This is a genomic window from Kitasatospora sp. NPDC057738, assembly GCF_042798815.1.
Classification (GTDB): domain Bacteria; phylum Actinomycetota; class Actinomycetes; order Streptomycetales; family Streptomycetaceae; genus Kitasatospora; species Kitasatospora lactacystinica.
Map to the genome: position 1 here is coordinate 104185 of NZ_JBHVJT010000004.1, position 42408 is coordinate 146592.

The window sequence follows — 42408 nt, forward strand, 5'->3', positions numbered from 1 at the left end:
GCTCCACCCCCCTTGTCGCCCCCGCCGCTGCCTCCCCCCCCCCCCACCCCCACCCCACCACACTAGGGTCGACGCCCCCCCCCCCCCGGGCCGTTCAATCCGGCCAGCGTCGGCCTCCAAGCGCTGACCGACGACGAGAGACCGACCGCCCCCGCCGGGCGCCCGGTTCGAGTCCGGCGCCACGGTGGTGCGCCGCGACATCGACCTCGGGCAGGTGCGAACGGCCCAGCCGTGCCGGGCGCCGGCCGACACGGGCACGGTGCCGGAGCCAGTTGGCCTGCGGAACCCGCTCCCTCGCACCGGCCAGCCAGGGCGAGCGCGCAATTCGCAGCAGCCGCGACGCCAGGCCCGGGGTCGACCTGAACGCCTGGCCGGGCAGGGTCGCGAGTGCGTTCCGGCAGGAGTCACCTCTGCCCGTGGTCGCCGGATGGGCGGGTGGTGTCGAGGGCGTCGCGCAGGGCGTACAGGTCGGCGATGGTGGCCTGTTCGGCGAAGCGGGCCAGCAGCCGGCGGACGGGGCGGTCGTCACCGTTGCGCACGGCCTCGGTGATCGCTTCGATCAGGGCCGCCTGTCCGTTCCGGGCCGTCTCTGGTGCTGTGGGCACCAGCTCTTCCACTGCCGCCTCCATGCGGTGTGTCGCTCGTTTCTTCGGGCGCACGGCGGCGGCTCGGGGGGTTGCCGCCGCCGCGCAGCGGAAGACTACCTCACACACGGGTGCCGCAAAATCTATGCGCGCCGGAGTAGACATTGCTCGTGGGTGGGTCTAACGTTTCTCTCGTAGACAGCAGTCGGCGATACCGGCCAGACACGAACTGGCCTGGGTTGTTGGACCGAAGTTCGCAGTTCGGTCCGGCAGTGGAGTTCCGAAGCCAGGCAGGCGCAGGACGGCGACGGGACTGGCTGCCGGACCGGGCGGCCCGCAGGCATCAGGGGCCGCCACCAGCGGTACCGAGCAGTGCGCAGTTCAGTGAGTGCAGTACCCGGCAGTCGCCAGACAAGCAGGACCTCGGCAAAGGCGCCCAGACTGCGGGCGCGCGTGCCGAGGAGTCCGGGCAGTGGGGTTCCAGGCCACCGCAGACGCGGGGCGGCCGGCGGGCCCGGGCTGCCGGACCGGGTGGGCCGTCACGGCCACCGACCAGCAGGACGCAGTTCAGCAGGTGCAGTACCAGCAGTACGAAAGTGACAGTTCAGTACAGAGGATGAACGGAGGGCGCAAGCGCCATCAGGATCGCCCGGCCCGTGAACACTCGCCCGGGCGGACACCGCAGACCCCAACGCAAGGACGGTGGTTTCCGGTCACGCATTCGCGATCCCCGCACACCCCTCCCCCGGGGCAGTGCGGAAGTAGAAGGACCGGCCCAGGCCGGTAGATGGTGTTGTTCCCCTTCGGGGCCCCGGAGCCGACACGGCCCCGGGGCCCCTCGACGCGTTCTCCCCGAGAACCAGAGAGGTGCAGTGACTACAACGGCCAGCCCCGACACACCCGACAAACTCGACGACGACGACTACCCCGCCTACACCATGGGCCGCGCCGCCGAGATGACCGGCACCACCCCCGGCTTCCTACGAGCCCTCGGCGAACACCGCCTCATCACCCCCCTGCGCTCCGACGGCGGCCACCGCCGCTACTCCCGCTACCAACTACGCATCGCCATGCGCGCCCGCGACCTCGTCGACCAGGGCACCCCCATCGAAGCCGCCTGCCGCATCGTCATCCTCGAAGACCAACTCGAAGAAGCCCTGCGCATCAACGAGCAACTCCGCCGCACCCAACACCACCAGGAACCCGCCGCGGACACCTGACCGGACCGGCAACCCGGCCACAGCTCCCTCCAGCCGCACGGCCACGCCGCAGGGGCCGGATCGGGGACGGCCTCGCGCTGCACGCTCTGGCCGTCGCCCCGGACGGCAACACCGCAGCGCGGCACAAGACGTGGCGACTGGAGGGCGCGGCCGGGCTGGACGCCGCCGGGCGCGTCCTCGGGATGGTCCGCTCGGAGATGGACGGCACCGCCCGGGGCGCCGGCGCCTTCCGCCTGCCCGCTGTGCCCTTCGTCTCTCCGGCCGGGGCCGTCAGCGGCTCCACCCCGACACCCGGGCCAGCGGTCACGACACCCCGCTCGAGGCTCAGCGACTCCTTGCAGCGGGGACGTAGGGCGTCGAGCCGGGCGGCCGCTCGGCCTGCCGTGGTCCTCAGGAATCGGAGTAGCTGAGGTCCCCGACCGTCCAGCTGCTGACATCCTCGATGGCGATGCGGTACATGCCGCCGGTGTGGGGCAGCCCGAAGTCGCCCTGAAGGATCTTCGCCCGGTGGAGATGCAGATGGGTGGGCCGTGCGGGCGGGCCGTCGGCGGGCGGGGCAAAGAGAGCGGCGAACGGCTTCAGGTGCTCCGAGGCCTGGAGGACCTCCGCCACCCGATCCAACCACAGGGTCACCGGCGCGAGCCTGCCGGTGATCACCGCGCCGGGGACCACCACGGTCAGGGACATCTGATTGCTGTGCTCGGACTCGACCATCGCGGCGATGTCGACGAGCAGCCCGTCAGGGTTCGACATGCCCACCAGAATAGGACACGGCCTCCGCGGCGCCCACGGGCCGGGGCAGCGGCCACGGCGACCACGGGCCTTGCGCCTGCTGCACGGCACGGCGCTACATGGCGGCGACCTGACACGCCGATCGGCTGCGTCGTGGTGCGGGGCAGTTGAGAGCAGCCGTGAGGGTCGGGGCATCGCCCGGATCGTACGGGCCGGCGGTGACGAGCAGGTCGGCTCCGAGGGCGGTGACGGTGAAGCCCTCGGAGCCGAGGACCTCCGCCAGGGCCAGCATCAGCGCGCCGCGGATGCCGCGGAACTCGGTGCGCCCGGCGGCGTCGGCGGGATGCGGGCAGGCGTGGAGGGTCGGTCCGATCAGGTCCTGGCCCGGGCTCCATTCCAGCACCAGGCCGATCCCCGGACGCCGCCGGGCGCAGAGCCCGGCCACCTGGGGCGGCGCCAGTTCGAACCCTCGGAGGGAGAGCACTGCACAGACGGACTCAAACAGATGTTTGTCATCCACGCGCAGAGTTTATCGCCTGCCCAGCCCGCAGCCAGCCGCCCTTGACGTTTCGTCACATGCTGTTCCAGCCATGGCCGGCGAGGCTACAGGGCCGGAGCTGCGGATTCCCGTTCGACCCGATCGGGGTGCGCGTCCCCTGGACGGCGTGCCGACGCGGCGAGCCAGGGGCGTACCGCAGGGGTCCGCACACGCGCGGCACACTCGGCGGAGAGCCGCGTGCGCCCTGGGTCAGAGTCTGAACATCGCGGCGTAGGGCTGGGTGATGCGTTCCCGCCGCGATCCGAAGTCGACGAGTACCGCGATGTCGCTGTCGCCTTCGACGCCGATGGCCCGGCCGAGGCCGTACGTGTCGTGGGTGACGCGGTCGCCGACGGCGAAGTGCTTGCGCGGCGCTTCGATCCGGGCCTTGAAGGGACTGGTGGGCAGGACACGGCGGACTGCTGCAGATTTCGTCATTCCCTGCAGTATGCGCCGAAAGTCGCGGGAGCGGGACTTCTCGACGCACTCAATTTCGGAGCTACGACAGGAATTTCGCGCAAGCCGTCCAGCGCGCCCCCGGATGGCGCCGGTGGGCGTGGTGCGTCGCTTTCACGGGTCTGGCGCGGCCAGGGCAGGCGCTGCGCACCCGCGCGACTCGCCTTCCCCGGGGAAGGCGAGTGGTCGGCGCCGAAGGAGTACGGGTGATCGCTCAACCAGGCCACTCTCCATGTGTGTTGGTGGTCCTGTCGCCTCGCGGCCGACGGCCCCGGGGGAAGGCTCCCGGAGAAGTGGGGGTGAAATATCCACCCGCGACGGGCCTGGGCCTGCTAGAGTCGCTTTAGTTGCAGTAGTGGTTCCCATGAACTTTGTGTGCGCCTGCTGATGTTTCGCAGGCGCCTTTTTGTTTCCCGGCTCTTCCCCGGGTGGGTGCTCATCGCGGCGACTCGAAGCGCGCGCTGTGCGGGCTTCGGACAGCCCCTTGAAGGAGATTTCTTTATGGCTAATGGCACTGTGAAGTGGTTCAACGCGGAAAAGGGCTTCGGCTTCATCGAGCAGGACGGTGGCGGCGCTGACGTCTTCGCCCACTACTCGAACATCAACGCCAACGGCTTCCGTGAGCTGCTCGAGGGCCAGAAGGTCGAGTTCGACGTCACGCAGGGCCAGAAGGGCCCGCAGGCCGAGAACATTCGTCCGCTGTAGTTTTTCTGCCACGGCACCCGCCTGGTAGCGAGGGGCCCGCACCGCGTACATGATGCCCGGTGCGGGCCCCTCGGCATTGCGCCACGACGCGCTTCCCCGGCTGATTCCGGCCCCCTGGCTCCGCCACCGGCGGCCATCCCCACGCGAGACGCACAGCGCCGCGTCCGGATCGCCGCCCTGCCGTGACACCCCGCGGTTCGAGGTTCTCCGCTCCCGCCCTCCGCGGCGAGCGCCGACCTCAAGGTGACGTGCCGCACGGTTCCACCGTCCACGCCCCGCACTCCACACTTCGGCCCGTTCCTTGCGGCCTCCTGCCGGCGCCCCGCGCTGCGGAGCTTCCTCGCGACGTGCCGCCCCAGGAAGGTCTCACATGAACCGCTCCAGCCGCTCCCCGTACCAGAACGCCAACTCCCGTTCCTCGTCCTCCTCCCGCTCCGGCGGCAGCTCCTTCTACGGCGACCGGCCCGCCGGCGGCCGTGGCGGCCGCCAGGGTTCTTCTCCGCAGGGCGAGTTCGCGATGCCGGTGAGCACCACCCCGGCGCTGCCGGCCGTCGAGGCGTTCGACGCACTGGACATGCCGAAGGCCCTGCTCTCCACCCTGACCCGTCAGGGCGTCACCGAGCCGTTCCCGATCCAGGCCGCGACGCTGCCGAACTCGCTGGCCGGACGCGACGTCCTCGGACGTGGACGGACGGGCTCCGGCAAGACCATCGCGTTCGGCCTCGCGGTGCTGGCCCGCACCGCCGGCCGGCGCGCCGAGCCGCGCCGCCCGCTGGCCCTGGTGCTGGTCCCCACCCGCGAGCTCGCGCAGCAGGTCACCGACGCCCTCACCCCGTTCGCCCACGCGGTGCGGCTGCGGATGGCGGCCGTGGTGGGCGGGATGTCGATCGGCCGCCAGGCCCACGCCCTGAACCAGGGGGCGGAGGTCGTGGTAGCCACCCCCGGCCGGCTCAAGGACCTGATCCAGCGCGGCGACTGCCGGCTGGACGGGGTCGGCATCACGGTGCTCGACGAGGCCGACCAGATGGCCGACATGGGCTTCCTGCCGCAGGTCACCGAGCTTCTGGAGCAGGTCGCCGAAGGCGGCCAGACCATGCTGTTCTCCGCCACCCTGGACCGCAATGTCGACCGCCTGGTGCGGCGCTTCCTCAAGGACCCGGTCACCCACTCGGTGGACCCGTCCGCGGGAGCGGTCAGCACCATGGAACACCACGTGCTGCACGTGCAGAACTACGACAAGAACGCCACGATCGCCCACATCGCCTCCCGCGACGGCCGGGTGATCATGTTCATCGACACCAAGCACGGCGCCGACCGCCTGGTGGACGACCTGCTCGCCAACGGCGTGAAGGCCGCCGCCCTGCACGGCGGCAAGTCCCAGCCGCAACGCACCCGCACCCTGGAGCAGTTCCGCACCGGCCAGGTCACGGCCCTGATCGCCACCAACGTCGCCGCCCGCGGCATCCACGTCGACGGCCTCGACCTCGTCGTCAACCTCGACCCGCCGAGCGACCACAAGGACTACCTCCACCGCGGCGGCCGCACCGCCCGGGCCGGCGAGTCCGGCACCGTCGTCACCCTCGTCCTGCCCAACCAGCGCCGCGAGATGGCCCGCATGATGACCACGGCCGCCATCACCCCCGTCACCACCAGGGTCAGCGCCGGCGACGAGGACCTCGCCCGCATCACCGGCGCCCGCGTGCCCACCGGCATCCCCACCGTGATCGCCGCCCCCGTCGTCGAACGCCCCCGCCGCAGCCCGTCCACCAGCCGTAACCGTCGAGGACGCCCCGCCCACGCGGCGGGTGACACCCGCGCGACCGGCGCGGGCCGCGACAACCAGGGCTCCTCCGGCCGCCGCCGGGCACCGAGGCGCGTCGCCCTCGCCGCCTAGGAGGCAGGTGTGGGCCTGGACCGCCGCCGCGGTCCAGGCCCACACGACTCACCAGCGCGAAACACGAGTCCCGGCCCGCTCCGGCGGACCCCGCCGGCCATCCCACCGCCGAGGCCCCGACCACCGCCGGCCCCGGCGGAAACCGACACCAAGGAGTCCGCCCATGACCCTCACCCTCGAACACCCCGCGACCACCGCCACGGTCGGCGACCTCATGAGACACCCCGAGCTGCAGATCAGCGACGACGTCATGGTCGACATGGCGATCGACATCCTGCACAGCTCCGGCGCCGACCACCTCCTGGTCCGCGACGACGACGGCCGCTGCGCCGGGCTGCTGACCCGCATGCACCTCGCCCCGTTCCAGACCCGCACCCAGGCCACCGAGCGCACCCCTGTGCGCGACATCGTCCTCGACCAGGCCCCGTTCGCCACCGCCGACATGCCCGCCGACACCGCAGCCGCCGCCATGCGCGCCCGCGGCCTGGACACGTGGCCGGTGGTCGACCCCGACGGCCACGCCATCGGCCTGCTCAGCTTCTAGGCCCGCCCTGCCGGCGCCGACGCGCCGGCAGTCGCGTGCCCAGGGCGCTGTCCGCGACGGCGTTCAGCATTTCGGCCGCTGTCCTGGTCCCGGTCGCCCATCGCGTCGAACACCAGGGCGCCGGTCCCCGATCGCAGGCGGATGTCGAGGGCAGGGGGTCGGACTCCGCGGGGACCGCCACCGAGTACTCCTCGCAGCCCCGGTCTCGGGCGGGCCGGGGCGCCCGCAAAGCGGGCGACTTGCCTGACGACCCGCGTTCGGCAGCGCAACCCCACCGTAGCGCCCCCCGAGTCAAGGTCCGGGCGCCTGGAACCGGTCCGCGCCAGTGAGACAGGGGGTTGGGCAGCCTGGCCGTTGGAGAACGGTCGGCCGGCGATCGGGGACTGAGGGGTAGTCGTGTCCCGGGGCGGCCTGCGGTGAGCGCCCGTCGCTCACCGCGGACCGGTCTCGTCGGCCTGGCAGGCGGGTCAGGTGTCGGCGGCGGACTCCTGGCCGCGCGGGGAACGGCGGAGCTCTTCGTTGATGCGCAGGGCTTCTTCGAGTTGGTCTTCGAGGATGACGATGCGGCAGGCGGCCTCGATGGGGGTGCCCTGGTCGACGAGGTCGCGGGCGCGCATGGCGATGCGCAGTTGGTAGCGGGAGTAGCGGCGGTGGCCGCCGTCGGAGCGCAGGGGGGTGATGAGGCGGTGTTCGCCGAGGGCTCGCAGGAAGCCAGGGGTGGTGCCGGTCATCTCGGCGGCGCGGCCCATGGTGTAGGCGGGGTAGTCGTCGTCGTCGAGGGAGTCGGGGGTATGCGGTCGAATGGTTGCCGTGGTCACTGCACCTCTTCTTGTTGTTGTGTCCGGGGACGCGCTGAGGGGCCCCGGGGCCATTTCGGCTCCCGGGGCCCCGAAGGGTTTTACACCATCTGCCGGCCTTGTGGCCGGCTTCCTTGTATCCGCACTGCCCCGGGGGAGGGGGTGTGCGGGGATCGCGTATGCGTGACCGGAAACCACCGTCCTTGCCTTGGGGTCTTCGGATTCCGCCCGGGCGACTTCCTCACGGGCCGGGCGATCCTGATGGCGCTCTGTCCCCTCCATTCATCCTCTGTACTGGCCTGGTACTGCGAACTGCTTGGTACTGCGGAACTGCTTGTACTTCGAACTGCGTGGTAGTGCCAACCACTCGGTGCTGCTGTGGCGGTCCTTGCGGTCCACCGGGTCCGGCAGCCAGCCCCGTCGCCCGTCCTGCTAACCACTCGGCTTGGAACCCCACTGCCGGACTCCCAGCGCGCGCGCCCGCAGTCTGGGCGCCTTCACCGGGATACCGCGTACTTCGACTGCTGGTACTGCCCAACTCGACTTCACACTGCTGGTACTGCGCTTACCGAACTGCGGTACCGCTCGGTGGCGACCCCTGATGCCTGCGGGCCACCTGGCCCGGCCGCCAGTCCCGTCGCCGTCCTGCACCATCCCTGGCTTCAGGACCCTGCAACCGTTCCTACCTGCGAACTTCTGTACTGCTGCCCGCCAGTTCGTGTCTGGCGGGTACCGCTGACCTCGTCTACGAGAGAAACATTAACCACGGTGCGCGGCAATGTCTACTCCGGCGGGCATAGATTTTTCGGTGCCGGTTGGGGAGGTAGTCTTCGCCCCGCACGGGGTGGGGCGGCCGGTCGCCGCAGCCGTGCAAGGACGGGAGACGCCGCGCCCAGCGGCCAGGACCACAAGTGAACGGGAGGCGAGCGGTGGAAGGGCCGCAGGCCGCGCGGCAGGTGCGCACCCCCGACCCCCATACCCAGGCGTCGCTGGCGGCGGCCATAGGCGAAGCAGTCCGAGACCGGGACGAGCGGGGCCTCCGTAGGCTTCTGGCCCGCTTCGCCGAACAGGCCGCCATCACGGACCTGCCCGCCCTGCGCGACGCCATCGACACCCCCCACGACGATGACAGTCCGCCGCGGGCCCGATAGGCCCAGCCGGCCCGCCGCATTCCTGAATCAGAAGGCGCGGACAGCGGCATCACAGGTCAGGCAGACGTATCCGGCCCAACGCGGCGGATGCCACCCCTGCCCCGGCCGTTCCGGGCTCCATCGCTCGACCACCATCGCGCCGGTGTCCATTCCGCACGCGGTCGAAGGCCCCGGGCCATCGGGGGCATCCGGATCCGAGAGAGCGGCGTGGACCCGGCGCACCGACAGGACGTCCACCGGATCACCGCCCACCCCCAGGATGCGCGCGTCCAACGGCTCAACCAGCTCCAGCAGAACCACGATCCCCATGGTTCAACCGTGCGCGCCCAAGGCCGCGCACGCGACCGCACCCGGGCAAGGGCGGCCGGCCGTGGACCACGCCGGGCACCCCGCTGGCGACCCGCCGTACGGGCCCGGACCGGAAGGTGGGTCCGGGCCCATACGAACGGGTCCGCTGGCGCCCAGGGTGCTCGCCGGTGCAGGCGAGCGACACCCGGCAGGGCGGCGGCCGGTCGGCGCGGCAGGGACTGGGAACGAACGTCCAGGCCGCGCCGCCGGGGTCAGACGGAGATGGCCTCGCGTTCGACCTTGGCCGTGATGGTGATCCTGCGGGGGCGGGAGAGCCGGTCGAGGTCGCGCAGGGAAGTTGGTACGCATCAGCAAGGGGGATCAGCTCCTCACAGTCGTGAACGGTCACGGGTGCCCACGGACGGCATGGCGCCGGACCTGCCCAGCCCTGTTCTCCCGCCCGGGCACCTCGACGAGAAAGTTATAGCGCCACAAAAGCTTTCTTGATAAGGTGGCACTCAACTTTAGCGAGCCTTCTAAACGCCACCTTCGGCGCACTGCCAGCCTGAGGCCAGGGCCCCCTGTGAGAACGCTGCTGCTGGCGGCGGTGGCCACCATGGCCCGTTCGGCACGGCGCTGGCCATCCAGTCCTCGCTGGTCGGCGTGGGCGAGGTCGTCTTCGGTGGAGCACTGGTGGGCCGAATGCTGTACTGCGGGCGAGGCGCTGAGGCGGCGGAGGCGTCCAGAGCGAGGGCTTTCTGGGCCTGCTTGATCAGGGCGGGCATCTTGGCGTTCTCGTCGACGGGCAGGCCGCGTTCGCGCAGGACTGTCTTGGCGGTGGCCTCGATCAGCTGCTTGGCGCTACCGATGGCGCCGGCGGGGTCGTCGGAGAGGTCGCGGTGGACCGCTCCAGCGGGACGGTGAGGTCCTCCAGCCACTTGCCCTGCCACTCATCACGCCGGGCGACCCGCATCAGCTCCTCGAAGACCAGCAGAGCCCGCTCCACGTGGCCCCGATCCCTCCAGTCGACCGCCTGGGCGTAGGACTGGAACGAGGAGCGTCGTGCCCCTGTGTCCTGGTAGTGCAGCTCGTCCGGGGCGACGGGCGCGAAGCCCTGCCCTTCCCAGGCCACTGCGATGTCTCGGAGGTTTCCGCAGGTCAGCGCCTCGCTGACCTGCGGAAACGACCGACTGGCCGAGTCGTGTCGATTGCTCTGGATCTCGCAATGTGAAATGAGAGTGCACTGAGTTCGATCTCGGCATGAGTTCTGTGCCGTACGGCTCCCGCTCGACCTCCGCACCGCAGCGCCATCCACTACCTCTTCGGCCAAGAGCTCACCCGGCTCGCGGCCCTGCCCGCAGAAGCCCTCACCATCCGGGACAGCGAGGGCGTTCTCCTGCTGGACCACGCACCGATCCGGTTGCCGGAATCGCTGCCCCTGCCCGCGGCCGAGCTCACCTGCCGGCAGCCGACCTAGCTGGTCGCGGTCTCCGCCGCCTCGAACCGGGCGAAGGCCGACAAGGACCCGAGCAGCTGGCGGCCGCCGCTGCGATCGTACTGGTGCACCTACTCCCGCGCCTGGACCGGCTGTGCATCTACATGCCCGCCGGCGCCGTGACCCTCGACGTCACCACGACCGGCGGCACCGGCACGGCCTATCTCTACTACAACGCCGACACCTGGGCCTCGAACACCGCCCACACCGCCTCCTCCACCAAGAGCACCGGCACCCAGAACATCACCGTCACCAACTCGACAGCCGGCTACCGCTACCTCAGCCTCTACGGCAGGACCGCGTTCAGCGGCGTCACCGCCACCACCCAGTACTGACCCGCACACACCCGCGCAGACAACCCACCGCAACACCACGCGAGGGCGTTCGCGCACCGGCAACCCGCCGGCGCGCGAACGCGCCCTCGCCCCAGCAGGCACCGAACACAATCGCCCCACACGGATGCCTCCGAGGCCAGGGTCTTCACCTGCACCAGCACCGCGCCGCCTGCCGCAGCCGCCCACATCACGGCGGCTCCGGCCCCCTTCCCGTCCGACCACGAGCAGGCATTCCACGAACTCGACCTGGCCGTTGCCCTCGTCCTCAACGCACCCCAGGCCGGCCGCTCCCTCGGCCGGCTCATCAACTCCGACCAGGTTCACCCCGAAGGCGCGCTCGTCTTCGGCAGCCTGCTGTTCGTCACCAACCGTATGGACACCGCCCAGTTCTGGTGGCAGTTCGCTGCCGGCTCCGGCAGCGCCACCACCGCGTACCTGCACCACCTCACCCTCGGCGAGACCCTCGACGCGGCCAGGCCGAGAACGTCCCGGCTAAACCACAGACCCGCCGCGCCTTCCAGGCCCTGACCCCGCTGACCCCGCCAGCACGGGCCGCGCAGGAATCCGGTTTGTGATCACCGGATCGTGCCGTAGACTCAGGCTCACCGACGCGGGGTGGAGCAGCTCGGTAGCTCGCTGGGCTCATAACCCAGAGGTCGCAGGTTCAAATCCTGTCCCCGCTACCACGTACGTCGAAGGGCGGACACACATCGTGTGTCCGCCCTTCGACGTACCAGCCTGTGTTCAGGCCATCCGCACCGGCGTCCAGGCGCCGTCGCACCTCGGCTTCTCCGAGCGTCGCCGCCACCAGGTGCAGAGCGGGGCTCGGGGGCGACCCGGTGAGCAGCACGCGGATGGCCTGAGACGCCGCGGGCCGACTGCGACGTCTGCCGCCCGGCCGGTGGCCGGGCGGCAGACGCGAGGCAGGGCACCGAAACCAACGCAGCTTCGGGAGGGCAGAGCCGAACCGACGTGGACTTCTATGCCGTGATCCCGCGATCCTGTGACCGAGCAGTCCCAGGCGTTCCTACTTGCCGGGCAGGAACTCGGTGTCGCCGACGGGTGAAATTAGGTTCTGGATCACTTTCCGGGCTCTGTCGCTGATTGAGGGGTTCGCGCGGGGCCACAGATAGGTGGGCATCACCTGGGCGTGGCTGATGGAGTTCGGGTCGCTGACCTGCTCTTCCCGGGTGTCGGGGTGGAGATCGAAGAGATGATTGTCGGGGAGGGCGAGGTTCGCCTTGCCGTACGGTCCGTGGCGGCGTCGGCCGCCTGTCCGGGATGCGAGCACAGATCGTCGCGGTTGCACTGCTACTACAAGCGGCGACTGGCAGATCGCCCCGTAGCCGGCAGGCGGGTGCGCCTGGAACTGAGAGCGCGGCGTCCGGTGTGCGGCAACGACCGGTGCGGGCGGCGGACGTTCGCCGAGCAGATCCCGGATCTGACGTCCCGACACGCTCGCCGCACGACCGCCCTCACCGCTCAACTCACCGAGATCGCACTGTTCCTGGGAGGGCGGGCCGGAGCCCGGCTCTCGGGACGTCTGGCCATGACCGCGTGCAGGGACACACTGCTGCGCCTCATCCGAGCACTGCCCCTCCCATCATCGGGCCTCGTCCCGCGCCTGGGTGTGGACGAGTTCGCCGTGCGCCGCGGTCGCACCTACGCGACGATCCTCATCGACATGGACACCCACCGCCCGGTCGACGTCCTCACGGACCGCACCGCCAACACCTTCGCCGCCTGGCTGCGCGACCACCCCGAGGTGCGGATCATCTGCCGTGACCGCGCCGACTCCTTCCGCGACGGCGCCCGCGCCGGTGCGCCACAAGCCCAACAGGTCGCCGACGCCTGGCACCTCCTGCACAACCTCGCCGAGGCCGTCGAACGCGTCGTCGGCCGCCATCGCGCCGACCTGCGCGAACCCCTCACCGCCGGTGACAACCACGATGACGTGCCCCGTTCCGGGACCACCGCCCTCAACGAGCTGGACATCCACGGCAGGCCGCGTCCCCTGGTCGCCCGGACCCGTGAGCGCCACCAGCAGATCCACGAACGCATCGAACGCGGCCACAGCTTTCGTGCCATCGCCCGTGAACTCCGCCTCAGTCGTGGCACCGTCCTGCGCTTCGCCCGAGCCGCCGACGTCGAGCAACTCCTCGTGGCCGCGACCCACCGCCCCAGCCTGGTCGACGACTACCGGCGCTACCTGCACCACCGGTGGATGGAGGGCTGCACGAACGCCGCCGCGCTCACGCGGGAGATCCAGCAGTTGGGCTACCGCGGGGACGTCAACACCGTCCAGCGGCACCTGCGGCCCTACCGCAACGGAGCGATCCCGGCGGAGGCCCCGCTTCCTCACTTGACCGTGCGCCGCGTCACGGACTGGATCATGCGCCGACCCGACCGGCTCGACGACACCGAACGCAAGTGCCTTGAGGAGCTGTGCGAGCGCAGCCCCGCGCTGGCCACGACCACCGAGTACGCCCGGCGCCTGGCCACCATGGTTCGCGAGCGCCGCAGCGAGCACCTGGCCCTCGACGTCTGGCTCGCCGATGTCCGTCTCGACGGACAACGAGAACTCCGCTCGCTGGCCGGCGGGATCCGACGTGACCGCGCGGCTGTCCTCGCCGCCCTGACCACCACCCTCACCTCGGGCGCTGTCGAAGGCAACGTGACCAGGATCAAACTGCTGAAGAGACAGATGTACGGCCGGGCCAACTTCGACCTCCTGCGACGCCGCATCCTCCTGTCACCGTGATCAACAAGGAGGAACCCCTCAATCAGCGACAGAGCCCGGAAAGTGATCCAGAACCCGAAATTAGGGCCACGGACGGCGACGGCCAGGACGTGGTCGTGCTTGGCCTCCTCCTGGCGGGCCCGGAAGTCCGGGTGGCACAGGTACCGGGCCGGTCGGCGGCGCACCCACCACCTGGATGCGACCGTTGAACCTGGGACAGATCCACAAGTCCGTAGGCGCCGGCGAGGGGCCCGGACCCTTGAGTCGGGCCACGGCATCGTCGTCACCTAGCGTCGCACCCGTCGCATCGCGCTGGAGGAAGCCGCGCCCGTGCCGAACCCGGTGCCAGCCGCGACGGGGGTTCACTGGACGTCAGACGGGTTGTCCGTCGCTCCGGCAGCTGGTCGTACGGATCGTCACCGACTGCGACCGGCGGCCCCACGGTCGATGGGTTCGGGCGCCGCGCGGGGTCAGTGCGGTCCGCCCGGAGCCCGGAAGTCCCGCACCCGCTCGACGACCGACCGCTCAGGTGGCGGCAGGCGGTCCGCCGGGCGTTCGGTGGGTGGCTGATGGCGGGGCCGACCGGTCGAGGACTCCTTGGTCTCCCGCGCCCTGACCGCGAGGTCGCGCAGCTCGGCCTCGCTCGTTACGGCCCGTACGGCCGGGAAGAGCCGCGCCTCCTCGTCGCCGGCGTGCCGGGTCACCTCCTCGGCCAGCCGGGCGACCAGCCGGTCGAAGCGGGGCGAGGTGACGTGGGTCGGGCGGAGTTCCTCCAGCAACGCCTCCACCGCGCGGTGGTCGGCGAGTTCGCGTTCCACAACGGCCGGCCCGTCGGCCAACCGGTCCCGGGCGATCGGATAGAGGTGTTGCTCCTCCGCCCGGGTGTGGCGGACCAGTTGATCGGTCACGAGATCGGCCAGGTCCTTGCGCTGCAGGTCCCCACTGGGTACGCCACTGAGTTCGCTGAAGTGGACCAGCACGGACCGGTGGTCGGCGGTCAGCTGCTCCAGCAGGTCTTCGTCGTAGTGCACGGCGAATGCTCCGTTCTGTGTCCTTGCCGGGTAGGGGGCGGCCCGCCGGCGGGCCCTGAAGCCCCGTCTCCGTCATGGGCGGGTTCCCATCGCCCCTGCGTGTCCCTCGGGAGCCCCGGAGCCAAACGGTCGTCCGCACGTGGCCCGCACTCAGCGCGGGTCGGCGGCCCCGGCCCGGGTACGCAGCGCGGCATCGATTCCCCGGAGGAAGTGTTCGAGGTCACCGGGGTTGCGTGAAGTCACCAGCCGCCAGTTGTTGGCGTCGTCCGTGACCAGCGGTTCGTCGGCCCAGGTGGCGCCGGCGTTGGCCAGGTCGGTACGCAGCGACGGGTAGGAGGTGAGCCGCTTGCCGTAGGCCACGCCCGCTTCGGCCAGCAGCCATGGGCCGTGGCAGATGGCGGCGACGGACCGTCCGGCGGTGGTGAAGGCGAGCACCGTGTCAACGGCCGCCCGGTGGAGCCTGAGGGTGTCCGCGTTGATGGTGCCGCCCGGGATGAGCAGCAAGTCGTAGTCGCTGGCGTCGACCTCGTCGAGGGTGAGTGTCGGTTGCACTGTCTCGCCGGGCTCCCTGTCCCCGACCAGGGTGCGGATCCCGTCCTGTTCGGGGGCGGCGATGTCGACGTGGACGCCGTTCTCGCGCAGGTGCAGTACGGGGACGAGCAGTTCGTCCTGTTCGACGCCGTAGTTCGTCACGATCGCCAGGACCTTGCCGTGCTGGGTCATTTCTCCTCCTGGTACGCGGATTTCCCTCGGGTGCGCGAACGCGCACCCAGGGCTCGGCGGGTACCCGCCGAGCCATGGGCCATGCCGGATCAGCCGTTCCTGATCCGGCATGGCCACGGGCCGCCAGGAGGGTGTCCCGGCGGCCGGTGGCGTGGACGGTCGACAGCGGATTCAGCCCGGACTGATCCGGCCGCGCCAGCCGCCCTCCTCCGTGCCGCGTTCCTCGATGAACTCCTTGAACCGCTTCAGGTCTCCCTTCACCCGGCGGTCGACCACTCCTGTGACGTCGGCGGCCTTCTCCACCATGCCCTCGGGCCGGAAGTCGATGGCCATGGCGACCCGGGTGTGGCCCTGGTCGAGTTGTTGAAAGGTCACCACGCCCTTCTGGTCCACTTCGCCGTCGGTGGTCCGCCAGGCGATCCGCTCGTCGGGCAGCTGGTCGACGATCTCGGTGTCGAACTCACGGGTGACGCCGCCGATGCTGGTCCGCCAGTGGTTGTGGCGGTCGTCCAGCTGGGTCACCGAGTCGACGCCCTCCATGAAGCGCGGGAACTCCTCGAACAGCGTCCACTGGTTGTACGCGGTGTGCAGGGGGACGTCCACGTCCACGGACTCCTTGACCATGCTCATCCCGGCCTCCTCTCACGGTTCGACCGGGGCTGTCCCGGCCGTACCGTGCGCCTGCCCCGCCGGTGCCGGCCCAATCACGCGTCCCGGGCCGCGCGGTCGCCCTCGTCCGGAACGCGGGCACCGATCGGCCGGTCGACGGCCGTCACCGTCCGACCGGCCGACCTGTGACCACCGCGGGGCGGGGTACGCCGTGGGCAGCGAACGGCGCCGGAGGGCACGCGTCCCCGCGCTCACTCCCCGCCGGCCGGGCCGTCCGAGTCCCGGTGGTCCCGCTCCGCAGGCCGCGGCGATCGCCCGTGCCGCCGGTGGCTGGTGTCGCAGAACGGGTACGTGCGGCTGCGCCGGCAGGCACACAGGGCCACCACCGGACGGTCGGACAGCCGCCGAGTGCCGTCCGGCAGGACGACCTCCACCGGTCCCTCGACCAGCAGCGGGCCACCCGGCACGACGAACACCCGGGTGGCGGGGCGCTCAACGCTCTCGGACACCGCGCACCACCACCAGCTCCTCCTCGCGTTCGCCCGGCCGGATCAGTCCGAGCCGCTCGAACAGGGCGGCCCGGGCCGTCATGACCGGCCCGAAGAGCTGCCGCCGTCGCGCCGCCACCTCCGTACGCAGTGCGGCTGTGTGCAGGAGCGCCAGGGTGGCCGGCACGTCCGCGAGTGCGGACTGCACGACCAGCAGCACGCCGCCCTCGGCCAGCGCCCCGGGAACCGTCCGGCAGATCCGGTCCAGGACCAACCGTCCGTCCGGTCCGGCGTCCCAGGCCAGCGCTGCACCCCGGCCGGGAGCCGCCCCGGCCGGGTCCGTCGGGACGTACGGGGGATTCGCGGTCACCAGGTCGAAGCGCTCACCGGGCAACGGCGCCAGGAGGTCGCCCCGGCGCAACCGGACCCGGTCGTGGTGCAGCCGGGTGTTGCACCAGGCGGCGGCCACCGCCCGGGCGGACAGGTCCACCGCCGTGACGAGGGCCCCGCTGCGCGCCGCCGCGATCGCGACGGCCCCGGTCCCGGTACACAGGTCGAGCACCCGGCTGGAGCCGTCCAACGGCTCCCGTCCCACACAGGCGGCCAGCAGTTCGGTGTCACCCTGGGGCGCGTAGACCCCGGGTGGGCGGATCAACAGCATGCCGAGCGGCTGCCCGACTGGGCACGGTTCACACCTGCCACACCGGGCACCGCAGCGGTGAGCACACCACCCCTGCACGACGGGCTCGGGGCGCACGCCGAGGCCGGCCACCCGACGCCACGCCTGCCGGACCCCCGTGATGCCGACACAAGCGAGGAGAGGGAGCCTGGTGAGGTGGACGACAGCGGCACCCCGGGCGGTACGGGCCACGGCCAGGAGCTGCCACCGACGGTAGGCGTAGAGGAGGAGTACTTCGTCGTGGACCCCGCGACCCGGGCCGTGGTTCCCGGCGGTCCGCGGCTGGCCGCCCGCGCCGCGGGCGTGCTGGGAGACCTGGTGTCCGGTGAGTTCACGGACCTCCAGGTCGAGGTGCGGACACCACCGTGCGCCACGATGGGCGAACTGTCCGCCCAGCTCGTTCGGTTGCGCCGCACGCTCGCCGCGTGCGCCGAGGCCGAGGGCCTGACGGTATGTCCCAGTGCGACGCCCGTGATCGGGGGCGGTAGCGCGGTGCCGGTGGGCGACCACCCCCGGTACCGCGACGGGGTGGAGCTGTTCCGGACCCTGATGGACGACTTCGCGGTCTGCGCCCTGCACGTCCACGTCTGCCTGCACGACCGCCAGGTGGCGGCCCTGGTCGGCAACCACCTGCGCCCGTGGCTGCCGCTGCTGGTGGAGATGAGTGCCAACTCGCCGTTCCACGCCGGACGGGACACCGGATACGCGAGCTGGCGCTCGGTGCTGCGGCTGCGCTTCCCCTCCCTCGGACCGCCACCGTGGGTCGAGTCCTTCGACGACTACCGGCGCGTCGCCAGCGCGATGGCGGAGGTCGGCGGGAGCTCCTTCGCCGAGCTTCCGTTCTGGGACACCCGCCCGCACCCCCGCCTGCCGACGCTGGAGGTGCGGTGCATGGACGTTCCGGCCGAGTCCGCGGACTCGGTGGCCCTGGCGGCCGTCGTGCGCGGTCTGGTGGTGACCTCCGCCCGCCTGGCGGAGCGCGACGACAAGGGCCCCCGGCTGCGCGGTGAGCTGTTGCGCGGCGCGTACTGGTACGCGACCCGCGACGGCTGGCCGGGGCCGGGAGCGGACGCGCTGACCGGGCGCGTCCTGCCCGCCCCGGAGCGCGCACGGAGGCTGGTCGAGCACATCGGCGCGGCGTTGGAGGACCTGGGGGACCTGGAGCGGGTCACGGCCTTCGTCGACCGGCTGGCCATCCGCGGCAGCGGCGCCCACCGTCAGCGTGCCGCCCACCGGGCCGGCGGCCTGCCCGCGGTCGTGGACGACCTCGCGAACTGCATGACCACCCCGCAGGCCGTCCCGCCCCGGTCATCCGCACGGCGGACCCTCCGGGGGTGCGACCCCGACGGGTGTGCCAGCGTGGAGGAAGCCGGAAGGGCACCCGGCCCCATGTCCACGGACGCCCGCGACCGCCCGGAGAAGCCGATGGACGACAGAGCGCAGCAGCACGGACAACCGCCCGAGCGCGGCGGTCGGGTGCGCCGAGACGGGTACGCCCGCCTGAACGCCGCGGACCTCGGCATCGACACCGTGGCCCTGGCCGAGGACTTCACCCGGCTCGCCGACTCCTACCAGGGCCTGCCGCCGGATCCGTACGCCCGTGAGACCCACCGCTTCCGCCGCTACTCGCATGCCGTCCACCTGCCCTGGACCGGCGAGCTGTCCTACATCCCCGGTACCCCCGACGAGGAGTTCGGCACCGTCACGGAGTACTGGCAGGACGAGCACAACCCCGAGTACCCCCGGGTGCGGCGCCGGTTGCCCGACATCCCGGAGGCCTTGCACCGCAACCGGCTGCTCGACGCCCTCGTCCGCGCCGACCTGGACCGTGCTCTGTGGCTGGAGGACCTGCACCGCGTCCCCGTCTACGTCGGCATCCACCTGATCTCGCTCGGCGTCCACGACCAGGAGCAGGAGGCGGTGTCCTCACCGAACTGCCTGCACCAGGACGGCGGTTCGCCGGCCACCTTCACCTTCGCCCACCTGATCGGCCGCCGGAACGTGAAGGGCGGCGAGAACGTCATCGCCACCCCGGAGAGCGCCGGCCGGCAACCCTACGCGCTGCCCCCGGAAGCGATCCACGACCGCTTCGTGCTGACCGAGCCGCTTGACGGCTACGGCGTGCACGACCGACGCGTCAGCCACTACGTCGGCCCCGTCCGCCTCGGTGACGACGGGAACGAAGGGCGCCGCGACATCCTCATCGTCGGAATCGCCCCCTACGCCCCCGGGCTTTGACCGGGGGGATCCACTCCCTGAATTCGCTCCGGCGCTTCGTGGTCGAGCCTCGGGACGCGGTCCCCTGGTGACGTGCCTTACGAGAGACAGCTCAACGCACCGCAGGCGCTCGAAACGAGGATGATCGCGCGGGTACGGCTGCTGTCCCGGCCGAGGACGGGTGGGAATGCTGCGGTCAGAGCAGCGGGGTGGCGTGCAGGCAGGTGTGCCGGCCGGGCCCTGTGGCGGCGTCCAAGGGCCTGGCCGTACCGGCTTGGATCTCCACCCTGAAGGTTCCGGTGTCGTCGGCGTAGATCGGGATGCCGTCGGACGTCCTGTCGCCGGTGGCGTGGACAACGACGATCTCGGGCGGGCGTTGCGCGCCTGGTGGGCCCGGCATGGTGATCGCGTAGCGCTCGGAGGTGTCCATGGCGGACCTCATGGTGCAGGTGGGGCACCGGCGTCGGCGAGGGCGGCGCGGACGGTGTCGCGGACGGTGAAGCCCTGTCGGTGCCGGTGACCTCCAGCAGGCGCCTGGTCCGAGCGAACGGGACGGCCGAGACCAGGGCGGTCGCGGCAGCGCAGGCGTCCGAAGCGCGCTTGGAGCAGGGCGTCGAGACGAGTGGAGTCGCGCAGAAGGAGGTGGGACAGGTCGATCTCACGGGGCGGGCCGTCCTTGACCGCGCGGACGAGGGTGTCCTCCAGCCGACCGCGCCGGTCATGGTCGTCCTTGCCGCCCCGGCGGATGGTGCCGGCTGTCCCGGGCAGGTCTGCGACCGTGATCCGCAGGGCCGGGCCGGCAGACGTCCTCGGCGGACAGTGGTGGGCGGACATGATCGGCCTCCTCGCGCGAGGGAAGCTGTCCGCTTATGATCCTGCCCCACCGATGGGCTCGAAATCCACCGGCCTGGGCCGCCGGAGTCGCCCGCTCGACCGGCCTCGGCGACACCCTTGAGGATCACCGCGCCAGTCGGGGGCAACCCACCAACCCGCATGCTCGTTGCCCAGAGGCCTCGCCGACCCGGCTGCCCGCAGGCAACGCCGTGGGCGACGGTGACGGGCTGATGGCGATCATCGCCTGCGGAGGGCACCGTGTGGCGTGTTGCCGCGCCCGCGGCCCGCCGGGGACGGTGTCGGTAGACAGTGGAGGCGGCTGTCTTTGCGTACCGGACGGAGAGGGCGTCGGCATGACGTTTCAGCATCCTGCTCGTAAGCATGGGAACGGTCGGCGCGGGCGGTTCGAGGAGTTCGCGGAGCTGGCGTCGAACTTCACCAGCTCGCCGCTGTTCGCGCTGGTGTGCCTGTGCCTGGTGGGCGCGGTCGTCGCGGTACATGTGGCCGGGCTGCCGATCGAGTGGCAGCTTCTGGTGGGCGATGCGATGGGCGCGGTGACGCTCTTGCTGCTGGCGATGCTGAAGAACTCCGAGCGACGGGCCGAGCATGCCATCCAGCGCAAGCTGGATGCGATCGTCCGGGCGATGCTGGAGCAGCATGAAGGTAAGCGCGGTCAGGCTTACGAGGATCTGAAGGCAGCCATCGGCATGGAGGAGCGGCTGTAGGGGCCAGGGAGGATTCAGGTCTGGGCGGCGATCGCGACGCACAGCACCGTGACGCCGAGGGCGAGCCGGGCGAGGTAGTCGCCGAGATGTCCAGAACGCAGGCGGCGCAGCGCCCGTACAGCTCGGGCAGCCGCGTGCCGGTCGGCAGCGGGCCGGCGGAGGGCTGTGGTGGCCAGGATGTCGCAGCCGGTCCGGGGCAGTCTGCGACCGGCGACGGCGAGCAGTGCCGCCCCGAGCAGGGGAATGGCCACCGCGAACGGCAGCAGGGCTGCTTCGGTCACGGTCAGCCCTTGCCCGGCCGTGTCATGGGCTCCGGGTCAGTCGGGAGGCTCCGGCGGGCGGGGGTGCCCGGGCTCCGGCGAAGCAGGCTCCGTGGGCTCGCCCGGGCCGGGCGGGGCCGGCGGTTCAGGGGGCGGTTCGGGCGAGCCGGGAGGCGCGGGCGGATCCGGCGGCACTGGTGGCTCCACCGGCTCCGGCGGGCTGGGCGGCTGCGGCGGGGGCGACGGCAGTGGAACCGGGGCGACATCGGGCTCGGACGACACAGGAGCGGCACCCACGGTCACCAGCTCCTATCGGCCCAGGGCATGTTCGAGTTCCTTCTTGTTCATCTTCGAGCGCCCGTGGATGTTGCGCTGCCTGGCCTCGTTGTAGAGCTGCTCCTTCGTCGGCCCCTGGGCGCCACTGTGCGAACGCAGCCCACCGCGACGGGAGGAGGACATGTCCTTCACCGAGCTGCGGCTGGCGGTCTTCGACTCCCCGTGCCGGGCACGCTCCTTGTTCACGGTGCGCGCGGCGATCTCCTCGGCGCGCTTCTCGCTCTCACCACGCTCCAGCGCACTGTCTTTGATGTGCTCGTACTGCCGCTCCCGCTTGGGACTCGATCCGCGAGGCATGATCACACACTCCTGTCCGATGACTGCGGGGTGCGTGTTCCCCGCATCCGTGAGAGGAACCCGCTACCAACACCGGGCAAACCGGCTTGCACCCGTCCAGCCGCGCGCCCGGTCGTCGAACCGGCCGTGCGCCCCGAAGTCCCGCCGGGCATCCACCAGCTCGAACAGGTTGTCCGGGTCCGTGGCGCGGCGTCGGCGGTCCTCCTGCTGGGAGTCGAAGCCCGTGCGGGCCAGGTAGCGGTCCAGCAGCCCGGGCACGGCGGCGTTCGCCACCAGGGTCGCCACCGTGCTGCCGCCGACCCAGTACTCCCGCCGCCCGGGATGGTCGGCGGCGAACAGCACGGCGGTCGCGCGGCCGATGCCGCCGCTGGCCCCGGTGATGACGATGGTCCGGCAGGCAGTTTCCACCCTGCCTCGGGTTTCCCGGAAACAGCGGGGCAAACGGCCTGGCGCCGCGTGCGTGGCCGGTCGTCGGGCCGTAGCGTCGACAGGGTGGACATGCCGGGGCGTGAGTGAGGGAGGCTTCGATGCCGGCCGCAGCGCTGTTCGATGTCGACGGTACATTGCTCGACACCAGCTACTGGCACTCCGTTGCCTGGACCGAGGCGCTCACCCAGTTCGGCCACACCCCGGCGATGGCCCGCATCCATGGGGCAATCGGCATGGGCGGTGACCAGCTCTTCGACCACGTGCTGGGCGAGGGCCGTGACCACCGCCAGGACGAGGCGATCACCGCGGCGCACCAGGCGCTCTTCGCCCGGTTCTGGTCGCGCCTGCGGGTGTTCGACGGCGCCGGCGGTCTGCTGCGGGAACTGAAACGGCGCAGCTGGACGATCGCCCTCGCCTCCTCCGCCTCGGGACGTGACCTGGAGACCATGCGCAGGGTGCTGGCCGCCGACGACGCGATCGATCACGCCACCAGCGCCGACGACGTCGAAGCCGGCAAGCCCGCCCCCGACCTCGTCCGCGCTGCTGTGGCCACGTCCGGTGCCAGACCGGGCGAGGCACTGTTCGTCGGCGACACCCCGTGGGACGTCCAGGCCGCCGCCAGGGCCCAGGTCACCTGCGTGGCGGTGCTCTCCGGCGGCTTCGGCGAGCGGGCCCTGGGCTCGGCCGGAGCCCTCAAGGTCCACACCGATGTCGGCGAACTCCTCGCCTGTCTCGATTCCAGCGCCCTCGCGGACCCGTCGCACTTCCAGCCCGTACGCGGCTGAACGCACAGCCGTGGACGACTCCCCCGACAGCGGGTACGCGGTCTCCGCAGAGTTCTACGATCTCCTGCAGGCCGAGACCGACCGCCGTCTGGCCGAGCGGCGCTTTGCCGCGGCCGCCAGCCGGGCCCGCCACGCGGTCCTTGATGTCGGTGCCGGCACCGGCACCGTCACCGAGGTCCTGCTGCGCGCCTCCCGTGTGCCCGTCCACGCCGTCGAACCGGCCCCGGCCATGCGCACCGCCCTGCTGTCGCGCCTGGCCCACCTCGGGGCGGACCAGCGCGCTCGCGTCACCGTGCACCCCGAGCCCCTCGAGGCGGCGGGCCTGACGGCCGTGGCGGACTTGGCCGTCGCCTCCAACATGATCGCCTGCCTGGATCCCCCGACCAGGCGGGCCACCTGGAAGGCGATCTCGGCAGCCCTCCTGCCCGGCGGCCTGCTCCTGTTCGATCCGCCGCCCGCCGGCCTGCCGAGAGGGTGCGAGGCAGCGGGACGGCTCGGTCCGGTGCGGGTCGGCCCCGACCAGTACAGCGCCGAAGTCATCCGTCGGCCCCACCGCGGCATCCTGCGCGTGGTCTTCACCTACCGCGTCGAACGAGAGCAGGAGCTCCTGCGCGAGACCCGGGAGGCGTTCGACATGTGGCCTGCCCCGCCCGAGCGGCTCACCGAGGAACTCGAAGCCGCAGGACTGCACGTTGTGCAAGCCCCCGGATCCGACCTCATGGCGGCTCGCCGCCCCGCTCTCTAGATCCGACCCCGCCCGCCTGCGGGCATCACGTTCCGGGGTGCCACTGATGCTGGACGGCCCACAGCACGAGCGTTTGACCGGAACCCGGATGGACCCACAATCCCGGCTACGCACGGATTCACGGCGGCGCTGGCCGGCTGGATCTCCACCGCCGGAAGAACCGAGCCGGCCTGCCCTCGCGCGCATGCCGTCGGAGCCGGCCTCATCCGCTCAGCCAACCCCTGGCGCCGGACCTCCCGCGGCCCCGGCGACCAGCGCCGCGGGCATCGCGCCGCAGTCTCGATCCCGTGCCGCACCGGATCAGTCGTCTGCTTCGCCCGGCAATGTCCCGCTATCCTCGTCAGCCGGTTACTCACCGGATGCCGACATGCAGCGACCGCCGTTAATCCCCCTCACCATCGTCATCGGCGGCTGACTGGTCGCCGCCGACCAGGGCCCACCCCACAAGACTTCCGCCGTACACGGTGAAGCCCACCCCGATCAGCCAGGACTGGACCACCAGGACTGCGCCGACCGTGCCGTAGGAGACCGCGTTGGAGACCAGCAACGGGGCGAAGACCAGCCGTGAGAACAACCGAAGACCGGCCAGGGCGACCATCGTGGCCACCGCACCGGGCACAAGCCCCCGCTGCGGGGCACGGGCCCCGAGCAAAAAGCGCGGAAGCCACCAGAACAGCAGCAGGCCACCCAGCACCGTGGCGAGGATCCGCAAGGTCGGTTGGACGGCGGTGTGGTGCCACGGCACACCGCTCCACGCCGCGAGGACGAGATAGCCGGTCAGCCCGGCCAGCGCGACGACTTGGCGCCACACGCGGTGCCACGGTCCTCCCGGCAGGCCCCAGATCCGCTCATAGGCGCCCTGCATCGCACTCGTCAGCGAGATACCGAAGACAGCCAGCGCGGCGAGGCTGAACCCGGTGGTCGTGCTGAGGACCTGCCCGCGTGAACTGAACAGCATCTCGACGGCCTGGCCGCCACGTGGCGACAACCCCAGGCCGTCGGTGATCCACTGGGCGATCCCGTTGCCGCGGGCCGGGGAAGCCGCCGCGATGACCATGAGCAGCGGCACCAAGGTCACGAAGAACAGTGCAGCGAAGGCCAGCGAACGCTGCATCAGCTCGATGTCCGACCCGCGCCCCCACGCGCGCCCCCACACAGAGCACAACCGGTGCCAGGCAGCTCGCACAGGAGCGGGACCGGCACTCGCACGACGCCTCACAGGGCACGCCTTCGCACGCCGTTCAGCTGCCAGAACTTGCGGCATCCCGGCAGCGCCGAATGCCCCGGATCCGTGAAGTGCCGTGCCGCCACCTTTGCCTCCCGGAGGTATCTGAACCCGAAGGTGCCAACCGCCGGGACCGGGCCCTGTAGCGGGGCCTCGCCCCTGTGCGTACTCGGTTCTACGTGGCCAGAGGAGTTGGACAGCCCCGGGTCAGCAGTTCAGGGCGGGCAGGACCAGCTCACGGTAGGCGTCGAAGAAGACCTCCTGGTCGGGGCCGACCTGCCCGACGTAGACCTCGTCGAACCCGGCGCGCGCATATGCGCGCACTGTCTCCACGTGCTGCTCCACATCGTCGCCGCAGGCGACCGCGTCGGCGATCATGTCGCGCGTGACGAGCTGACTTGCCTGTTCGAAGTGCGCCGGGCTGGGCAGGAGTTGGGCGAGCTCGCCGGGCAGCAGCTCGGTCGGCCACAGCCGGTGCACCACGTCCACGGCCGCTTCCCGGTTGCTGCTCCAGCACACCTTCACACCGCCCACCACCTTCTTGCCCTGGCCCCCGGCCTCGCGGAACGAACCCACGAGGTCGGCGTCCGGGGTCATGGTGACGAACCCGTCCCCGATCCGGCCGGCCAGTTCGGCGGCCTTCGGCCCGAAGGCGGAAACGTACACCGGCAGCGGCTGGTCGGGGGCAGTGTAGAGGCGGGCGTTGTCGACGGTGTAGTGCCGGCCGCGGTGGCTGACCGGTTCACCGGTGAACAACTTGCGCATCACCTCGACGGCCTCCTCCAGCATCTCGGCCCGCACCTCGAACGACGGCCACGCATCGCCGTGAACGTGCTCGTTCAACGCCTCCCCCGTCCCGACGCCAAGAGCGAAGCGCCCATCCAGCAGAACGCTGGATGTGGCGGCGGCCTGCGCGGTCACCGCCGGATGCAGCCGCACCATCGGACAGGTCACCAGCGTGGTGACCGGCAGCGAGACGGCCTGCGACAACGCCCCGATCACCGACCACACGAACGCGCTGTTGCCCTGTGCGTCGTCCCACGGATGGAAGTGATCGGAGACCGCCAACCGGGTGAACCCGGCCTGCTGCGCGCGGCGGCCCTGGTCGATCAGCTCCGCGGGGGTGAGCTCCTCACACGACAGGAAGTAGCCGTACTCGGTCAATCGGGATCTGCTCCTTCGTGAACGTCCTCCCCGCTTCGGGTTGCGGCCACTCGGGCACTGCCGCCACCACGCTAGGCCGAAGGTCCTTCGAGTACTCCCTGACAGCGCCGCAAGGCCGACGGAATCGACCGCGAACGGGTTAAGCCGGCGAACGGGCAGCGCTCACCGGCCTCGCCCTGACGAGTGCGGACGGCCAGTTGGCCCCCGTAGGTCCGGGCCTGCCCGCGCAGCGGGACCGGAACTCCTCCTGGGCAGGTCACGCGGGCGATTCGGGCTCGGGTTCAGCGCTGCGGGAACCGGTGCTGTTCGATCAGGTGGACGAAGTCCTCCCAGAACGAGGCGCCGGGCTGCCGGCCCGGGCCGCACAGGGCAACCCCGGCGAGGTGCTCCGCCTCGCGGTCCCCTGCGGCGCGCACGAGCGCCGTGCCGGCGCCGAGCGCGGCCACCGGTTTGCCGTGCCGCAGTGCCTCGTTGACGAACCGGACGGCGTCCGGATCCACGACGAGCGCGTCCTCTGCGCCGTCCGGGACGACCACGGCGTCGTACAGCACCGAGGCGGTGGTCGCCAACGCCCGCTCGACCTCCACGTCTTGGCCGTCGCTGCCGGCCACGCTCCCGCCGTACCGGGCCAGGGTCTCCACCGTGGCGCCCTCGGCCTGCAGGGCGGTGCGCGCGGCCCGCACCTGGACGGCGTCCACGCCCTGCGCCACCAGGACGGCGACCTTGCGGGTACGGATGCCGTGGCCGCGCAGGTTCTCCAGGCTCAGCGCGGGCGAGACCCGCTCCCCTGCTGCTCCGGCCTCGCGGTTGCCGGTGGACCGGTCCGGTGCGGGCTCGGGCGCGGGCTCGGGTTCGCCGATGCGGCGGGCGACCTCCACAGCCAGTTCCTGGTCCACGCGGATCAGGTTGGCGACCATCCGGCGCCGCACGGCCTGGTCCCCGACCTTGCCGAGCTCGAAGGAGAACGCGGCGATGATGTGCCTCTGCTCCCAGTCGGCCATGCTGCGCCAGAACAGCGCGGCCTGGCCGTAGTGGTCGGCGAAGCTCGGACTGCGCCGGCGGATCGCCTGCCCGTCGACACGCTCCTGGTAGTGCTCGAACACCCCCTCGGCAAGGCGCCCGCCGCCCAGGGTGGCCGGGCATCCGCCGCCGACCGAGTTCGGCGCGTAACTCGTCCCGGAGTGGATCACCTGCTGGCCGTAGCCGTCGCGCTGGTTGGTGCGCACCTCGGCGAGCGGGCGGTTGACCGGCAGCTGGGAGAAGTTGGGACCGCCCAGGCGGATCAACTGAGTGTCCAGGTAGGAGAAGTTGCGACCCTGCAGCAGCGGGTCGTTGGTGAAGTCGATGCCGGGAACGATGTTGGCGGTGTGGAAGGCGACCTGCTCGGTCTCGGCGAAGAAGTTCTCCGGGTTGCGGTCGAGGACCATCCGGCCGACCGGCCGCACCGGCACGAGTTCCTCCGGCACCAGCTTCGTCGGGTCCAGCAGATCGAACGGGAACGAGAACTCGTCCTCCTCCGGGATCAGCTGGACGCCGAGTTCCCACTCCGGGAACTCGCCGGCCTCGATCGCCTCCCACAGGTCGCGGCGGTGGAAGTCGGGGTCGCGTCCGGCAGTGATCTGGGCCTCGTCCCAGACCTGGCATGCGACGCCGAGTTTCGGCTTCCAGTGGAACTTGACGAAGGTGGCGCGCCCCTCGGCGGTCACGAGGCGGAAGGTGTGCACGCCGAAGCCCTGCATCATCCGGAAGCTGCGTGGGATCGCCCGATCAGACATCGCCCACATCAGCATGTGGGTGGACTCGGGCTGCAGCGAACAGAAGTCCCAGAACGTGTCATGTGCGGTGCCGCCGGTGGGGATCTCGTTGTGCGGCTCCATCTTCACCGCGTGCACGAAGTCGGGGAACTTGATCGCGTCCTGGATGAAGAACACCGGCATGTTGTTGCCGACCAGGTCGTAATTGCCTTGCCTGGTGTAGAACTTGGTGGCGAAGCCGCGGACGTCGCGCACCGTGTCGGCGGAGCCGCGCGGGCCCTGGACGGTCGAGAAGCGAACGAACACCGGGGTCCGGCGCCCGGCCTCCTGGAGGAAGTCGGCGCAGGTGAACTCGGCCAGCGACTCGTAGGGTTCGAAGAAGCCGTACGCGCCGGCACCGCGAGCATGCACCACCCGCTCGGGAATGCGCTCGTGGTCGAAGCGGGTGAGCTTCTCCCGCAGGTGGAAGTCCTCCAGCAACGTCGGGCCACGGTCGCCGACGGTCAGGGAGTTGTCCGTGTCGTCGACCCGCACTCCCTGGTCGGTGGTAAGCGCACCGTCCGGCTCCGGGGCCCGGAAGGCGTCCAGCGCGATGTCCTTGGCATCACGCTCCCCCCGCGAAGGACGGCCCGGATCGGGAGCCTCGGTGACAAGAGGCGCATGGGGGCGTCCTTCAGGCGGTCCGGGATTGATGGTCATCTCAACGCTCTCCGTCCTGGGACCTGTACGAGGCAGCTCGCGGCCGCCCGCGCTGCGGGTCGCGGCTGCCCGCCAGCGGCTCAAAGCCGGCACGCCCAGCTGGGAGCCTAGGGGTGTCGGAGCGGCTCCGCAGCCCGAGGCCGCACCCGGGCACGTCGAGCCTTCGAGCGTCGGTCCGACCGAGGGCCGACCGGGCCCGGCGAACACCGCAGCCCTGCGGGCCCGTACCGCATCGGGGGCTGTGCGCCGGGTTGCCCACGCGACTGTGGACCAACCGGGGGATGTACCCGGAGGCGGCCGTCGAGAGCGGGCGCGTCCCGGTCAGTCCTTCACTACCTGGTAGATGCCGTGGATGACGCCGGGTACGTGGCCGCACAGCTGAAGGAGGAGCGCCCAGAGACCTTGATGCTCGGGCCGTCCTTGATGAGCACCGCGAGCCACGGCAGGACCAGGCACAGCAGTACGAGCAGGACCGTCACCATGATCGTTCCTCGATTCACGACAGCGGACTCAACTCCGTTGATGAGTTGAGTCCGCTGTCGGAGCCCCCTGGATTCCGTATCGCGCCGCGGTGGGGCGGGCGGGACGGGATCGTCGCGGTCCGGCCTCAGTGCTTGAACGCGTCCTTGACCTTGGCGCCGGCCTGCTTGAGGTTGCCCTTGATCTGGTCGCCGCGGCCTTCTGCCTCGAGGGCGCGGTCGCCGGTGGCGCGTCCGACGTTCTTCTTCACGCCGCCCTTGACCGCTTCGGCCTTGTGGGCGGCCTTCTTGCCGATGCCCATGACTAGCTGCCTTTCGTGATGTCCGTCGGTGCCTCTCGCGGGGCGTAGGGGGCCTACCGGTGCCCGAGGCCGCGCCCGAGGAGGTGCGGTCTGTGGTGCCCTTTGCCGGACGCGGGTTCGCCTTCGCCCTGCGACATCGGATTGAGGCGAAGACCCGCTGTGTGCTCGCTGGTCGGCTCCTGCCTACGGACGAGGTCGTCCCGCTGCTGGGCGATCGTGTCGCGCTCCGCGACAAGGCCGTCGCGGTCCTGGACGGCCGATGCCGCCTGCGCGCGGGCGGCGTCGCGCTGCTCGACCACCTCGTCGCGTCGCCTGCTCACAGCCGCCGTTTCCCGGCGGGAGCGGTGCAGTGCGTGGCGTGCGGTGGCGCCGCGGCGCGCGCCGGCCAGCAGGAGGCAGAGGCCCAGCACTCCCACGGCCCCGACGACGATGCCGTAGAGGAACAACGTGCCGGTCGAGCCGTTCATGTGCTCTCCGAACACCGTGAACGCGTTGGTGAGCGTGTGTCCGCTGCCGGCATTGCCGACGACTCCGGCCACGGCGACAACGGCCGCGGCGACCAGGAGTATGAGTCCGAGAACGATGATCATGACGTACTCCCCAACGGATCTACGTCGTATGACTACAGTCAACTCCCGGACTAGACTGGTGTCCACACCGTAGGTCTACGAACTTGGTCACCGGTACTCACGCGCAGCGAGAGAAGGTGCCGATGTGGTCCCTCCTCCGGTCGCCCCGGCGGTCCGGGACGGCGATCCGCCTCTGAAGGACAGGCTCAGCCGGGAACGGATGCTGGCTTGCGCGCTGGAGATCATCGACCGCGAGGGCATCGAGAAACTGTCCATGCGTCGTCTGGCACGTGCGCTCGGCCACGACCCGATGAGTCTGTACCGCCACGCGGCGAACAAGGCGACTCTGCTCGACGGCGTCACCGATATGGTCCTCGGCCAGCTCACGCTGGAGGACCCCACCGATCCCGACTGGGCCGCCCAACTTCGTACCGTAGCCCGCCGCTACCGTCGGCTCGCCCTGGCCCACCCCAACGTCGTGCCGCTCATGGTCACCCGCCCGCTGGCCACCCCGCTTGCTCTGCGGCCTCGCAGCACCCTGCGCCTGCTGGAGGCCATCCTCGCCATGCTCACCCGCTCCGGCTTCAGCGGCGCCGACGCGCTTCACGTCTACCGCGCACTGTTCGGGCTGCTGCACGGCCACGTCCTCAACGAGCTGCAGGAACTCGTTGACAACCCCGACGAGACGGACGACCTGCTGCGCCTGGGCCTGTACCGGCTGCCTATAGCCGAGTTTCCTCTCCTGCGCGGTCTCGCCGGCCCTCTCGCCTCCTACGACGGAGCCGCCGAGCTGGAAAGCGGCCTCGACATCCTCCTCGCCGGCCTGGCGACCACACCTCAGGTGCGCCGAACCCGGGAATCACGCCATCGCGGCTGATACGGCATCCCCAAACCGGGCACCCGCGAAGCAAGGTGCAGCATTTCCTCCGCATCGGCGAAGGACCGCATCGGAAAAAGGGGGGCGAAGAAACGGAGCCCATTGTGATCATCCTCGGAGTCATCCTCCTCGTCATCGGATTCGTCACCGGAATCGGCATCCTGTGGACCATCGGCATCGTCTTGGCCCTCATCGGCCTCATCCTGTGGATCATGGGCGCAGTCGGCCACGAGGTCGGCGGCCGCCGCCACTACTGGTAGACCCCAGCGGACCAGCCATTGTCCCTGTGAGGGCAGCCCGGTCCTGCTGGGCGTCGATTCGCTGGCGGCATCGTCGCGCCGCTGCAGCATCCGGGTGCGGAGGATCACAGCGGGCTCAGTGACCGGGTGCGAGCGTGGCGGCGGCTTCGAGCATCAACCCGTGGACGAACGCCCGAGGCAGGTTGCCGCACAGCTGGCGCTGGGCGACATCGAACTCCTCGCGTAGAGGCCGGGCGGACCGCACGTGGCACGGTTGCGTTCGAACCCGCGCACCGCTTCCACGTCGTTGTGCTGCTGGTGCTCGGCCAGGGCCATGACGAATCCGCACAGCAGGAAGGCGCCCTCAGCATCCTGCTGGACCACCGATCTCGGTCGCTGTCGCCCCTGAGCACCGACAGGGCAGCGGCCTTGATCTGGTCCCAGGTGGCGTGCGGCGGGATCGGTGGCACCGCCGGGTCGGCGCGGAAGTCGATGACGAACGGCCGGTCCGCGGCCAGTGCCTGGCGCCGCGTTGTCCTCCACCGTCTTGCGCCACGTGCCGTCCGTCTTGCGCTCCAGGCATGCCGGGCGCAGCACAGTCGCTGCCCTGGACGAGCGCCCGGCGGCGACCGGTCGAGGTTCCGGTGGAACGGGTGGCGGTGCCCGGCGGCGGAAAACGGGTGGGTACGCGTGTCGCATTCAGGGGCATTCGTCGGGTATGCGCCTGTCGAGGGGCGGGTGATCCGTAGAGGACCGGACAGAAGGAGCGAAGTCAATGGCTGTGAGACACGTCCTGATCGAGCGGGCTCCGCAGGCGGTGTGGAGCGTGTTGGGCGATCCGGCCGCGTACGGCCGCTGGGTACCAGGCACGGAGCGGACCCGCCCGGGTGGGGGCCGGTGGCCCGCGGTCGGGTCGAGCCTGCGCTACACAGTCGGCGTCGGCCCGTGCCACTTCGAAGGCCGCACCGTTGTACGTGTGTGCGACAGCGGGCACCGGCTGGAACTGGAGGCTTTCGCCGGGCGGCTCGGCACCGTCCGGATCGCCATCGAGCTGATCGCATGGGGCGACGCCACCCTGGTGATCGTCGACGAGCACCCGCTGCGGGGCCTGAGCGGAAGCCTCCACTCGGCAGCCACGGACCTGGTGCTGGATCTGCGCCACCGCCGGATGCTCGCCTGCCTCGCCCGCACGGTCGAGGAGGCGCGCCGGGCGGCCGACCTGGAAGCGTCCGCGTCGGGGGGAGGTCCGTCATGGCCGACGCCGTCGTGATCGGGGCCGGGCCGAACGGCCTGGTCGCCGCGAACGTGCTGGCCGACGCCGGCTGGAAAGTGGAGGTGCTGGAGGCCCAGGACCGGGCCGGCGGCGCTGTCCGCAGCGACCGCGGCGTCCACCCCGACTACGTCAGCGACCTGTTCAGCTCGTTCTACCCGCTGGCCGCCGCCTCGCCGGTGATCGCGGCCCTGCGCCTGGAGGAGCACGGCCTCGCCTGGAGCCACGCACCGATCGTTCTCGCCCATCCCCTGCCCGACGGGCGCTGCGCCCAGTTGCAGCGTGGACCGGAGGCGAACATCGACGGCTTCGAACGGAACTTCGGCCGGCCGGACGCGCTCGCCTGGCGACGGCTGTCACAGCTGTGGCAGGACCTGGACCCGTGCCTGGTAGGAGCGATGTTCGCGCCGTTCCCGCCGGTACGCGCCGGGCTCACGCTCGCGGCGCGTCTTCGGGCACCGGGCCTGCTGCGGCTGGCCCGCTTCGCTGCGCTCCCGGTACGACGGCTGGCCGACGAGGAGTTCGACCGGGAGGGGCTGGGTCTGCTGCTGGCCGGCTGCGCGCTGCACGCCGACCTGCTGCCCGAATCGCCGGGCAGTGCCGCCTTCGGCTGGCTCATGGCCATGCTCGGCGAGCAGTACGGCTGGCCGGTACCGGTCGGCGGCGCCCGCGCCCTCAGCGACGCCCTGGTGCGGCGCCTGGAATCGCGCGGCGGCACGATCCACTGCGACACCCCGGTCAGCGAGGTCGTCGTCCGCGCCGGGCGCGCGCTGGGCATCCGCACCGCCCAGGGCGAGTACGTCCGCGCGCGCAGAGCCGTGCTCGCCGATGTGCCCGCCCCGCACCTGTACGGCCGCCTGGTCCAGGGAGGTCATCTGCCCTCCGGATTCCGCGACGCCGTGCGCCGCTTCCAGTGGGACTTCTCGACCGTCAAGGTCGACTGGGCCCTCGACGCGCCGATCCCCTGGATCGCCGAGTCCGCACACCAGGCCGGCACCGTCCACCTCGGGGCGACCTGGACGGAACTGAGCGACTACGCACTCCAGGTCAGCACCGGCCGTCTGCCGGCCCGCCCCTTCGGGCTGCTCGGCCAGATGACCACCGCCGACCCGTCCCGCTCGCCCGCGGGCACCGAATCGGCCTGGATGTACACCCACGTCCCCCAGCGCATCGTCGACGACCTCGGGCCCGACGGCATCTCCGGGTGCTGGGACGGCAAGGAAAGCGAAGCCATCGCCCACCGCATGGAGGCACAGGTCGAACGCTTCGCCCCCGGCTTCGCCGACCGGATCCAGGCCCGACGCGTGCTCACCCCGCCGGCGCTGGAACAGCTGGACCAGAACCTGGTCGGCGGGGCGATCAACGGCGGTACCGCAGCCCTCCACCAGCAGGCGCTGCTGCGCCCGGTACCCGGCACCGGGCGGCCCGAGACCCCCATCCAGCGGCTCTACCTCGCTTCCGCCTCGGCCCACCCGGGCGGTGGCGTGCACGGTGCCTGCGGCGCGAACGCCGCCCGCGCCGCGCTGCGCGCCCAGGGAGCCGTGACCGGTCGGCTGCTGCGGCCCGCGCTGGCCGGCGCCCAGCGGGCCCTGGCCGACCCGGGTGGGAGGTGAGACGGTGGCCGCCGGGCGGACGGGAGGCCGAGACGGGACCCGCGGCCCGGGTGGGCCGACCACAGCCGAGTCCGACGCACACGCGACCACGTGTCGGGGAAGGCCAGACACTTCAGCGAGCAGTCACCGACGAGCCGCCTGGCCCAGCCTCTGCGAGGGCCCTCTCCTACGTGTTCCTCGTCCCGCCTGAGATGTCGTACATCACCGACGAGATCTCCAACGTCACCGGTTCCCCTCTGCCCCAGCCATCCGGTCTCCCGGGGTGGCCCCCGGCAGTAGGGGGAAGCCGACCGGAGAGCTGCGGGCCGGGACAGCAGGGCTGTCATCGCGGGGGTCGGCCACCGCCGCCGGGGTCGCCGTGCTCGGACACGGCCGCCCGGCGGGCGGCCGTGCGACGAAGCACGACCTGGGGCAGGACGAGCCAGCTGGTAGCAAACCAGAGCAGACAGGCGGCGCTGAGGCCCCAGGCGGCGGCCGAGCTGCCGGTTGCGGTGCGCAGCAGGAGCAGCAGCGCGGCGGCGATGGTCAGGGCGAGGGTGGTGAGTCCGATGGCGATGAGGCGACTGGCGACGTGGATGAGTTCGGGTTTCATGCCGTGGCCGGTGAGGAAGCGGTGGAAGGCCACGGGCGCGATCAGGGCGCCGGTGGCGACGGCGCCGAGGACGACGGTGGCGACGTAGAGGTTCCTGTCGAAGTCGGACAGGGCGGCGAAGCGCGGGGTGAAGGCCACGCCGATGAGGAATCCGAAGAGGATCTGCGCGCCGGTCTGGCACACACGGACTTCCTGGAGCATCTCGTTCCAGAGCCGGTCGGCCCGCTGCTGGGGCGTCTCGTCGCGGCCCGGCGCGCCGTCGTACCTCGTCAACGATTCCTCCTTCCGCCTACGGGCGGTACTTGTAGCGGTTGGCCCGGACCCGTACGCCCAACAGTTCCTCGCCATGGGGCGGGCGATGGAGACGGGTGAAGCCGGCAGCGACCCGGAACAGGATCCAGAGGGGAAGCACCTGATGGTGCATTCCACGCCGCCGGATGTGGCGTTCACCGGCACCTCGGCACAGGAGGGCCGGCTTCCCCACCGGAGCGGGTGATCAGGCTGGGCATCAGGCGGCTCCTGCGGCGGGGTGGCCAGGACGGGCACTGGTTACTGAGGGCCGCAAGTCAGGGGCGGTCCTCGTGGTGGCCGCACAGCCACGCCAGCGCCCGGTAGACGCCCAGGGCGTAGGCGGCGTCCGTGCGTTCTTCCAGGGCATCGCGCAGGCGGACCGCGGCAGCCTGGCATTCGGCCAGCAGCTGTGCCCGGCACGGCCCGATGCTCCCGAGCGCGGCGGCAGCGGTGACCGGTGCCGCAATCTGGGCTCCGGAGGCCCACCGGTAGGCCTCCAGGACCCCGTGGTCGAACCCGCCCCAAGGCTGGGGGCGCCGATGGACGGTCTCGATCGCGTCGAACACCTCGTCCAGCGGGCGCACTCCCACGGCCGGGATCGTCGTCTCATCACTGGTCATGCCCGCAACCTACGACGACTCGCGGCCACCCGCCGCCGGGCTCGACAGCCGGACAGTGGACCGGCAAGGTTCCGGGCTATCGGATGCGGCGCAACCGGGTGAGCCACCCTGCCAGGCAGTGACCCAGAGGCCTAGCCCTGCACCGCCTCAGCAGTCCTGCGCCAAGCCCGTCGACAGGCCGCACTCAGGGGCCTCGCCGGTGTCGGCACGGTCCCGTCCAGCGAACGCAGACCGGCGACGGCCCGGCTCGCCACCGACCTGTTCCAACGGCCACGCCCACCCTGGTGAAGGCGGGCGACATCGAATTCGCATGCCTCCTCCTCCACCACCGCTGGCTGAACTGTGTCACCTCCCCCGCCTCGAACGCTCCGCAGGCCCCACTCTGAACGGCTCTTTCGCGCTGCGGCGGCACGCCGGAGCACAACCGCGCGCTGCCCCCAGCGATCGCTCAGTCGTTTTCCGCAGGCACCGCGATCCGGCGTACCTGCCCGGCCTCCAGCTCGACGACGACGGCCAGCACCGGATGCAACCAGCGCACCACCGACCGCGCGCCCGGATGCGGCTGCCGAAGCCGCCTGGCGACCAGCACCCCGAACTCCGCCCGCACCAGCTCGGAGATCTCCCCGGTCACCAGCCGCCGACCGTCGGTGAGCACCACCAGCAGCCGCTTCCACTCGCCTGGTTCGCCGACAGCCCCGATCACCCAGCCCCTCACCGGGCCCCGCCCGGACGCCGCTCCAGCGCGGACGGCACAAGCATCAGCAAACTCCCTCCCTACACAAGACGCAATCATCCGAGCATGCCACCACACATCAGCGGAGACGATCCACGCAGCGGCTCTGCCCCGTCGTTTCCCACAGGCCCGTGATCAGAAGCTGTCCGCCGGAGGATCTGCCCTCCGGGAGTGCATCCACTCAACAGGCCGGCAGTCCGAGATGGCGGTGTGCTCGTGGCACAACCCGCAGGCGAAGAACCAGCGCTGCAGAGGGCTTCGGCGCGCAAGTCCCCGTCCCGGCCGATCGGGCGTCGCTATGTGGCGGAGACAGGCAACGCGCCGCGAAAGCAAGGGAGTTGTGCAGATATCTGGCCTGCCGACTGGCGGGTGGACGCTGGGGTAGGCGCGTTGGCACGCGTCGGCCCACCGGAGGCCGACGCACAAAGCCGTCGCAGGAGGGTGATCCGATGCAGAAGTCCGCTGTCCGCCCGATGCCCGTCACGTTCCCCGACAGCCCGCTGCCCGACGTCCCGGTCGACGTGGAGCTCCGCTTCGACACGGCCCTCCCATATGCGGCATGCCTGGTGTTCCCGCTGACCCCGTGCGACTGCACCGGCTCCAACGCCGAGGTGTGCTGGTACTTCAGCCGGGATCTGCTGAACGAGGGGCGCCACGTCCCCACCGGCACCGGGGACGTCAAGATCGGCCCCGGATCGGCCGGCGAAGTCCTCATCACCCTGCAGGGCCCCGACGGCCGGGCGGTGCTCAGCGCCCCTGAGGACGCCGTGGCCGCCTTTCTCACAGACTCATTCACCCTGGTGCCCGCCGGATCGGAAGCCGACCACCTTGATATCGACTCCGCCCTCGCCCGGCTGCGCGCAGCCGACTGATCGCACCCCACCGAGGTCGTCTCCGTCCTGCGCCGCGTCGCCACCACCACCGTCCACCGCAGCGCATGAGACGACGCGCCCGCCAGCCACGGCACACCGAGGAACCGTGAGCACCCCCGGTCTCGACACCCTGCCGTTCTACTGCCCCGTCCCGGCCGCCATCCATCCGGAGGCCGACGCCGTCGAGCGGCGGGCCCAAGCCTGCGTCGATCGGACAGGGCTGTGCCCGACCGCGGGCTCCCGTACCCGGACCACCGCCACCAACATCGCCGAGTTCTACGCCCGCTTCGCCCCCGCCGCAGACCCCGATCGCTTGTGGGTCGCGACCTGCTGGGTCTACTGGGAATCCGCCTTCGACGACGCGCGCTGCGACGAGGGTCCGCTGGCCACGGATCCGGCAGGTTTAGCCTCGGTGGCCGGGACCGTCCAGCGAGCCCTGGAGCTGCCCGGCCCTCTGCGGACCGACGACCCCTACGTAGCGCGAAGCGGTAAGCATGACTGCCGCTAAGCCGGTCTGCCGGTCGGCGGCGTCGCCGCCGGCCAGTGCGGAGCGGACACTGTCGTGGAGGGTGAAGAGCCGGTCGGTCTCGGTGAGCGTCAGGACCCGTATGGTTTGCGGTCTCGCGGCGGCCAGCACCATCTCGATCCCGGCGGCAATCGCGTTCAGACGGGCGGCGAGCAGGGCGTTGACGCACGCCGAGTAGCAGAAGGCGAGGCCGGCGAGGTCGACCACCAGGAGCGGCGGGCGGGCGGTGATCGCCTCGGCCAGGGCGTCGTCCAGGGTGCGGCGGGTTTCCTGATCGACGTCGCCCTGGACCTGGACGATCACGGCCGTGCCGGGGAGCGTCGTGTCGACGACTCTCAGCGGCCGTGCGCCGGTCCGCGCGGCGTGGGGGCAGTCGTCGTGACGGAGGGGATCGGGCGGGCTGTTCACGGAACCCACCGCCTTCACGCGGGGACGGGCGCGGTCCGACCGCCGGGTCGGCGTCCCGCCGGGTTCTCGGCGCGCTCGAGGAGCCCGCTTCGCGGGATCCCCCGGCGGGAGCACGGCAAGGTGGGGGGCTGCGGGCGGCGGGTTCGGGAATCAGGGGCGTTCCTGGTCATGGTGATCACCGGGGCGAGTGCTTGGGGCGGGGCCGGAACCGGGCTGGAGATCCGCGAACAAGTCCAGAAACCCGGCGATCTCGTGCCCGGCCTCGGCGGGGTGACGGAAGAACGTGTCGTGCACGACGTGGTAGTGGTTGCGGCGCCCGTGGCGGGTGCGGGTCAGATAACCGGCGCTCTCCAGATCAGTGACGATCGCCTGCACCGCCCGCTCCGTCACACCGCACATCACCGCGAGATCCCGCAGGCGTACCTCCGTGTTGCGCGAGATCATCAACAGGACACGGGCATGCTGCGTCAGGAACGTCCAGCTCGTGCGCGGCTCCCGCTCGTCGCTCGACACACCACAAGTATGAACCCGGATTCCGGATTCGTCATACCCGATTCGTGATACTTGATTCCCGGCCCGTCCGACGCCCCCGCAGGCCGCCACCTTCGGAGGAGCCGACCAGTTGTTGCTGCAGGCAGGTGTCCCCGAGAAACAGCACGACAGCGTGGTACTCCGGTACTGCCTCGACCTGGACGACCAGAAGGCCGCCGACTTCCTCGGCACCCCCGTGTCCACCCTGCGCTCCAACCTACGCCACGACCGCCGCCGCCTCGCCTGCGCCATCGGAAGGCAGCTGTGGAGACCTGCGGGTCGATAAGCCTGGTGACGCCCAGATATCCCAGTCCAGCAGGGGCGAGCGCGTAGGCGACCGCGAGCAGGCCCCAAACGCTGACAGTCCACGATCGGGTCACCGGACGTAAGCCGGACGGGGCCACATCGCTGTGGCGAGGATTCACGGGGTCCAGGTCTTTGTTGTGGCCAGTGACTTACGGGATTTTTGCCCAAATACCGGATCGGCTCAACAGACACCCCGGGCGAGGTTTGGCCTCCCGGCGTCCGGCAAGCCGCCCGGCATGGACGTTTCAGCTCTGCACGACCGCCGGTGGTCCCGTCGACTGCGCCGCACGCTCGACGCACCGGCGCACTGGGAGGTCCTCGACCTCCCGTCCGGGAAGCTCGCCGACGCGGTGGAAGCTCTCCCCCTCGGGCCGTACCGCGACGCCCTACGCGGCGTGTGGCTCGGCCACCCGCTCCACCCGGGCCTGGTTCAGCTGCCCATCGGCTGCTGGACATCGGCAGGCCTGCTGGACTTCACTCCGGGCGCCCAGCGGTCGGCCGACGCACTCGTCGCCACCGGACTGCTGACGGCCGTGCCGACCGCGCTGTCCGGCTGGGTGGACTGGGCCCGGCTCGACCCGCCGCGCCGCCGCACGGGCCTGGTCCACGCTCTTGCCAACACGACCGGCGTGCTGCTGTACGCCGGCTCGCTGCTGGCCCGCTGCCGGGGCCGACGCGCCCGCGGCCGACTGCTCGGCCTGACGGGGCTCGCCGCCATCTCGGGCGGCGGCGTCCTCGGCGGCCACCTGGCCTACGGACAGGCCGCCGGCCCCAACCGGGCCGCCGCCGCGCCCCGACTCGCGCCCGCCGACTGGGTCGGACTCGGCCCGGTCGACGACTTCCCACCGGGCGAACCCGTCCGCAGGATGGCCGGCGACCTGCCCGTGGTCGTCGTCCGCGAGGGCGAGCGCTGCCACGTGCTCGCGGAGCGCTGCGCCCACCTGTCCGGCCCGCTCGCCGACGGCACAGTGGCCGACGGCTGCCTGCGCTGCCCGTGGCACGGCAGCGAGTTCCGCCTGCGTGACGGCGAGGTCGCGAGCGGCCCGGCCACCTCGCCGCAGCCAGTGTTCGAGACCCGATTGCTCTCCGGGTACCTGGAGGCACGACTGCCCGGCGCCGGCTGACCAGCCGTCCACGTCCACACGGTGTACGGATCGGCCCAACGGGCAAACGCACCCGCGCGGGCCCGATCCGTGGCGGATCCGCGCGCCCGCCACGCGGAGGAGGACGACATGAACCCGGTCGAACGCGCACTGCGCTCGGTGGACGGCTACCAGCAGCGCCACCGGCCCACCGCCATGGTCCTCGGCGTGATCAAGAAGTACGGCGACGACCGCGGCGGACTACTCGCCGCGCTCATCACCTACTACGGCTTCCTCGCCCTGATCCCGCTGCTCCTCCTGCTCAGCACCGTCCTCGGATTCGTCCTGCACGGCAGCCCCGGCGCACAGCAGTCCGTCCTCAACTCCGCCCTGGCCGACTTCCCGATCATCGGCGACCAACTCCGCCAGAACGTCCACTCCCTCCAGGGAAGTGGGTTCGCCCTGGCCGTCGGCATGCTGTTCATGCTCTACGGAGCACTCGGCATCGCGCAGGTGCTCCAGCACGCCATGGCCGAGATCTGGAACGTCCCCGGCGTGCGCCGGCCGGGCTACTGGCCGCGCCTGGTCCGCAGCCTCCTGCTCCTACTCGTGCTCGGCTCCGGCCTGGTACTCGGCACCGGGGCCGCATCGGTCGTCGCTGCCTCCCTCGGCGGGCCCGCCGCCCGCATCGGCGGTCTGATCGTCTCCGCGCTCCTGAACGCCGCCCTGTGCCTGGCCTGCTTCCGCGTGCTCACCCCCCGGACGATCCCCACGCGCGCGCTATGGCCGGGCTGCGCGGTCGCGGGCCCGCTGTTCACCGTCCTCCAGGCCTTCGGCTCCCTGCTCGTCGTGCACGAGCTGCGCCACGCCGGGCAGGTCTACGGCTTCTTCGCCACCGTGATCGGCCTGCTCTCCTGGCTCTTCCTCGCTGCGGAGATCACCGTGTACGCCGCCGAGACCAACGTCGTCCTCGCCCGCCGCCTGTGGCCGCGCAGCCTGCTCCAGCCGCCGCTCACCGACGCCGACGAACAGGTGCTGAGCGCAATCGCCCACCAAGAGGAACGCCGCCCCGAACAGCAAGTCGACGTCGCCTTCAGCGACGACGACCCACGACCGGACGCCAACGACGACGGGACCGCGGGTCGACCCCCCGGGGGATGACGACCCTCGCCGCCCTGCCGGATGCGAGGATCCGGGGATCCGGGGATCCGGGGATCCGGGGATCCGGGGATCCGGGGATCACACTGTCAGAACCGTGCTGGCCGACGATTGACCTCATACCAGGAAAAGCCGGGGACGATCCGTACACAAGATCGAGCCCGTCGTCACGCGGAGCCGGGGCAGCGGCCAAGGGGGCAGTGCGCTGGCGCTCGCGGCCTGACCGCCAGCCGACCCGCTCGCCTCACACGTGGTGGGTACCGGTGACGGTGTCAGCGGCGGGGGTGTGGCATGTGCTGCAGGGGTGCCAACGTGGCCGGTCAGGGGTGGACCGGTGTGGAGCGAGGATCATTCCGGCGGTGTCCAGGCCGCACATGGTGAGGGAGCCGCAGGCGCTCGAGGGCTCGGCGGCCCCCTGTGCGCGCGGCGCACCGGCTGCTCGGGGTCCGAGGGCGTGTGGTCGGTTTGGAGGACCCGGACGTTGCTCGGCGTGTCCGGTTCCAGTACGACGACAATGTCCACCTCCCCACGGTGGCTGCTGCTCCCGGTACCGCACGCGCGCGGTGGCATTCGGACCAGCTGGCGCAACAGTTGCCTCGGACACGCTGGGATTCGACGAGAACGGCGTACCGGTAATCATCGAGTTCAAGCGCGGCCGGGACTCCGGGGTGATCACGCAGGCAACGTCCTACCTCGTCTGGCTTCTGGCGCATCGGGCACGAGTTCGAGGCGCTGGTACGCAGACGCCTGGGTGCCGAGGTGGTGGAGACGATCGACTGGCGGCGGCCTCGGGCGATCTGTGTCGCAGCCGAGTTCTCGCGTCACATCCGGGCCGGGGCTTCGCTTCACCAGCGGAGGCATCGCTTGAACCTGGTGCGCTACCGGGTTCTCGGACCGGCCCTGCTGACGTTGCAGCTGGTCGAGACGGTCCCGGGCTTCATCGATTCCCCGTCTCCGGTACCGGCCGAGCCGGTCGGTGAGGTGCATGCCGAGCCGGAGGCGGTCGCGGTGCCAGTGGAGGCGTCGCAGGTGGAGGTGCCTGGACGAATGCAGGAACTGTACGACGAGCTGGATGAGGTGCTGGCGGCGGCTGGTGAGCTGGAGGTGGTGGTGCTGAAGCACTACATCGCCTACCGGCGGATCCTGAACGTGGCCTCGGTCGTGTTCCGGCCGGGGCACGGGGCCCTGCTGGTGTACCTGCGGTTGGAGCCGGACTCGGTGGAGCCGGAGGAGGCCTTCACCCGGGACGTGCGCGGCGTCGGGCACCTGGAGGTGCGGATCGCTTCGTCGGCGGACGTGGAGAAGGCGATGCCGTTGATCCGGCGGGCGGTCGAGGAGTCCTGACGGACGGAGAAGGGGGGGTGGGGGTTTGTGGTCCCGCCCCCCCCTCTCTTCCTCTGGCCCTCTACCCAAGACGCCCCCCCTCCCAACCCCCGCCCCGTAAAGGGGAAAGCCTCCCCG

Annotated in this window: 48 protein-coding genes, 1 tRNA gene and 2 pseudogenes; 21 read left to right on the top strand and 30 right to left on the bottom strand. The window is 71.2% G+C overall.

Going from position 1 to position 42408, the window contains the following annotated elements; all coding sequences use genetic code 11:
- Positions 1-404: 404 nt before the first annotated feature.
- The gene (locus ACFVGO_RS03530) at positions 405-605 is read right to left on the bottom strand and encodes a hypothetical protein (RefSeq protein WP_371519662.1); all 201 of its coding nucleotides are present in this window, start codon (positions 603-605) and stop codon (positions 405-407) included.
- Between the two features lie 917 nt (positions 606-1522).
- On the opposite strand from ACFVGO_RS03530, the gene ACFVGO_RS03535 reads away from it, so the two are divergent.
- Positions 1523-1804 (top strand): MerR family transcriptional regulator, encoded by a 282-nt coding sequence (locus tag ACFVGO_RS03535; protein WP_371522889.1) that lies wholly within the window; start codon positions 1523-1525, stop codon positions 1802-1804.
- 390 nt (positions 1805-2194) lie between these two features.
- Here the strand turns inward: ACFVGO_RS03535 and ACFVGO_RS03540 are convergent, their stop codons facing one another.
- The 3 genes from ACFVGO_RS03540 to ACFVGO_RS03550 form a co-directional block, all read right to left on the bottom strand.
- Positions 2195-2557 (bottom strand): hypothetical protein, encoded by a 363-nt coding sequence (locus tag ACFVGO_RS03540; RefSeq protein ID WP_359913424.1) that lies wholly within the window; start codon positions 2555-2557, stop codon positions 2195-2197.
- A 94-nt stretch (positions 2558-2651) separates the two neighbouring features.
- Positions 2652-3056, bottom strand: coding sequence for a hypothetical protein (locus ACFVGO_RS03545; protein WP_380357436.1), 405 nt, complete (start codon positions 3054-3056; stop codon positions 2652-2654).
- 228 nt (positions 3057-3284) lie between these two features.
- The gene (locus ACFVGO_RS03550) at positions 3285-3512 is read right to left on the bottom strand and encodes a hypothetical protein (RefSeq protein ID WP_380630772.1); all 228 of its coding nucleotides are present in this window, start codon (positions 3510-3512) and stop codon (positions 3285-3287) included.
- Positions 3513-4031: 519 nt separating this feature from the next.
- Between ACFVGO_RS03550 and ACFVGO_RS03555 the strand changes: the two genes are divergently transcribed.
- From ACFVGO_RS03555 to ACFVGO_RS03565, 3 genes are all read left to right on the top strand, one after another.
- Positions 4032-4235, top strand: coding sequence for a cold-shock protein (locus ACFVGO_RS03555; RefSeq protein WP_099897249.1), 204 nt, complete (start codon positions 4032-4034; stop codon positions 4233-4235).
- Positions 4236-4605: 370 nt separating this feature from the next.
- The gene (locus tag ACFVGO_RS03560) at positions 4606-6129 is read left to right on the top strand and encodes a DEAD/DEAH box helicase (protein ID WP_359913432.1); all 1524 of its coding nucleotides are present in this window, start codon (positions 4606-4608) and stop codon (positions 6127-6129) included.
- A gap of 163 nt (positions 6130-6292) precedes the next feature.
- Positions 6293-6673 (top strand): CBS domain-containing protein, encoded by a 381-nt coding sequence (locus ACFVGO_RS03565; protein WP_380630773.1) that lies wholly within the window; start codon positions 6293-6295, stop codon positions 6671-6673.
- Between the two features lie 467 nt (positions 6674-7140).
- On the opposite strand, the gene ACFVGO_RS03570 is transcribed toward ACFVGO_RS03565, so the two are convergent.
- The 3 genes from ACFVGO_RS03570 to ACFVGO_RS03580 form a co-directional block, all read right to left on the bottom strand.
- Positions 7141-7422 (bottom strand): MerR family transcriptional regulator, encoded by a 282-nt coding sequence (locus ACFVGO_RS03570; RefSeq protein ID WP_359913448.1) that lies wholly within the window; start codon positions 7420-7422, stop codon positions 7141-7143.
- A gap of 1226 nt (positions 7423-8648) precedes the next feature.
- A complete protein-coding gene (locus ACFVGO_RS03575) occupies positions 8649-8930 on the bottom strand; it encodes a hypothetical protein (RefSeq protein WP_359913437.1) in 282 nt (93 codons plus the stop codon).
- Between the two features lie 826 nt (positions 8931-9756).
- The gene (locus tag ACFVGO_RS03580) at positions 9757-10041 is read right to left on the bottom strand and encodes a hypothetical protein (RefSeq protein ID WP_359913440.1); all 285 of its coding nucleotides are present in this window, start codon (positions 10039-10041) and stop codon (positions 9757-9759) included.
- A 428-nt stretch (positions 10042-10469) separates the two neighbouring features.
- Here ACFVGO_RS03580 and ACFVGO_RS03585 point away from each other — a divergent pair, with 428 nt between their 5' ends.
- Together ACFVGO_RS03585 and ACFVGO_RS03590 are read left to right on the top strand one after the other, a co-directional pair.
- Complete coding sequence (locus ACFVGO_RS03585; RefSeq protein WP_380357445.1) at positions 10470-10739, top strand: pre-peptidase C-terminal domain-containing protein; 270 nt, start codon at positions 10470-10472, stop codon at positions 10737-10739.
- Between the two features lie 609 nt (positions 10740-11348).
- Positions 11349-11425, top strand: a tRNA-Met gene (locus ACFVGO_RS03590).
- Here the strand turns inward: ACFVGO_RS03590 and ACFVGO_RS03595 are convergent.
- Positions 11404-11589: a hypothetical protein gene (locus ACFVGO_RS03595; RefSeq protein WP_380554429.1), complete on the bottom strand. Its 186-nt coding sequence runs from the start codon at positions 11587-11589 to the stop codon at positions 11404-11406. The two genes, ACFVGO_RS03590 and ACFVGO_RS03595, sit on opposite strands and share 22 nt — an antisense overlap.
- Positions 11590-11952: 363 nt before the next feature.
- On the opposite strand from ACFVGO_RS03595, the gene ACFVGO_RS03600 reads away from it, so the two are divergent.
- Complete coding sequence (locus ACFVGO_RS03600; protein ID WP_359904126.1) at positions 11953-13500, top strand: ISL3 family transposase; 1548 nt, start codon at positions 11953-11955, stop codon at positions 13498-13500.
- Between the two features lie 60 nt (positions 13501-13560).
- Here the strand turns inward: ACFVGO_RS03600 and ACFVGO_RS03605 are convergent, their stop codons facing one another.
- From ACFVGO_RS03605 to ACFVGO_RS03630, 6 genes are all read right to left on the bottom strand, one after another.
- Positions 13561-13845 (bottom strand): hypothetical protein, encoded by a 285-nt coding sequence (locus ACFVGO_RS03605; protein ID WP_380351542.1) that lies wholly within the window; start codon positions 13843-13845, stop codon positions 13561-13563.
- Positions 13846-13949: 104 nt separating this feature from the next.
- A complete protein-coding gene (locus ACFVGO_RS03610) occupies positions 13950-14510 on the bottom strand; it encodes a hemerythrin domain-containing protein (RefSeq protein WP_359904108.1) in 561 nt (186 codons plus the stop codon).
- 150 nt (positions 14511-14660) lie between these two features.
- Positions 14661-15233: a type 1 glutamine amidotransferase domain-containing protein gene (locus ACFVGO_RS03615; protein WP_359904105.1), complete on the bottom strand. Its 573-nt coding sequence runs from the start codon at positions 15231-15233 to the stop codon at positions 14661-14663.
- Positions 15234-15404: 171 nt separating this feature from the next.
- The gene (locus ACFVGO_RS03620; protein WP_359904102.1) at positions 15405-15863 is read right to left on the bottom strand and encodes an SRPBCC family protein; all 459 of its coding nucleotides are present in this window, start codon (positions 15861-15863) and stop codon (positions 15405-15407) included.
- A gap of 230 nt (positions 15864-16093) precedes the next feature.
- Positions 16094-16351, bottom strand: coding sequence for a CDGSH iron-sulfur domain-containing protein (locus ACFVGO_RS03625; RefSeq protein WP_380630774.1), 258 nt, complete (start codon positions 16349-16351; stop codon positions 16094-16096).
- Positions 16335-16991 (bottom strand): HemK2/MTQ2 family protein methyltransferase, encoded by a 657-nt coding sequence (locus ACFVGO_RS03630; protein ID WP_359904096.1) that lies wholly within the window; start codon positions 16989-16991, stop codon positions 16335-16337. The genes ACFVGO_RS03625 and ACFVGO_RS03630 overlap by 17 nt, the downstream gene beginning before the upstream one ends.
- Before the next feature lie 174 nt (positions 16992-17165).
- On the opposite strand from ACFVGO_RS03630, the gene ACFVGO_RS03635 reads away from it, so the two are divergent.
- Positions 17166-19247 (top strand): YbdK family carboxylate-amine ligase, encoded by a 2082-nt coding sequence (locus ACFVGO_RS03635; RefSeq protein WP_359904093.1) that lies wholly within the window; start codon positions 17166-17168, stop codon positions 19245-19247.
- 175 nt (positions 19248-19422) lie between these two features.
- Here ACFVGO_RS03635 and ACFVGO_RS03640 read toward each other — a convergent pair whose 3' ends face one another.
- The gene (locus tag ACFVGO_RS03640; RefSeq protein ID WP_359904090.1) at positions 19423-19656 is read right to left on the bottom strand and encodes a DUF6296 family protein; all 234 of its coding nucleotides are present in this window, start codon (positions 19654-19656) and stop codon (positions 19423-19425) included.
- An 8-nt stretch (positions 19657-19664) separates the two neighbouring features.
- Positions 19665-20060, bottom strand: a complete 396-nt coding sequence (locus ACFVGO_RS03645) for a hypothetical protein (protein ID WP_359904088.1) — start codon at positions 20058-20060, stop codon at positions 19665-19667.
- A gap of 353 nt (positions 20061-20413) precedes the next feature.
- Here ACFVGO_RS03645 and ACFVGO_RS03650 point away from each other — a divergent pair, with 353 nt between their 5' ends.
- Positions 20414-20785, top strand: a complete 372-nt coding sequence (locus ACFVGO_RS03650; protein WP_359904085.1) for a low affinity iron permease family protein — start codon at positions 20414-20416, stop codon at positions 20783-20785.
- Positions 20786-20799: 14 nt separating this feature from the next.
- Here ACFVGO_RS03650 and ACFVGO_RS03655 read toward each other — a convergent pair whose 3' ends face one another.
- The 3 genes from ACFVGO_RS03655 to ACFVGO_RS03665 form a co-directional block, all read right to left on the bottom strand.
- Positions 20800-21066 carry a hypothetical protein gene (locus ACFVGO_RS03655; protein ID WP_359904082.1) on the bottom strand — a complete coding sequence of 89 codons (267 nt, stop codon included), beginning with the start codon at positions 21064-21066 and terminating at the stop codon, positions 20800-20802.
- Positions 21067-21354: 288 nt separating this feature from the next.
- Positions 21355-21678 (bottom strand): plasmid stabilization protein, encoded by a 324-nt coding sequence (locus ACFVGO_RS03660; protein WP_359904079.1) that lies wholly within the window; start codon positions 21676-21678, stop codon positions 21355-21357.
- A gap of 63 nt (positions 21679-21741) precedes the next feature.
- The gene (locus ACFVGO_RS03665; protein ID WP_380630775.1) at positions 21742-22086 is read right to left on the bottom strand and encodes a hypothetical protein; all 345 of its coding nucleotides are present in this window, start codon (positions 22084-22086) and stop codon (positions 21742-21744) included.
- A 119-nt stretch (positions 22087-22205) separates the two neighbouring features.
- Here ACFVGO_RS03665 and ACFVGO_RS03670 point away from each other — a divergent pair, with 119 nt between their 5' ends.
- Together ACFVGO_RS03670 and ACFVGO_RS03675 are read left to right on the top strand one after the other, a co-directional pair.
- A complete protein-coding gene (locus ACFVGO_RS03670) occupies positions 22206-22892 on the top strand; it encodes an HAD family hydrolase (RefSeq protein WP_359904076.1) in 687 nt (228 codons plus the stop codon).
- A gap of 10 nt (positions 22893-22902) precedes the next feature.
- Entirely contained in the window at positions 22903-23637 is a 735-nt protein-coding gene (locus tag ACFVGO_RS03675) for a class I SAM-dependent methyltransferase (protein WP_359904073.1), read from the top strand.
- Positions 23638-24019: 382 nt separating this feature from the next.
- Here ACFVGO_RS03675 and ACFVGO_RS03680 read toward each other — a convergent pair whose 3' ends face one another.
- From ACFVGO_RS03680 to ACFVGO_RS03700, 5 genes are all read right to left on the bottom strand, one after another.
- Positions 24020-24751 carry a ribonuclease BN gene (locus tag ACFVGO_RS03680; protein WP_359904070.1) on the bottom strand — a complete coding sequence of 244 codons (732 nt, stop codon included), beginning with the start codon at positions 24749-24751 and terminating at the stop codon, positions 24020-24022.
- A 318-nt stretch (positions 24752-25069) separates the two neighbouring features.
- Positions 25070-26026, bottom strand: coding sequence for a TIGR03557 family F420-dependent LLM class oxidoreductase (locus ACFVGO_RS03685; RefSeq protein ID WP_380630776.1), 957 nt, complete (start codon positions 26024-26026; stop codon positions 25070-25072).
- Positions 26027-26307: 281 nt separating this feature from the next.
- Positions 26308-28479 carry a catalase gene (locus ACFVGO_RS03690; RefSeq protein WP_359904064.1) on the bottom strand — a complete coding sequence of 724 codons (2172 nt, stop codon included), beginning with the start codon at positions 28477-28479 and terminating at the stop codon, positions 26308-26310.
- A 607-nt stretch (positions 28480-29086) separates the two neighbouring features.
- Positions 29087-29260, bottom strand: a complete 174-nt coding sequence (locus ACFVGO_RS03695; RefSeq protein WP_359904062.1) for a CsbD family protein — start codon at positions 29258-29260, stop codon at positions 29087-29089.
- A 53-nt stretch (positions 29261-29313) separates the two neighbouring features.
- On the bottom strand, positions 29314-29850 hold the full coding sequence (locus tag ACFVGO_RS03700; RefSeq protein WP_359904059.1) for a hypothetical protein: 537 nt from the start codon (positions 29848-29850) through the stop codon (positions 29314-29316).
- A gap of 124 nt (positions 29851-29974) precedes the next feature.
- Here ACFVGO_RS03700 and ACFVGO_RS03705 point away from each other — a divergent pair, with 124 nt between their 5' ends.
- Both ACFVGO_RS03705 and ACFVGO_RS03710 read left to right on the top strand, forming a co-directional pair.
- Positions 29975-30706, top strand: coding sequence for a TetR/AcrR family transcriptional regulator C-terminal domain-containing protein (locus ACFVGO_RS03705; RefSeq protein ID WP_359904056.1), 732 nt, complete (start codon positions 29975-29977; stop codon positions 30704-30706).
- A 104-nt stretch (positions 30707-30810) separates the two neighbouring features.
- Positions 30811-30966, top strand: a complete 156-nt coding sequence (locus ACFVGO_RS03710) for a DUF6131 family protein (protein WP_359904053.1) — start codon at positions 30811-30813, stop codon at positions 30964-30966.
- 368 nt (positions 30967-31334) lie between these two features.
- On the opposite strand, the pseudogene ACFVGO_RS03715 reads toward ACFVGO_RS03710, so the two are convergent.
- A pseudogene (locus ACFVGO_RS03715) lies at positions 31335-31472 on the bottom strand (pyruvate decarboxylase); the annotation flags it as partial.
- Positions 31473-31720: 248 nt separating this feature from the next.
- On the opposite strand from ACFVGO_RS03715, the pseudogene ACFVGO_RS03720 reads away from it, so the two are divergent.
- The 3 genes and pseudogenes from ACFVGO_RS03720 to ACFVGO_RS03730 form a co-directional block, all read left to right on the top strand.
- Positions 31721-31921, top strand: a pseudogene (locus ACFVGO_RS03720) (SRPBCC family protein); the annotation flags it as partial.
- A complete protein-coding gene (locus tag ACFVGO_RS03725) occupies positions 31922-32215 on the top strand; it encodes a hypothetical protein (protein ID WP_380630797.1) in 294 nt (97 codons plus the stop codon). It abuts the pseudogene before it with no gap.
- Complete coding sequence (locus tag ACFVGO_RS03730; RefSeq protein WP_359904048.1) at positions 32197-33828, top strand: NAD(P)/FAD-dependent oxidoreductase; 1632 nt, start codon at positions 32197-32199, stop codon at positions 33826-33828. The genes ACFVGO_RS03725 and ACFVGO_RS03730 overlap by 19 nt, the downstream gene beginning before the upstream one ends.
- Positions 33829-34150: 322 nt before the next feature.
- Here the strand turns inward: ACFVGO_RS03730 and ACFVGO_RS03735 are convergent, their stop codons facing one another.
- The 3 genes from ACFVGO_RS03735 to ACFVGO_RS03745 form a co-directional block, all read right to left on the bottom strand.
- The gene (locus ACFVGO_RS03735) at positions 34151-34693 is read right to left on the bottom strand and encodes a DUF6328 family protein (RefSeq protein ID WP_359904045.1); all 543 of its coding nucleotides are present in this window, start codon (positions 34691-34693) and stop codon (positions 34151-34153) included.
- A gap of 293 nt (positions 34694-34986) precedes the next feature.
- A complete protein-coding gene (locus ACFVGO_RS03740; RefSeq protein ID WP_359904042.1) occupies positions 34987-35331 on the bottom strand; it encodes a hypothetical protein in 345 nt (114 codons plus the stop codon).
- Positions 35332-35779: 448 nt separating this feature from the next.
- Positions 35780-36034, bottom strand: a complete 255-nt coding sequence (locus ACFVGO_RS03745) for a hypothetical protein (RefSeq protein WP_359904039.1) — start codon at positions 36032-36034, stop codon at positions 35780-35782.
- Positions 36035-36513: 479 nt separating this feature from the next.
- On the opposite strand from ACFVGO_RS03745, the gene ACFVGO_RS03750 reads away from it, so the two are divergent.
- A complete protein-coding gene (locus tag ACFVGO_RS03750) occupies positions 36514-36936 on the top strand; it encodes an SsgA family sporulation/cell division regulator (RefSeq protein WP_359904036.1) in 423 nt (140 codons plus the stop codon).
- A 403-nt stretch (positions 36937-37339) separates the two neighbouring features.
- Here ACFVGO_RS03750 and ACFVGO_RS03755 read toward each other — a convergent pair whose 3' ends face one another.
- Positions 37340-37765 (bottom strand): STAS domain-containing protein, encoded by a 426-nt coding sequence (locus tag ACFVGO_RS03755; protein WP_380550663.1) that lies wholly within the window; start codon positions 37763-37765, stop codon positions 37340-37342.
- A gap of 255 nt (positions 37766-38020) precedes the next feature.
- Complete coding sequence (locus ACFVGO_RS03760) at positions 38021-38383, bottom strand: helix-turn-helix domain-containing protein (RefSeq protein WP_359904030.1); 363 nt, start codon at positions 38381-38383, stop codon at positions 38021-38023.
- A gap of 109 nt (positions 38384-38492) precedes the next feature.
- On the opposite strand from ACFVGO_RS03760, the gene ACFVGO_RS03765 reads away from it, so the two are divergent.
- The 4 genes from ACFVGO_RS03765 to ACFVGO_RS03780 all read left to right on the top strand — a co-directional run bounded on the left by ACFVGO_RS03765 (position 38493) and on the right by ACFVGO_RS03780 (position 42291).
- Positions 38493-38687, top strand: a complete 195-nt coding sequence (locus ACFVGO_RS03765) for a hypothetical protein (protein ID WP_359904027.1) — start codon at positions 38493-38495, stop codon at positions 38685-38687.
- A gap of 256 nt (positions 38688-38943) precedes the next feature.
- Complete coding sequence (locus ACFVGO_RS03770) at positions 38944-39831, top strand: Rieske (2Fe-2S) protein (protein WP_359904024.1); 888 nt, start codon at positions 38944-38946, stop codon at positions 39829-39831.
- Positions 39832-39939: 108 nt separating this feature from the next.
- The gene (locus ACFVGO_RS03775; RefSeq protein ID WP_380351566.1) at positions 39940-40950 is read left to right on the top strand and encodes a YihY/virulence factor BrkB family protein; all 1011 of its coding nucleotides are present in this window, start codon (positions 39940-39942) and stop codon (positions 40948-40950) included.
- A 756-nt stretch (positions 40951-41706) separates the two neighbouring features.
- Positions 41707-42291, top strand: coding sequence for a DUF5655 domain-containing protein (locus ACFVGO_RS03780; protein ID WP_359904018.1), 585 nt, complete (start codon positions 41707-41709; stop codon positions 42289-42291).
- Positions 42292-42408: the final 117 nt, after the last annotated feature.

Bases quoted from the DNA above. Each gene is read 5' to 3' on its own strand.
- ACFVGO_RS03775 (WP_380351566.1), top strand. From the start codon at position 39,940: ATGAACCCGGTCGAACGCGCACTGCGCTCGGTGGACGGCTACCAGCAG.
- ACFVGO_RS03620 (WP_359904102.1), bottom strand. From the start codon at position 15,863: ATGAGCATGGTCAAGGAGTCCGTGGACGTGGACGTCCCCCTGCACACC.
- ACFVGO_RS03660 (WP_359904079.1), bottom strand. From the start codon at position 21,678: ATGCCTCGCGGATCGAGTCCCAAGCGGGAGCGGCAGTACGAGCACATC.
- ACFVGO_RS03700 (WP_359904059.1), bottom strand. From the start codon at position 29,850: ATGATCATCGTTCTCGGACTCATACTCCTGGTCGCCGCGGCCGTTGTC.
- ACFVGO_RS03690 (WP_359904064.1), bottom strand. From the start codon at position 28,479: ATGACCATCAATCCCGGACCGCCTGAAGGACGCCCCCATGCGCCTCTT.
- ACFVGO_RS03645 (WP_359904088.1), bottom strand. From the start codon at position 20,060: ATGTCCGCCCACCACTGTCCGCCGAGGACGTCTGCCGGCCCGGCCCTG.
- ACFVGO_RS03650 (WP_359904085.1), top strand. From the start codon at position 20,414: ATGACGTTTCAGCATCCTGCTCGTAAGCATGGGAACGGTCGGCGCGGG.
- ACFVGO_RS03680 (WP_359904070.1), bottom strand. From the start codon at position 24,751: ATGCAGCGTTCGCTGGCCTTCGCTGCACTGTTCTTCGTGACCTTGGTG.
- ACFVGO_RS03600 (WP_359904126.1), top strand. From the start codon at position 11,953: ATGATTGTCGGGGAGGGCGAGGTTCGCCTTGCCGTACGGTCCGTGGCG.
- ACFVGO_RS03570 (WP_359913448.1), bottom strand. From the start codon at position 7,422: ATGGGCCGCGCCGCCGAGATGACCGGCACCACCCCTGGCTTCCTGCGA.
- ACFVGO_RS03750 (WP_359904036.1), top strand. From the start codon at position 36,514: ATGCAGAAGTCCGCTGTCCGCCCGATGCCCGTCACGTTCCCCGACAGC.
- ACFVGO_RS03575 (WP_359913437.1), bottom strand. From the start codon at position 8,930: ATGGGGATCGTGGTTCTGCTGGAGCTGGTTGAGCCGTTGGACGCGCGC.
- ACFVGO_RS03540 (WP_359913424.1), bottom strand. From the start codon at position 2,557: ATGTCGAACCCTGACGGGCTGCTCGTCGACATCGCCGCGATGGTCGAG.
- ACFVGO_RS03695 (WP_359904062.1), bottom strand. From the start codon at position 29,260: ATGGGCATCGGCAAGAAGGCCGCCCACAAGGCCGAAGCGGTCAAGGGC.
- ACFVGO_RS03640 (WP_359904090.1), bottom strand. From the start codon at position 19,656: ATGGACACCTCCGAGCGCTACGCGATCACCATGCCGGGCCCACCAGGC.
- ACFVGO_RS03730 (WP_359904048.1), top strand. From the start codon at position 32,197: ATGGCCGACGCCGTCGTGATCGGGGCCGGGCCGAACGGCCTGGTCGCC.
- ACFVGO_RS03565 (WP_380630773.1), top strand. From the start codon at position 6,293: ATGACCCTCACCCTCGAACACCCCGCGACCACCGCCACGGTCGGCGAC.
- ACFVGO_RS03770 (WP_359904024.1), top strand. From the start codon at position 38,944: ATGGACGTTTCAGCTCTGCACGACCGCCGGTGGTCCCGTCGACTGCGC.
- ACFVGO_RS03560 (WP_359913432.1), top strand. From the start codon at position 4,606: ATGAACCGCTCCAGCCGCTCCCCGTACCAGAACGCCAACTCCCGTTCC.
- ACFVGO_RS03555 (WP_099897249.1), top strand. From the start codon at position 4,032: ATGGCTAATGGCACTGTGAAGTGGTTCAACGCGGAAAAGGGCTTCGGC.
- ACFVGO_RS03550 (WP_380630772.1), bottom strand. From the start codon at position 3,512: ATGACGAAATCTGCAGCAGTCCGCCGTGTCCTGCCCACCAGTCCCTTC.
- ACFVGO_RS03615 (WP_359904105.1), bottom strand. From the start codon at position 15,233: ATGACCCAGCACGGCAAGGTCCTGGCGATCGTGACGAACTACGGCGTC.
- ACFVGO_RS03670 (WP_359904076.1), top strand. From the start codon at position 22,206: ATGCCGGCCGCAGCGCTGTTCGATGTCGACGGTACATTGCTCGACACC.
- ACFVGO_RS03535 (WP_371522889.1), top strand. From the start codon at position 1,523: ATGGGCCGCGCCGCCGAGATGACCGGCACCACCCCCGGCTTCCTACGA.
- ACFVGO_RS03630 (WP_359904096.1), bottom strand. From the start codon at position 16,991: ATGCTGTTGATCCGCCCACCCGGGGTCTACGCGCCCCAGGGTGACACC.
- ACFVGO_RS03740 (WP_359904042.1), bottom strand. From the start codon at position 35,331: ATGACCAGTGATGAGACGACGATCCCGGCCGTGGGAGTGCGCCCGCTG.